This window comes from Streptococcus sp. 27098_8_69, assembly GCF_041432445.1.
Classification (GTDB): Bacteria; Bacillota; Bacilli; order Lactobacillales; family Streptococcaceae; genus Streptococcus.
In genome coordinates this window covers 1-57671 of the sequence record NZ_JAPVZO010000001.1, presented here as the reverse complement: position 1 = coordinate 57671, position 57671 = coordinate 1, and the positions used below count along the sequence as shown (strand labels likewise).

60 protein-coding genes and 1 pseudogene (1 of these 61 running past the window's edge) are annotated in these 57671 nt (G+C 37.4%); 26 read left to right on the top strand and 35 right to left on the bottom strand.

Annotated features, from left to right (window positions below; all coding sequences use genetic code 11):
* Positions 1 to 58: the 5' portion of a DEAD/DEAH box helicase family protein gene (locus O3658_RS00305; protein WP_371558875.1), read on the bottom strand. It extends 6173 nt beyond the left edge of the window; 58 of the gene's 6231 nt are visible here — the first part of the coding sequence; its start codon is at positions 56 to 58; its stop codon lies beyond the left edge, outside the window.
* A 47-nt stretch (positions 59 to 105) separates the two neighbouring features.
* Positions 106 to 516 (bottom strand): thrombospondin type 3 repeat-containing protein, encoded by a 411-nt coding sequence (locus tag O3658_RS00300; RefSeq protein ID WP_247917299.1) that lies wholly within the window; start codon positions 514 to 516, stop codon positions 106 to 108.
* An 876-nt stretch (positions 517 to 1392) separates the two neighbouring features.
* On the opposite strand from O3658_RS00300, the gene O3658_RS00295 reads away from it, so the two are divergent.
* From O3658_RS00295 to O3658_RS00210, 18 genes and pseudogenes are all read left to right on the top strand, one after another.
* Entirely contained in the window at positions 1393 to 1707 is a 315-nt protein-coding gene (locus tag O3658_RS00295; RefSeq protein WP_000420682.1) for a YdcP family protein, read from the top strand.
* 15 nt (positions 1708 to 1722) lie between these two features.
* Positions 1723 to 2109: a YdcP family protein gene (locus tag O3658_RS00290; protein ID WP_000985015.1), complete on the top strand. Its 387-nt coding sequence runs from the start codon at positions 1723 to 1725 to the stop codon at positions 2107 to 2109.
* A gap of 28 nt (positions 2110 to 2137) precedes the next feature.
* On the top strand, positions 2138 to 3523 hold the full coding sequence (locus O3658_RS00285; protein WP_000813488.1) for an FtsK/SpoIIIE domain-containing protein: 1386 nt from the start codon (positions 2138 to 2140) through the stop codon (positions 3521 to 3523).
* A 2-nt stretch (positions 3524 to 3525) separates the two neighbouring features.
* A complete protein-coding gene (locus tag O3658_RS00280; RefSeq protein ID WP_000879507.1) occupies positions 3526 to 3678 on the top strand; it encodes a hypothetical protein in 153 nt (50 codons plus the stop codon).
* A gap of 22 nt (positions 3679 to 3700) precedes the next feature.
* Positions 3701 to 4906 carry a MobT family relaxase gene (gene mobT, locus O3658_RS00275; RefSeq protein ID WP_000398284.1) on the top strand — a complete coding sequence of 402 codons (1206 nt, stop codon included), beginning with the start codon at positions 3701 to 3703 and terminating at the stop codon, positions 4904 to 4906.
* A 42-nt stretch (positions 4907 to 4948) separates the two neighbouring features.
* Positions 4949 to 5170, top strand: coding sequence for a hypothetical protein (locus tag O3658_RS00270; RefSeq protein WP_001009056.1), 222 nt, complete (start codon positions 4949 to 4951; stop codon positions 5168 to 5170).
* 116 nt (positions 5171 to 5286) lie between these two features.
* A complete protein-coding gene (locus O3658_RS00265) occupies positions 5287 to 5784 on the top strand; it encodes an antirestriction protein ArdA (RefSeq protein WP_000342539.1) in 498 nt (165 codons plus the stop codon).
* An 88-nt stretch (positions 5785 to 5872) separates the two neighbouring features.
* Entirely contained in the window at positions 5873 to 6265 is a 393-nt protein-coding gene (locus tag O3658_RS00260; protein ID WP_000723888.1) for a conjugal transfer protein, read from the top strand.
* Positions 6249 to 8696, top strand: coding sequence for an ATP-binding protein (locus O3658_RS00255; RefSeq protein WP_330823375.1), 2448 nt, complete (start codon positions 6249 to 6251; stop codon positions 8694 to 8696). Before O3658_RS00260 ends, O3658_RS00255 begins: the two co-directional genes overlap by 17 nt.
* Positions 8697 to 8698: 2 nt before the next feature.
* Positions 8699 to 10876 carry a CD3337/EF1877 family mobilome membrane protein gene (locus O3658_RS00250; protein WP_000804748.1) on the top strand — a complete coding sequence of 726 codons (2178 nt, stop codon included), beginning with the start codon at positions 8699 to 8701 and terminating at the stop codon, positions 10874 to 10876.
* Positions 10873 to 11874 (top strand): lysozyme family protein, encoded by a 1002-nt coding sequence (locus O3658_RS00245; RefSeq protein WP_033607236.1) that lies wholly within the window; start codon positions 10873 to 10875, stop codon positions 11872 to 11874. Before O3658_RS00250 ends, O3658_RS00245 begins: the two co-directional genes overlap by 4 nt.
* On the top strand, positions 11871 to 12806 hold the full coding sequence (locus tag O3658_RS00240) for a conjugal transfer protein (protein WP_001224320.1): 936 nt from the start codon (positions 11871 to 11873) through the stop codon (positions 12804 to 12806). The genes O3658_RS00245 and O3658_RS00240 overlap by 4 nt, the downstream gene beginning before the upstream one ends.
* Positions 12807 to 13119: 313 nt before the next feature.
* Positions 13120 to 13167 (top strand): annotated as a pseudogene (locus tag O3658_RS00235) (hypothetical protein); the annotation flags it as partial.
* Between the two features lie 15 nt (positions 13168 to 13182).
* Complete coding sequence (tet(M), locus tag O3658_RS00230; protein ID WP_371558874.1) at positions 13183 to 15102, top strand: tetracycline resistance ribosomal protection protein Tet(M); 1920 nt, start codon at positions 13183 to 13185, stop codon at positions 15100 to 15102.
* Positions 15103 to 15465: 363 nt separating this feature from the next.
* The gene (locus O3658_RS00225; protein WP_001813542.1) at positions 15466 to 15711 is read left to right on the top strand and encodes a hypothetical protein; all 246 of its coding nucleotides are present in this window, start codon (positions 15466 to 15468) and stop codon (positions 15709 to 15711) included.
* Complete coding sequence (locus tag O3658_RS00220; protein WP_000806926.1) at positions 15708 to 16043, top strand: hypothetical protein; 336 nt, start codon at positions 15708 to 15710, stop codon at positions 16041 to 16043. Before O3658_RS00225 ends, O3658_RS00220 begins: the two co-directional genes overlap by 4 nt.
* A gap of 12 nt (positions 16044 to 16055) precedes the next feature.
* Positions 16056 to 16424: a hypothetical protein gene (locus O3658_RS00215; RefSeq protein WP_000567222.1), complete on the top strand. Its 369-nt coding sequence runs from the start codon at positions 16056 to 16058 to the stop codon at positions 16422 to 16424.
* A complete protein-coding gene (locus O3658_RS00210; protein ID WP_001072467.1) occupies positions 16411 to 16710 on the top strand; it encodes a DUF5960 family protein in 300 nt (99 codons plus the stop codon). Before O3658_RS00215 ends, O3658_RS00210 begins: the two co-directional genes overlap by 14 nt.
* A 117-nt stretch (positions 16711 to 16827) precedes the next feature.
* On the opposite strand, the gene msr(D) is transcribed toward O3658_RS00210, so the two are convergent.
* The 3 genes from msr(D) to O3658_RS00195 form a co-directional block, all read right to left on the bottom strand.
* Positions 16828 to 18291: an ABC-F type ribosomal protection protein Msr(D) gene (gene msr(D), locus O3658_RS00205; protein WP_000420313.1), complete on the bottom strand. Its 1464-nt coding sequence runs from the start codon at positions 18289 to 18291 to the stop codon at positions 16828 to 16830.
* A gap of 119 nt (positions 18292 to 18410) precedes the next feature.
* Entirely contained in the window at positions 18411 to 19628 is a 1218-nt protein-coding gene (gene mef(A), locus O3658_RS00200; protein WP_000417519.1) for a macrolide efflux MFS transporter Mef(A), read from the bottom strand.
* 385 nt (positions 19629 to 20013) lie between these two features.
* On the bottom strand, positions 20014 to 20184 hold the full coding sequence (locus O3658_RS00195) for a hypothetical protein (protein ID WP_000873143.1): 171 nt from the start codon (positions 20182 to 20184) through the stop codon (positions 20014 to 20016).
* A gap of 521 nt (positions 20185 to 20705) precedes the next feature.
* On the opposite strand from O3658_RS00195, the gene O3658_RS00190 reads away from it, so the two are divergent.
* Positions 20706 to 20897: a cysteine-rich KTR domain-containing protein gene (locus O3658_RS00190; protein WP_001860868.1), complete on the top strand. Its 192-nt coding sequence runs from the start codon at positions 20706 to 20708 to the stop codon at positions 20895 to 20897.
* Positions 20898 to 20956: 59 nt separating this feature from the next.
* On the opposite strand, the gene O3658_RS00185 is transcribed toward O3658_RS00190, so the two are convergent.
* The gene (locus O3658_RS00185; protein ID WP_001227347.1) at positions 20957 to 21310 is read right to left on the bottom strand and encodes a helix-turn-helix transcriptional regulator; all 354 of its coding nucleotides are present in this window, start codon (positions 21308 to 21310) and stop codon (positions 20957 to 20959) included.
* A gap of 504 nt (positions 21311 to 21814) precedes the next feature.
* Between O3658_RS00185 and O3658_RS00180 the strand changes: the two genes are divergently transcribed.
* Positions 21815 to 22237 (top strand): sigma-70 family RNA polymerase sigma factor, encoded by a 423-nt coding sequence (locus O3658_RS00180; RefSeq protein WP_000804885.1) that lies wholly within the window; start codon positions 21815 to 21817, stop codon positions 22235 to 22237.
* Positions 22234 to 22464: a helix-turn-helix domain-containing protein gene (locus O3658_RS00175; RefSeq protein WP_000857133.1), complete on the top strand. Its 231-nt coding sequence runs from the start codon at positions 22234 to 22236 to the stop codon at positions 22462 to 22464. Before O3658_RS00180 ends, O3658_RS00175 begins: the two co-directional genes overlap by 4 nt.
* Before the next feature lie 225 nt (positions 22465 to 22689).
* Here O3658_RS00175 and O3658_RS00170 read toward each other — a convergent pair whose 3' ends face one another.
* Positions 22690 to 22941 (bottom strand): hypothetical protein, encoded by a 252-nt coding sequence (locus O3658_RS00170; protein WP_001845478.1) that lies wholly within the window; start codon positions 22939 to 22941, stop codon positions 22690 to 22692.
* On the opposite strand from O3658_RS00170, the gene O3658_RS00165 reads away from it, so the two are divergent.
* From O3658_RS00165 to O3658_RS00150, 4 genes are all read left to right on the top strand, one after another.
* Positions 22925 to 23128, top strand: a complete 204-nt coding sequence (locus O3658_RS00165) for an excisionase (RefSeq protein WP_000814511.1) — start codon at positions 22925 to 22927, stop codon at positions 23126 to 23128. The two genes, O3658_RS00170 and O3658_RS00165, sit on opposite strands and share 17 nt — an antisense overlap.
* Before the next feature lie 81 nt (positions 23129 to 23209).
* Entirely contained in the window at positions 23210 to 24427 is a 1218-nt protein-coding gene (locus O3658_RS00160) for a tyrosine-type recombinase/integrase (protein WP_049538971.1), read from the top strand.
* Positions 24428 to 24932: 505 nt separating this feature from the next.
* Positions 24933 to 25097 carry a hypothetical protein gene (locus O3658_RS00155; RefSeq protein WP_000201399.1) on the top strand — a complete coding sequence of 55 codons (165 nt, stop codon included), beginning with the start codon at positions 24933 to 24935 and terminating at the stop codon, positions 25095 to 25097.
* Position 25098: 1 nt separating this feature from the next.
* Positions 25099 to 25707, top strand: a complete 609-nt coding sequence (locus O3658_RS00150; protein ID WP_247917302.1) for a hypothetical protein — start codon at positions 25099 to 25101, stop codon at positions 25705 to 25707.
* Between the two features lie 34 nt (positions 25708 to 25741).
* On the opposite strand, the gene O3658_RS00145 is transcribed toward O3658_RS00150, so the two are convergent.
* The 27 genes from O3658_RS00145 to O3658_RS00015 form a co-directional block, all read right to left on the bottom strand.
* A complete protein-coding gene (locus O3658_RS00145) occupies positions 25742 to 28555 on the bottom strand; it encodes a phage tail tip lysozyme (protein WP_371558872.1) in 2814 nt (937 codons plus the stop codon).
* A gap of 11 nt (positions 28556 to 28566) precedes the next feature.
* Positions 28567 to 30924, bottom strand: a complete 2358-nt coding sequence (locus O3658_RS00140; protein ID WP_247917247.1) for a VirB4-like conjugal transfer ATPase, CD1110 family — start codon at positions 30922 to 30924, stop codon at positions 28567 to 28569.
* Complete coding sequence (locus O3658_RS00135) at positions 30875 to 31234, bottom strand: PrgI family protein (RefSeq protein ID WP_247917246.1); 360 nt, start codon at positions 31232 to 31234, stop codon at positions 30875 to 30877. Before O3658_RS00135 ends, O3658_RS00140 begins: the two co-directional genes overlap by 50 nt.
* A gap of 53 nt (positions 31235 to 31287) precedes the next feature.
* Positions 31288 to 32142, bottom strand: a complete 855-nt coding sequence (locus O3658_RS00130) for a conjugal transfer protein TrbL (RefSeq protein ID WP_371558871.1) — start codon at positions 32140 to 32142, stop codon at positions 31288 to 31290.
* Positions 32143 to 32158: 16 nt separating this feature from the next.
* On the bottom strand, positions 32159 to 32401 hold the full coding sequence (locus O3658_RS00125; RefSeq protein ID WP_000627865.1) for a hypothetical protein: 243 nt from the start codon (positions 32399 to 32401) through the stop codon (positions 32159 to 32161).
* Between the two features lie 20 nt (positions 32402 to 32421).
* Entirely contained in the window at positions 32422 to 34299 is a 1878-nt protein-coding gene (locus O3658_RS00120) for a VirD4-like conjugal transfer protein, CD1115 family (protein WP_371559013.1), read from the bottom strand.
* Complete coding sequence (locus tag O3658_RS00115) at positions 34299 to 34787, bottom strand: hypothetical protein (RefSeq protein ID WP_371558870.1); 489 nt, start codon at positions 34785 to 34787, stop codon at positions 34299 to 34301. The genes O3658_RS00120 and O3658_RS00115 overlap by 1 nt, the downstream gene beginning before the upstream one ends.
* Positions 34777 to 35076 carry a hypothetical protein gene (locus O3658_RS00110; RefSeq protein WP_000869753.1) on the bottom strand — a complete coding sequence of 100 codons (300 nt, stop codon included), beginning with the start codon at positions 35074 to 35076 and terminating at the stop codon, positions 34777 to 34779. Before O3658_RS00110 ends, O3658_RS00115 begins: the two co-directional genes overlap by 11 nt.
* A gap of 282 nt (positions 35077 to 35358) precedes the next feature.
* The gene (locus tag O3658_RS00105) at positions 35359 to 36195 is read right to left on the bottom strand and encodes a nucleotidyl transferase AbiEii/AbiGii toxin family protein (RefSeq protein ID WP_371558869.1); all 837 of its coding nucleotides are present in this window, start codon (positions 36193 to 36195) and stop codon (positions 35359 to 35361) included.
* Positions 36195 to 36785, bottom strand: a complete 591-nt coding sequence (locus tag O3658_RS00100; RefSeq protein WP_000227922.1) for a type IV toxin-antitoxin system AbiEi family antitoxin domain-containing protein — start codon at positions 36783 to 36785, stop codon at positions 36195 to 36197. Before O3658_RS00100 ends, O3658_RS00105 begins: the two co-directional genes overlap by 1 nt.
* Before the next feature lie 129 nt (positions 36786 to 36914).
* Entirely contained in the window at positions 36915 to 37502 is a 588-nt protein-coding gene (locus O3658_RS00095; protein ID WP_371558868.1) for a lysostaphin resistance A-like protein, read from the bottom strand.
* 2 nt (positions 37503 to 37504) lie between these two features.
* Complete coding sequence (locus tag O3658_RS00090; protein ID WP_000840776.1) at positions 37505 to 37738, bottom strand: hypothetical protein; 234 nt, start codon at positions 37736 to 37738, stop codon at positions 37505 to 37507.
* Between the two features lie 12 nt (positions 37739 to 37750).
* Complete coding sequence (locus O3658_RS00085) at positions 37751 to 38131, bottom strand: hypothetical protein (protein ID WP_371558867.1); 381 nt, start codon at positions 38129 to 38131, stop codon at positions 37751 to 37753.
* Entirely contained in the window at positions 38124 to 38573 is a 450-nt protein-coding gene (locus O3658_RS00080; RefSeq protein ID WP_371558866.1) for a hypothetical protein, read from the bottom strand. The genes O3658_RS00085 and O3658_RS00080 overlap by 8 nt, the downstream gene beginning before the upstream one ends.
* Positions 38557 to 39915 (bottom strand): DNA (cytosine-5-)-methyltransferase, encoded by a 1359-nt coding sequence (gene dcm / locus O3658_RS00075; RefSeq protein WP_371558865.1) that lies wholly within the window; start codon positions 39913 to 39915, stop codon positions 38557 to 38559. Before dcm ends, O3658_RS00080 begins: the two co-directional genes overlap by 17 nt.
* A gap of 98 nt (positions 39916 to 40013) precedes the next feature.
* The gene (locus O3658_RS00070; protein WP_371558864.1) at positions 40014 to 40793 is read right to left on the bottom strand and encodes a replication initiator protein A; all 780 of its coding nucleotides are present in this window, start codon (positions 40791 to 40793) and stop codon (positions 40014 to 40016) included.
* Positions 40790 to 40963 carry a hypothetical protein gene (locus O3658_RS00065; protein WP_247933220.1) on the bottom strand — a complete coding sequence of 58 codons (174 nt, stop codon included), beginning with the start codon at positions 40961 to 40963 and terminating at the stop codon, positions 40790 to 40792. The genes O3658_RS00070 and O3658_RS00065 overlap by 4 nt, the downstream gene beginning before the upstream one ends.
* A 426-nt stretch (positions 40964 to 41389) precedes the next feature.
* Positions 41390 to 41722 carry an Imm40 family immunity protein gene (gene imm40, locus O3658_RS00060; RefSeq protein ID WP_371558863.1) on the bottom strand — a complete coding sequence of 111 codons (333 nt, stop codon included), beginning with the start codon at positions 41720 to 41722 and terminating at the stop codon, positions 41390 to 41392.
* Positions 41723 to 41798: 76 nt separating this feature from the next.
* On the bottom strand, positions 41799 to 43811 hold the full coding sequence (locus O3658_RS00055) for a glucosaminidase domain-containing protein (RefSeq protein WP_371558862.1): 2013 nt from the start codon (positions 43809 to 43811) through the stop codon (positions 41799 to 41801).
* Positions 43812 to 44025: 214 nt separating this feature from the next.
* Positions 44026 to 44472, bottom strand: coding sequence for a hypothetical protein (locus O3658_RS00050; protein WP_371559012.1), 447 nt, complete (start codon positions 44470 to 44472; stop codon positions 44026 to 44028).
* Entirely contained in the window at positions 44453 to 45364 is a 912-nt protein-coding gene (locus O3658_RS00045; RefSeq protein ID WP_371558861.1) for a phosphodiester glycosidase family protein, read from the bottom strand. Before O3658_RS00045 ends, O3658_RS00050 begins: the two co-directional genes overlap by 20 nt.
* Positions 45361 to 46404: a glycosyltransferase gene (locus tag O3658_RS00040; protein ID WP_371558860.1), complete on the bottom strand. Its 1044-nt coding sequence runs from the start codon at positions 46402 to 46404 to the stop codon at positions 45361 to 45363. Before O3658_RS00040 ends, O3658_RS00045 begins: the two co-directional genes overlap by 4 nt.
* Before the next feature lie 224 nt (positions 46405 to 46628).
* A complete protein-coding gene (locus O3658_RS00035; protein ID WP_000031465.1) occupies positions 46629 to 47126 on the bottom strand; it encodes a YkgJ family cysteine cluster protein in 498 nt (165 codons plus the stop codon).
* A 151-nt stretch (positions 47127 to 47277) separates the two neighbouring features.
* The gene (locus O3658_RS00030) at positions 47278 to 48456 is read right to left on the bottom strand and encodes a hypothetical protein (protein ID WP_371558859.1); all 1179 of its coding nucleotides are present in this window, start codon (positions 48454 to 48456) and stop codon (positions 47278 to 47280) included.
* A gap of 16 nt (positions 48457 to 48472) precedes the next feature.
* Positions 48473 to 52114, bottom strand: coding sequence for a helicase-exonuclease AddAB subunit AddA (addA, locus tag O3658_RS00025; RefSeq protein ID WP_371558858.1), 3642 nt, complete (start codon positions 52112 to 52114; stop codon positions 48473 to 48475).
* Complete coding sequence (rexB, locus tag O3658_RS00020; RefSeq protein ID WP_371559011.1) at positions 52111 to 55362, bottom strand: ATP-dependent nuclease subunit B; 3252 nt, start codon at positions 55360 to 55362, stop codon at positions 52111 to 52113. The genes addA and rexB overlap by 4 nt, the downstream gene beginning before the upstream one ends.
* A gap of 131 nt (positions 55363 to 55493) precedes the next feature.
* Positions 55494 to 56165 carry a lysostaphin resistance A-like protein gene (locus tag O3658_RS00015; RefSeq protein ID WP_371558857.1) on the bottom strand — a complete coding sequence of 224 codons (672 nt, stop codon included), beginning with the start codon at positions 56163 to 56165 and terminating at the stop codon, positions 55494 to 55496.
* Positions 56166 to 56344: 179 nt separating this feature from the next.
* Here O3658_RS00015 and O3658_RS00010 point away from each other — a divergent pair, with 179 nt between their 5' ends.
* A complete protein-coding gene (locus O3658_RS00010) occupies positions 56345 to 57154 on the top strand; it encodes a Cof-type HAD-IIB family hydrolase (RefSeq protein WP_371558856.1) in 810 nt (269 codons plus the stop codon).
* A gap of 51 nt (positions 57155 to 57205) precedes the next feature.
* Here the strand turns inward: O3658_RS00010 and O3658_RS00005 are convergent, their stop codons facing one another.
* Positions 57206 to 57466, bottom strand: coding sequence for a SemiSWEET family transporter (locus O3658_RS00005; RefSeq protein ID WP_049504794.1), 261 nt, complete (start codon positions 57464 to 57466; stop codon positions 57206 to 57208).
* Positions 57467 to 57671: the final 205 nt, after the last annotated feature.

The window sequence follows — 57671 nt, the reverse complement described above, 5'->3', positions numbered from 1 at the left end:
TCTCCCTATCTTTTGGAATTGTTCCACGAAACATAGCCAATAATTGCATTACTTCCATACTCGCTCCTTTCATCTATACGAAAATAGGAGAATCACATGATTCCCCTACAACTCTATCTCCATTTCAACCTCTTGAGGACTGGTTTCTAAATCACTAGACAAAAGAGAAACGGTATCTGTTCTCATGTAGTAAGTATATAAGTCTTCTAGGTCTTGTTGATTTTCAATCCCTGTTTCAATACTAATCAGAGCCTGTATAAATTCCTTGTAGTGACTCTCCATCATATCTGAAATCTTTTGTTTCATTTCCATAAATACTGAGGATGGTTCAGTTAAACTTGTTTGGTTTATGTTTTGTAAATCCTTTTCTAAGGGATTTGTTCCTTCTTCTACTTCCACTAAATCTGAACGTCCATCACCATCAGAATCTGCGCTAAGAGGATTGGTTCCTAGCGCCAATTCTTGAGCATCAGTTAGTCCATCTAGATCCGAATCACGTTGATAAATGGCTTCCATATACTTCCTTCTTTCCTAGTTAATCTTTTTTCACTCCAATCCTACCAAATATTCCTTGAAAGAAGTATCACAACAAAAAAGAGAACGAGCCAAAACTGCGTTCTCCTGAAAATGATAAAACATTACTATTAAAATAGATTACATGTAAAACTCTAATCAGGCAGAGCCTGCTAACTCATGACAGAAAAAGATGTTTAGCCTATAGTGCTGGCATTAAAAAATCCTCACACATCACGCAAGGAAATCGCTAAATAAAACAGGCTTTGACCATGTCGGGATTAATTGCAGCACATTCCAAGGATCCAGCTTTTTCTTTTTTTTATAATCGAATTTCCCAAAGAGTAAGCAAGATGAAGGCCGTCATTGCTTATGCTCATAAGATTCTCAGAATCATTTACAAACTACTTTCTGCCAAGCATACTTATCAAAAAGAGAAGGGGCTAGGACTGAGGAAACAGTTCTAACGCCAAAACTAAAAAATTTCAATTACACGCTAGTACAGGAATTGATTTTTTACGCTTTCTTACTGTTTTTTTAGAAAAAAATAGCATAAAAATCTAGTTATCCGCATAAAAACTGGACTTATCACACTTTATCAAGGTCAAAACCACTCAATTTACTACTAATTTACTACTTATGAATGAGCTTTGATACGACGATTTATCCTTGAAAAGTGAAGATATAAAGATACTTCCAATAAAATTTGAATATTTAATAGGTAGACACTTCAAAAAATGAGGTGTCTATTTTTTTACCCGATTTTGAAAGGAAGTGAACTTATGAAAACAAAAAATCAAGAATCAAAAGGTCGTTCCCCACTCTTTAAGACCATCAAACATTCATTCAGCCAATAAAAAAGAAAGGATAGGTAAAAATATGGAACTTAAATTTGTGATTCCCAACATGGAAAAAACATTCGGCAATTTAGAATTTGCTGGCGAGGATAAAGTCGTTCAGCGAAGAATCAACGGACGGCTAACTGTCTTATCAAGAAGCTATAATCTCTATTCTGATGTTCAAAGAGCAGATGATATTGTGGTGGTGCTTCCTGCTGAAGCTGGCGAAAAACATTTCGGCTTTGAGGAACGTGTGAAGTTAGTCAATCCACGTATTACCGCAGAGGGCTACAAAATCGGCACTCGTGGTTTTACAAATTACCTTTTACATGCTGACGACATGATAAAAGAATAAAGAAAGAGAGGAAAAATGATGAGATTAGCAAATGGCATTGTATTAGATAAAGACACGACTTTTGGAGAATTGAAATTCTCTGCTCTACGTCGTGAAGTGAGAATCCAAAATGAAGACGGGTCGGTTTCAGATGAAATCAAGGAACGTACCTATGACTTAAAATCCAAAGGACAAGGACGCATGATTCAAGTAAGTATTCCTGCCAGCGTGCCTTTGAAAGAGTTTGATTATAACGCACGGGTGGAACTTATCAATCCCATTGCGGACACCGTTGCTACTGCCACCTATCAAGGAGCAGATGTTGACTGGTATATCAAGGCAGACGATATTGTGCTGACAAAGGATTCTAGTTCATTCAAAGCTCAACCACAAGCAAAGAAAGAACCGACACAAGACAAATAGTCGCTAGGTAGAAAGGAGACTTTTTCGCATGAAACAGCGTGGTAAAAGGATTCGCCCATCTGGTAAAGATTTAGTCTTTCATTTTACGATAGCGTCACTCCTGCCTGTTTTCCTGCTGGTTGTCGGACTGTTTCATGTGAAGACAATCCAGCAGATCAACTGGCAGGATTTTAACCTATCACAAGCAGATAAGATTGACATTCCCTATTTAATTATCAGTTTCAGTGTCGCAATTCTTATCTGCTTGCTGGTAGCGTTTGTATTCAAACGGGTTCGCTATGATACGGTTAAACAACTTTACCACCGTCAAAAACTGGCAAAGATGATACTTGAAAACAAGTGGTATGAATCTGAACAGGTCAAAACAGAGGGTTTCTTTAAAGATAGTGCTGGTCGTACAAAGGAAAAGATAACCTACTTCCCTAAAATGTATTATCGACTTAAAAATGGCTTGATACAGATACGGGTGGAAATCACGCTGGGAAAATATCAAGACCAACTCTTACACTTGGAAAAGAAATTAGAGAGTGGCTTGTACTGTGAGCTGACGGATAAAGAGTTAAAGGATTCCTATGTGGAATATACTTTGCTCTATGACACCATAGCCAGTCGTATTTCTATTGATGAAGTAGAAGCTAAAGATGGTAAACTTCGCTTAATGAAAAACGTATGGTGGGAATATGATAAGCTCCCTCATATGTTGATTGCTGGTGGTACAGGTGGCGGTAAAACTTACTTTATACTGACACTGATTGAAGCCTTGCTTCATACAGATTCAAAACTGTATATTCTTGACCCGAAAAATGCTGACCTTGCGGACTTAGGTTCTGTGATGGCAAATGTCTACTATAGAAAAGAAGACTTGCTTTCTTGCATTGAAACATTCTATGAAGAAATGATGAAACGTAGTGAGGAAATGAAGCAGATGAAGAACTATAAGACTGGCAAAAATTATGCTTACTTAGGTCTCCCGGCACACTTCTTAATCTTTGATGAATACGTCGCTTTCATGGAAATGCTGGGAACAAAAGAAAACACCGCAGTTATGAATAAGCTGAAACAGATTGTCATGTTAGGTCGTCAAGCTGGCTTCTTTCTAATACTGGCTTGTCAACGTCCAGACGCAAAATATTTAGGCGACGGAATCCGTGATCAGTTTAATTTCAGAGTGGCTTTAGGTCGTATGTCTGAAATGGGCTATGGCATGATGTTTGGCAGTGACGTACAAAAGGATTTCTTCTTAAAGCGAATCAAAGGTCGTGGCTATGTTGATGTAGGAACAAGTGTCATATCAGAGTTTTATACTCCCCTTGTACCAAAAGGATATGATTTCTTGGAGGAAATTAAAAAGTTATCCAACAGCAGACAGTCCACGCAGGCGACGTGCGAAGCGGAAGTCGCAGGTGTGGACTGATCTTGCTGGCTGGTGTGGCAATAGCCACGCCAGCACTTAACCCCCCGTATCTAACAGGGGGGTACAAATCGACAGGAAACAGTCAAAAAAACATTAGAAAATCCTTTGGTTACAAGGGATTTACAAAATTTCAGCGTATGTCAAATGGGCTTTAAAAGTTGACATACGCCTTTTTGATTGGAGGGATTTTTACTGAATGAACAAACTTGGTTACAGCATTTAAAAGAAAAACGCTTGGCTTATGGACTATCTCAAAACCGTTTAGCTGTTGCGACTGGTATTACAAGGCAGTATCTAAGCGATATTGAAACAGGAAAAGTCAAGCCATCAGAGGATTTACAGCAGTCCCTTTGGGAAGCTCTGGAACGCTTCAATCCCGACGCTCCCCTTGAAATGCTGTTTGATTATGTAAGGATTCGCTTTCCGACAACAGACGTACAGCAGGTGGTCGAAAACATCTTACAACTGAAACTGTCCTATTTTCTTCATGAGGACTATGGTTTCTATTCTTATTCAGAGCATTATGCTTTAGGCGACATATTCGTCCTTTGCTCCCATGAACTGGACAAAGGAGTTCTGGTGGAATTGAAAGGTCGTGGGTGCAGACAATTTGAAAGCTATCTTCTGGCACAACAAAGAAGCTGGTATGAGTTCTTTATGGACGTTTTGGTGGCTGGCGGTGTGATGAAACGCCTTGACCTTGCCATTAACGATAAGACAGGGATTTTGAATATCCCTGTACTCACTGAAAAGTGCCAACAGGAAGAATGTATCTCCGTCTTCCGCAGTTTTAAAAGCTATCGCAGTGGCGAACTGGTACGCAAAGAGGAAAAGGAATGTATGGGAAACACCCTCTATATCGGTTCATTACAAAGTGAAGTTTATTTCTGTATCTATGAAAAGGACTACGAGCAGTACAAGAAAAATGATATTCCCATTGAAGACGCAGAAGTAAAAAACCGTTTTGAGATTCGATTGAAAAATGAGCGTGCCTATTATGCAGTCCGTGATTTACTCGTCTATGACAATCCAGAGCATACCGCCTTTAAAATTATCAATCGGTATATCCGTTTTGTAGATAAAGACGATTCCAAACCTCGTTCTGATTGGAAACTGAATGAAGAATGGGCTTGGTTTATTGGGAACAATCGTGAACGATTAAAACTAACCACAAAACCAGAGCCTTACTCCTTCCAAAGGACGCTGAACTGGCTATCTCATCAAGTTGCCCCGACCTTAAAGGTTGCGATTAAACTTGATGAAATCAACCAGACGCAGGTTGTAAAAGACATTCTCGACCATGCGAAACTGACAGACCGACACAAGCAGATTTTGAAGCAACAGTCAGTAAAAGAACAGGACGTGATAACAACAAAAAAATAACTCAAATACAAATTCATTGAATATAGAGAGGAGAACATTTTTATGAATTTTGGACAAAACCTTTATAACTGGTTTCTATCAAACGCTCAATCACTGGTGCTTTTAGCAATCGTTGTGATTGGCTTGTATCTTGGCTTCAAGCGTGAGTTTAGCAAACTGATTGGCTTTTTAATTATTGCGATTATTGCGGTTGGCTTAGTCTTCAACGCTGCTGGAGTAAAAGACATTTTACTAGAGCTATTCAATCGCATTATTGGTGCTTAAATAAAACCGTTCTTTTGTGGAATATAAGTGGTTTTCTTATGTTCCGCAAAGGAATGGTACACCAAACGAAGTGCGGTAGGGATTTTTGAATCTCTACAAAGAAAGGACGTGAATATATGGACGATATGCAAGTCTATATTGCGAATTTAGGCAAATACAATGAGGGCGAATTGGTCGGTGCGTGGTTTACCTTTCCCATTGACTTTGAGGAAGTCAAAGAGAAAATCGGCTTGAATGATGAATATGAGGAATACGCCATTCATGACTACGAGTTACCCTTTACGGTTGACGAATACACTTCCATTGGCGAACTCAATCGACTATGGGAAATGGTATCGGAATTACCCGAAGAATTACAATCGGAGCTATCTGCTCTGCTCACTCATTTTTCAAGCATTGAAGAACTAAGCGAACATCAAGAGGATATTATCATTCATTCCGATTGTGATGATATGTATGACGTGGCACGCTACTACATTGAAGAAACGGGTGCTTTAGGCGAAGTACCAGCTAGTCTTCAAAACTATATTGATTATCAAGCCTATGGTCGGGATTTAGACCTTTCAGGAACGTTTATCTCAACCAATCATGGGATTTTTGAAATCGTCTATTAAATCTGTCGGTACATTACTACTGGCAGATTTTCTATTTTACGGGGTGGCTCAATCAGCTACCCCTATTTTTTATGAAAGGATTGATTACATGAAGAAAATACGAAGCTATACCAGTATCTGGTCTGTGGAAAAGGTACTGTATTCTATCAATGATTTTAGACTTCCGTTTCCCATAACCTTTACGCAAATGACATGGTTTGTCGTGTCACTCTTTGCAGTGATGATACTTGGCAACTTGCCCCCTCTTTCCATGATAGAGGGAGCATTTCTCAAATACTTTGGGATTCCTGTGGCTTTCACATGGTTTATGTCTACAAAAACTTTTGATGGTAAAAAGCCTTATGGATTTTTGAAGTCTGTCATTGCTTATGCACTGCGACCAAAGCTGACCTATGCAGGAAAAAAAGTAACGCTTGGCAGAAACCAGCCACAAGAAGCCATTACAGCAGTTAGGAGTGAATTTTATGGCATATCCAATTAAATACATTGAAAACAATCTCGTCTGGAATAAAGACGGGGAATGTTATGCTTACTATGAGCTTGTTCCTTACAATTACTCATTTCTAAGTCCAGAACAGAAAATACAAGTGCATGATTCTTTCAGACAGCTTATCGCACAAAATCGTGATGGCAAAATTCATGCTTTACAAATCAGTACAGAATCCAGCATACGTTCTGCACAAGAGCGTTCCAAAAATGAAGTCACTGGCAAGCTCAAAGCGGTTGCCTATGACAAAATCGACCAACAGACAGACGCTTTAATATCCATGATTGGCGAAAATCAAGTGAACTACCATTTCTTTATCGGCTTTAAGTTGCTTCTCAACGATCAGGAGTTTTCTATGAAAAGTCTTACCGTTGAAGCAAAAAATGCTTTGTCTGATTTTGTCTATGATGTGAACCATAAGCTGATGGGCGATTTTGTTAGTATGAGTAATGATGAAATCCTGCGTTTTCAGAAGATGGAAAAGCTCTTAGAAAATAAAATCTCTCGTCGTTTCAAAATCCGCAGGTTAGATAAGGACGACTTCGGCTATCTGATTGAACACCTTTACGGACAGACAGGCACTGCCTATGAAGAGTATGAGTACCATCTATCAAAGAAAAAGCTGGATAATGAAACGCTGATTAAATACTATGACTTGATTAAGCCTACTCGCTGTTTGGTGGAAGAAAAACAGCGATATTTGAAAATCCAGCAGGAAGATGAAACCGTCTATGTAGCTTACTTTACCATTAACAGCATTGTCGGAGAACTGGACTTCCCGTCCTCTGAAATCTTCTACTACCAGCAACAGCAATTTACATTCCCGATTGATACGTCAATGAATGTGGAAATTGTAGCGAATCGTAAAGCCCTATCTACTGTCCGCAATAAAAAGAAAGAACTGAAAGACTTGGATAACCACGCTTGGCAAAGTGATAATGAAACCAGCTCCAATGTGGCGGAAGCTCTGGAAAGTGTGAATGAGCTGGAAACCAATTTAGACCAAAGCAAGGAATCTATGTACAAGCTGTCTTATGTGGTAAGGGTATCAGCAAATGATCTTGACGAACTCAAACGTCGTTGTAATGAAGTGAAAGATTTTTATGACGATTTAAGCGTAAAACTGGTACGACCATTTGGGGATATGCTCGGCTTACATGAAGAATTTTTACCTGCCAGCAAGCGTTATATGAATGATTATATTCAATACGTGACCTCTGATTTCCTCGCTGGTTTAGGTTTTGGTGCTACTCAAATGCTGGGGGAAAATGAGGGGATTTATGTTGGCTACAGCTTAGATACTGGACGCAATGTCTATCTGAAACCTGCTCTTGCCAGTCAAGGGGTTAAGGGTTCAGTAACCAATGCGTTAGCGTCGGCTTTTGTTGGTTCGCTGGGTGGTGGTAAATCCTTTGCGAATAACCTTATCGTCTATTATGCGGTGCTTTATGGGGCACAAGCAGTGATTGTAGACCCAAAAGCAGAACGTGGCAGATGGAAAGAAACCTTGCCAGAGATTTCCCATGAAATCAATATCGTCACTCTGACTTCTGATGAGAAAAACAAAGGCTTACTTGACCCTTATGTGATTATGAAAAATCCCAAAGATTCTGAATCACTGGCTATTGATATTCTGACATTCCTTACGGGGATTTCCTCTCGTGATGGGGAACGCTTCCCAATCCTTAGAAAAGCCATTCGTGCAGTAACCAATAGTGAAGTACGAGGGTTGATGAAAGTGATTGAGGAATTACGGGTTGAGAATACGCCACTAAGTACCAGTATAGCCGACCATATCGAAAGTTTTACAGACTATGACTTTGCACATTTATTATTCAGTAATGGTTATGTGGAGCAGTCTATCAGCTTAGAAAAACAACTGAACATTATACAGGTTGCGGACTTGGTACTTCCCGACAAGGAAACTTCCTTTGAGGAATATACCACTATGGAGCTTTTATCCGTTGCTATGCTGATTGTCATTAGTACCTTTGCTTTAGACTTTATCCATACAGACCGAAGCATTTTCAAGATTGTAGATTTAGACGAAGCATGGAGCTTTTTACAGGTAGCACAAGGAAAAACACTATCTATGAAGCTGGTTCGGGCTGGTCGTGCTATGAACGCTGGGGTATATTTCGTGACCCAAAATACAGACGACCTCTTAGATGAAAAACTGAAAAATAACCTCGGCTTAAAATTTGCATTTCGTTCCACTGACCTTAACGAGATTAAAAAGACCTTAGCCTTTTTTGGTGTAGACCCAGAGGACGAAAACAATCAGAAGCGATTGCGTGATTTGGAAAACGGGCAATGCCTTATCAGTGATTTATATGGTCGTGTCGGTGTGATACAGTTCCACCCTGTATTTGAAGAACTGCTCCATGCCTTTGATACCAGACCACCTGTGCGAAAAGAGGTGTAAATGTGAAACCATCAATAGTAAACAGAATAAAATCAAACTGGACGCTGAAACGTCTAGGTAAAGTGGCAATGACAGTGGCTTTCACACTTGTGATTGCCATTTTTCTTTTAGCCATGCTGGGAACGGTGGTTCAAGCTGCGGGCTTGGTAGATGATACGGTCAATGTGGCAAATGAATACAGCCGATACCCACTTGAAAACTATCAACTGGATTTTTATGTGGATAATAGCTGGGGCTGGCTTCCGTGGAACTGGTCGGACGGGATTGGAAAACAGGTCATGTATGGACTATATGCCATTACCAATTTTATTTGGACAATCAGTTTGTATGTTTCCAATGCGACAGGTTACTTAGTACAGGAAGCCTATTCCTTAGACTTCATTTCCGCTACAGCAGATTCCATTGGTAAGAATATGCAGACCTTAGCTGGTGTGAGTGCAAACGGATTTTCAACAGAGGGTTTCTATGTTGGATTCCTCTTACTCTTGATTTTGGTTCTTGGGGTTTATGTTGCCTATACGGGACTGATAAAGAGAGAAACCACAAAGGCAATTCATGCCATTATGAATTTTGTGCTGGTGTTTATCCTATCGGCTTCCTTTATTGCCTACGCTCCCGACTACATTAAAAAAATCAATGACTTTTCATCAGACATCAGTAATGCCAGTTTATCACTTGGCACGAAGATTGTCATGCCCCATTCCGATAGTCAAGGCAAGGACAGCGTGGACTTAATCAGAGATAGCCTGTTTTCCATACAGGTTCAGCAACCGTGGCTACTGCTTCAATACAACAGTTCAGACATTGAAAGTATCGGTATTGACCGTGTGGAAAGCCTGCTCTCCACCAGCCCAGATTCCAACAATGGCGAAGACAGAGAAAAAATTGTTGCGGAAGAAATTGAAGACAGAAGCAATACCAATCTAACCATTACAAAGACCATTAACCGTTTAGGTACAGTCTTCTTCCTATTTGTCTTCAATATTGGGATTTCCATATTTGTATTCCTATTAACAGGAATCATGATTTTCTCGCAGGTACTTTTTATCATCTATGCTATGTTTCTGCCTGTGAGCTTTATTTTAAGCATGATTCCATCATTTGATGGTATGTCAAAACGAGCCATAACAAAGCTCTTTAATACCATTTTGACACGAGCTGGAATCACATTGATTATTACGACAGCATTTAGTATTTCAACCATGCTCTATACCTTATCGGCTGGTTATCCGTTCTTTTTGATTGCTTTTCTACAGATTGTGACCTTTGCAGGAATCTACTTCAAGCTGGGCGATTTAATGAGTATGTTTTCTCTACAGAGTAACGATTCTCAAAGTGTGGGAAGTCGTGTGATGAGAAAACCTCGTATGCTTATGCACGCTCACATGCACCGTCTACAGCGGAAACTTGGACGTTCCATGACTACTCTAGGGGCTGGGTCTGCCATTGTTACAGGTAAAAAAGGACAGTCGGGTTCGGGGAGTTCTGCAAGGACACAAGCAGATCACTCCCGACCAGACGGAAAGGAAAAATCAACACTTGGAAAACGTATCGGTCAAACCATCGGTACAGTAGCTGATACCAAAGACAGAATGGTAGACACTGCTAGTGGTTTGAAAGAACAGGTTAAAGATTTGCCGACCAATGCAAGATATGCAGTATATCAAGGAAAATCCAAAGTAAAAGAGAATGTCCGTGATTTAACCAGTAGTATTTCTCAAACCAAAGCGGACAGAGCCAGTGGACGCAAGGAACAGCAGGAACAAAGGCGAAAAACCATTGCGAAGCGTCGCTCTGAAATGGAACAGGTCAAACAGAAAAAACAGCCTGCTTCTTCTGTTCATGAAAGACCGACTACAAGACAAGAACAATATCATGATGAACAGACCTCAAAACAGTCTAATATTCAGACTTCATATAAGGAATCTCAACAAGCCAAACAAGAGCGTCCAGCAGTTAAGTCCGATTTTTCAAGTCCAAAAGTGGAACGCCAAGGCAATACCGTTCAAGAAAAAACCGTTCAAAAGCCAGCAACTTCAACCACTACAGCAGATAGAACTTCACAACGTCCAATCACAAAAGAACGTCCGTCTACTGTTCAAAGAGTACCACTACAAAATACAAGAAGTAGACCACCAATCAAAACCGCCACCATTAAGAAAGTCGGTAAGAAACCATGAAGCTGAAAACTTTAGTGATTGGTGGTTCGGGATTATTCTTGATGGTCTTCTCACTGCTTCTGTTTGTCGCCATTTTATTTTCAGATGAACAAGATGGCGGTTTTTCCAACATTCACTATGGAGGTGTGAATGTTTCCGCAGAAGTGCTGGCTCATAAGCCTATGGTAGAAAAATATGCCAAAGAATATGGCGTTGAAGAATATGTCAACATACTTCTTGCGATTATACAGGTGGAATCGGGCGGTACTGCGGAAGATGTTATGCAGTCCTCGGAATCCCTCGGTCTTCCACCTAATTCATTGAGTACAGAAGAATCCATTAAGCAAGGTGTGAAGTATTTCAGTGAATTATTAGCCAGTAGCGAAAGGCTCAGTGTAGATTTAGAATCGGTTATCCAGTCCTACAATTATGGTGGTGGTTTCTTAGGGTATGTGGCTAATCGTGGAAATAAATATACCTTTGAACTGGCTCAAAGTTTCTCAAAAGAGTATTCAGGTGGCGAAAAAGTGTCTTACCCCAATCCCATAGCCATACCTATCAATGGGGGCTGGCGATACAACTATGGCAATATGTTTTATGTGCAACTGGTAACGCAGTATCTTGTCACAACAGAGTTTGATGATGATACGGTACAAGCCATCATGGACGAAGCACTGAAATATGAGGGCTGGCGATACGTTTACGGTGGAGCTTCCCCGACTACTTCTTTTGATTGTAGCGGACTGACACAATGGACGTATGGAAAAGCTGGAATTAACTTACCACGAACCGCACAACAGCAATATGATGTGACCCAGCATATCCCACTATCGGAAGCACAAGCTGGCGATTTGGTTTTCTTTCATTCTACCTATAACGCTGGCTCTTATATTACTCATGTTGGGATATACCTTGGCAATAACCGTATGTTTCATGCAGGCGACCCAATCGGTTATGCCGACTTAACAAGCCCCTACTGGCAACAGCATTTAGTGGGAGCAGGACGAATCAAACAATGAGAAAGGAAGATTTAATGATGAAATTTAGAAAAAATCAGAATAAAGAAAAACAGATACCAAAGGAAAAGAAACCTCGTGTCTACTATAAGGTCAATCCTCATAAAAAGGTTGTGATTGCCTTGTGGGTACTTTTAGGGCTTAGTTTCAGCTTTGCGATATTCAAGCACTTTACAGCTATAGATACTCATACTATTCACGAAACAACTATCATAGAAAAGGAATACGTTGATACTCATCATGTAGAAAATTTTGTAGAGAACTTTGCGAAAGTCTACTATTCATGGGAGCAATCCGATAAGTCCATTGATAATCGAATGGAAAGTCTAAAAGGCTATCTGACAGATGAACTTCAAGCTCTCAATGTTGATACAGTACGCAAAGATATTCCTGTATCGTCTTCTGTAAGAGGATTTCAGATATGGACGGTAGAGCCAACTGGCGACAATGAGTTTAATGTAACCTACAGTGTAGACCAGCTCATTACAGAGGGAGAAAATACAAAGACCGTCCACTCTGCTTATATAGTGAGTGTCTATGTAGATGGTTCTGGAAATATGGTACTGGTTAAGAATCCGACCATTACCAACATACCTAAGAAATCAAGTTATAAACCAAAAGCCATTGAAAGTGAGGGGACGGTTGATTCCATTACAACCAATGAAATCAATGAGTTTTTAACGACGTTCTTCAAGCTCTATCCTACAGCGACAGCCAGTGAACTTTCCTACTATGTGAATGACGGGATATTAAAACCAATCGGAAAAGAGTACATCTTTCAAGAACTGGTAAATCCTATTCACAATCGTAAGGATAATCAAGTCACGGTATCGCTGACAGTGGAGTATATCGACCAGCAGACCAAAGCAACGCAGGTATCTCAATTTGATTTGGTACTTGAAAAGAACGGGAGTAATTGGAAGATTATAGAATAACAAATATTGGTACATTATTACAGCTATTTTGTAATCACGTACTCTCTTTGATAAAAAATTGGAGATTCCTTGACAAATATGCTCTTACGTGCTATTATTTAAGTATCTATTTAAAAGGAGTTAATAAATATGCGGCAAGGTATTCTTAAATAAACTGTCAATTTGATAGTGGGAACAAATAATTGGATGTCCTTTTTTAGGAGGGCTTAGTTTTTTGTACCCAGTTTAAGAATACCTTTATCATGTGATTCTAAAGTATCCGGAGAATATCTGTATGCTTTGTATGCCTATGGTTATGCATAAAAATCCCAGTGATAAGAGTATTTATCACTGGGATTTTTATGCCCTTTTGGGCTTTTGAATGGAGGAAAATCACATGAAAATTATTAATATTGGAGTTTTAGCTCATGTTGATGCGGGAAAAACTACCTTAACAGAAAGCTTATTATATAACAGTGGAGCGATTACAGAATTAGGAAGCGTGGACAAAGGTACAACGAGGACGGATAATACGCTTTTAGAACGTCAGAGAGGAATTACAATTCAGACAGGAATAACCTCTTTTCAGTGGGAAAATACGAAGGTGAACATCATAGACACGCCAGGACATATGGATTTCTTAGCAGAAGTATATCGTTCATTATCAGTTTTAGATGGGGCAATTCTACTGATTTCTGCAAAAGATGGCGTACAAGCACAAACTCGTATATTATTTCATGCACTTAGGAAAATGGGGATTCCCACAATCTTTTTTATCAATAAGATTGACCAAAATGGAATTGATTTATCAACGGTTTATCAGGATATTAAAGAGAAACTTTCTGCCGAAATTGTAATCAAACAGAAGGTAGAACTGTATCCTAATATGTGTGTGACGAACTTTACCGAATCTGAACAATGGGATACGGTAATAGAGGGAAACGATAACCTTTTAGAGAAATATATGTCCGGTAAATCATTAGAAGCATTGGAACTCGAACAAGAGGAAAGCATAAGATTTCATAATTGTTCCCTGTTCCCTGTTTATCACGGAAGTGCAAAAAACAATATAGGGATTGATAACCTTATAGAAGTGATTACGAATAAATTTTATTCATCAACACATCGAGGTCAGTCTGAACTTTGCGGAAAAGTTTTCAAAATTGAGTATTCGGAAAAAAGACAGCGTCTTGCATATATACGTCTTTATAGTGGCGTACTGCATTTGCGAGATTCGGTTAGAATATCGGAAAAGGAAAAAATAAAAATTACAGAAATGTATACTTCAATAAATGGTGAATTATGTAAAATCGATAAGGCTTATTCCGGGGAAATTGTTATTTTGCAGAATGAGTTTTTGAAGTTAAATAGTGTTCTTGGAGATACAAAGCTATTGCCACAGAGAGAGAGAATTGAAAATCCCCTCCCTCTGCTGCAAACGACTGTTGAACCGAGCAAACCTCAACAAAGGGAAATGTTACTTGATGCACTTTTAGAAATCTCCGACAGTGACCCGCTTCTGCGATATTATGTGGATTCTGCGACACATGAAATCATACTTTCTTTCTTAGGGAAAGTACAAATGGAAGTGACTTGTGCTCTGCTGCAAGAAAAGTATCATGTGGAGATAGAAATAAAAGAGCCTACAGTCATTTATATGGAAAGACCGTTAAAAAAAGCAGAGTATACCATTCACATCGAAGTTCCACCGAATCCTTTCTGGGCTTCCATTGGTTTATCTGTATCACCGCTTCCGTTGGGAAGTGGAATGCAGTATGAGAGCTCGGTTTCTCTTGGATACTTAAATCAATCATTTCAAAATGCAGTTATGGAAGGGATACGCTATGGCTGTGAACAAGGATTGTATGGTTGGAATGTGACGGACTGTAAAATCTGTTTTAAGTATGGCTTATACTATAGCCCTGTTAGTACCCCAGCAGATTTTCGGATGCTTGCTCCTATTGTATTGGAACAAGTCTTAAAAAAAGCTGGAACAGAATTGTTAGAGCCATATCTTAGTTTTAAAATTTATGCGCCACAGGAATATCTTTCACGAGCATACACCGATGCTCCTAAATATTGTGCGAACATCGTAGACACTCAATTGAAAAATAATGAGGTCATTCTTAGTGGAGAAATCCCTGCTCGGTGTATTCAAGAATATCGTAGTGATTTAACTTTCTTTACAAATGGACGTAGTGTTTGTTTAACAGAGTTAAAAGGGTACCATGTTACTACCGGTGAACCTGTTTGCCAGCCCCGTCGTCCAAATAGTCGGATAGATAAAGTACGATATATGTTCAATAAAATAACTTAGTGTATTTTATGTTGTTATATAAATATGGTTTCTTGTTAAATAAGATGAAATATTTTTTAATAAAGATTTGAATTAAAGTGTAAAGGAGGAGATAGTTATTATAAACTACAAGTGGATATTGTGTGCTGAGAGCTTTCTTCTATACTAATAGACGAAAGGGTGTGAAAATGATTTTTAAATGATACTGTGGAACGGAACAGTAGCCCTAGTATTGACTACTGTCGTTTCTATTCATATTGGCTATTCTAGGACTGAGATGAAAAAATCTATAAATGCTCAGAATAAAATTGAACCCGCAAATCTCCCCAAAACAATGGTGAGTCATGTACTTGTATTATTCCGAAAAAATACACCTCTGGTGCAGTGAGACAAATTGGTGTATCTTATAGTGGCTTCGTAGATGAAAGCTATACTCTACTATCACTCTTTGATGATGTAGAACAAATTGAAAAAGATAATAGACTTCAGACAGCTATTGATGTTGTCAGAGAACAGTTTGGTTTTTTAGCCATACAAAAAGGAACCGTCCTAACTGAAGGTTCCAGAAATATTGAACGCAGTAAACTTATCGGTGGTCATTCCGCGGGTGGATTGGAGGGATTAAAATGAAACAAGAAAAAAATACAGTACAATTTTCAGAAATCCGTAGCAAAGGATGTAATGATATTGAAATGCTTGAAAGATTTTTACATGGAATCGTTGAAACAGCAACTTCAAAACTTCGTCAGAGAAAACTCAAAACAACTGAAATATCGATACGACTAGTACATGCTAAATCTGAAAACCGATTACCATTGGAATTTACATTTAGCATTAAGCCAACAAGCTCATCTGTGATAATCTATACTGAGGTAATCAATCGCTTTAAAGAATGTTACACAGGTGGGGGAATTCAAGGTTTTACGATTCAATTTGATAAAAATACCCTTGCCTCTGCATAGAAAGGATTTGATATGATTGACCGTTCATATTTACCATTTCAATCAGCAAGAGAGTACCAGGATACAAAGATGCAAAAATGGATGGGCTTTTTCCTATCTGAACATGCATCAGCACTCTCTGATGATACAAACAAAGTAACGTACATGTCTGACTTATCACTAGAGAAGAAATTATTACTCCTCAGTCAAGTATACGCCGGGCAGCTACGCACACGCATTCAAGTGATTGAAAAAAACAAGCGTGTTTCCTACACTGGAACAATACCAAGTCTGACCAAAGATTTCATTTTGATAAAAACTACAACAGGTCACATCAATTTGAAATTAAAAGACATTATTAGTATTGAACTTGTCGAGGAGGTGCTCTATGAATCAGCTTGAGTTTCAGCGTAATCACCTACAAATGGACTATTATAGCGAGAGCTACCAAGATTTTGAACGTGACTTCTACCGCTACTCTAACATGAATATTCCATTGACCTTCCTAACTGATGATATCCTAAAAACAATGGCGACTTCACGTAAGAATTACTTTGTCCTCAATAAGGAAAAGTCCAGAGATAACCGCGATCACTTCTTCATATTTGAAGTAAGTACCGTAGATGAGAATCCGCTAATCTATCATTATACATATAAGAAAACTACAATATATTTAGCAGAAAAATAGGAGCAGTTCAATTGACTGTTCCTATTTTTAATATTCATAAAATCTAAAGTCTTTATACTCTTTAACAATGGAGTCGCCAACCAGAACAGACTATACTGACCAGCGACTACCTTAAATTTAATGTTTCAGATTTATTTTCTTATCTCTAATTTCATAAACTACATCTGCTACATTTTCGAGTAATCGTTTATCGTGGGTGATAAACACGATAGTTCCGGTGTACTCCTTCATTAGTATTTCCAAAGCCTCTAAACTTGGTATGTCAAGGAAGTTACTGGGTTCATCCATTATTAGGATGTTATATCTACCCATGAGCATTTTAGCAAGCAACAATTTTATAATTTCTCCACCGCTTAAAACAGATAAACTTTTTCCAATATCGTTCTGTTTGAACCCCATAGATGCTAGCACTGAACGAATTTCTGATATATTGTAGTCACAATCCTTCTGCATAAACTCCATAACATTCTGATTACTGTTGTACTTGTAACCATTCTGTGCAAAGTAACCTATTTTTGCCTTAGGCGAAATAGAAATTCCTTCTTCATGGTTTAAGATCATTTGGATTAAAGTTGTTTTTCCGATTCCATTACCACCAGTTAACGCCACTTTTGCTCCTAACGGAATTTGAAAAGATGCATTTTCAAACAGAGCCTTATCCCCAAATACTTTATTAATTTCTGCACCGACTATAGGGTATGGATTATGGAGCTCCAATGCTTTACTTTGCCTGAAACGAATTCTGCGAATGCCTTCCGGAGCTTCTACTTTTCCTAAGGCCGCAATCCTGTGCTCTAGGGTTTTAGCAGCATTATACATCTTTTTTTCCTTACTTCCTATTGATTTTTGATGAGCTAAACGCCCTCCGTCTTCAGTACTTTTTTTCTTTGAAGAACCTTTTGCCTTCTGTTCTATTTTACGAGCCTGTTTTCGCTTTTCCTCCGCAGCCCTTTCCAATCGGGCACGTTCCGCAATAAATTGTTCGTATTCTGCAGCTTGGCTCTTACGTTCTTCCTCTTTCTGACGAAGATAATCAGAATAGTTTCCCCAATACTCAGTGATTTTGCCATCTTTCAGTTCCCATATTTTATCTACTATTTCATCAAGAAAATAGCGGTCATGGCTAATAACTAACAGTGCACCTGTAAAATATTTTAGCTGTCCTATTAGAAAATCAATTCCTTCACGGTCTAAATGGCTCGTAGGTTCATCCGCTAAAATACCATGAACCTGTGCCGATAAGGCCTGTGCTATTTTAAGCCTTGTTTCTTCACCACCGCTCATAGTCTGTATATTTAATTGCTCAACACCTAGCTTGCCTACAAGTGCAAAATCTTTTTCCTCCTGCAGAGTTACTTCGTCCAACTGGGGAATATAGGCAAGTTCACCCAGACGATTCATTTTACATCCTGGGGGAGTTAATTCTCCTAAAAGTACCCTGAGTAAAGTGCTTTTTCCAGCACCATTTGCTCCTACTAAACCAATACGGTCATAATCATATACTTCTAATTCATTTATATCTAAAACATCGCGTCCTTTGAATTCCACACGAATGTCTTTTGCTTTTAATATTAATTCCATAACATTTCCTCCTGTCTATAATCGCATGCTTTCATTTGCTTGTATGCAGGGAAAACCCTGCGATTTTAGCAGGAAGAGTTACATGAAAATAAGATACATAAATATTCCTCCAATATTGTTTATTTTAAATCTAATTTTCTAACCTCAGTTATCATTTGGCAAACTATAGCAATGCCAATAATTAAAATACCTGATAGTAAAAACCAATGATTTACACCGATTTTATCAGCAAAGAATCCAGAAAGAATTAACCCAATTGGCATAGCAAGTGACATGATACTTCCGATCAAAGAAAATACACGTCCTAAATATTCAGGCTTAATTTTCTCCTGAAAAAGAGCTGTTTGCACACCGCTATAAAATGGCACCGAAAGCCCCATTATTGCACAGCAAACTACGAATATTACAAATCCATTTGGAGGAAGTATTCCCGAAACGGCTAAACTGGTCCCCATTATAAAAAATGAACTTGTTATTAGTAATACATGCTTTTCGAAGCCCCCTAATCTTCCTAATAATAAGCCTCCTGCTAGCATCCCAAATGCAAAGGAAATTTCCGTAATAGAAATATGCACAGGCGTTCCATTAAAGTGTTCCATGCTTATTAAAGGAAATAGTGCATTGATTGGCATATAAACAAAAGTATATAGTGTTCCTAAGAGTAATAAGGCAAACAATCCTTTGTTTTGTCTCAGAACCACAACTCCTTCTTTCATCTCCCTTATGAAATTTGGTTCTAAACTTTGCACTTGATTACCCAGCTTAGGTATACGTACAATTGCTACCGTAATAGATGCAATCACAGCACCCAATACGTCGATGGCAATAATAGCATTTAAATCCCAAACGGAGTATAAGAGTGCTGCAACTGCCGGACTAACAATATAGCTTATAGACTGCAAAGACTGACTATAGCCTGCGCATTTCGTTAGCTGTTCTTCTGGTACTAAAAGTGGTGTAACCGCATTGAGTGCTGGGGTATGAAAAGCTGTTCCAATGCTACGGATAAACAATACTATCATAATCATCCAGACAGGTAGCTCCATACAGAATGCAACAATAGCAAGCACTGCACCAGCTGCTGCGATAATTAAATCGGCACCAATCATTATCTTCTTCCTATCATGACGATCCACTAGCACACCAATGGCAGGTCCCAAAATCGCATAGGGTAAAAAACCTACTAATGAAGCCATAGACAAGACCATCGCAGATCCTGTTTTTTCTGTAAGGTAAAAAATAATCGCCATTTGCAGGATGGCACTAGTGATTAATGATACTGCTTGCCCTGCCCATATTGCATAAAATTTTCGTTTCCAATTGTTGTATTTTTCCATTTATATTATCTCCTGCATATTATTTTGCTTGAATTTCTATTTTGAATAGCATTCTAGGCAATAAAAAATGCAGGCCAAACCCCACAATGTGGCTTTTGGTCTGCATACATACAATTTGGAAACATTCATATTAAAGACATAGTTAAATAAAGGTATAGTTAAATAACCAATATCCTCACCGTAACTAATGAATGCTCAATATCGTATAAATAAGCACAACAAAAAAGCCTATCATCGGGTATAGATTCTGCTTTTTTTATTGCCAGCTTATCTTAAACGCATTGAGGCTGTCATAGTTTCGGTTCCTCCTACATCTTTGTTTATATCAATTTATATTATAACACAAAAAGATGATATGTTCAATATAAAAGTTATGGAATGAGACTCATACTTCCAATTCGATGCCAGATTTAAAGGATATGACGAAGTTTTCTTCATAGACTGTAACGCTCTGGATTATCTTCCTTAGTAGCAAGCGATTAGCTTTCACAAAATCTTCTGTTTGTAGTTTTAAAAATTCATCAGGATTTTCTAACTCAACCTCAAAATATTTCATTTTACATTCCCTCATTTCATTTATTGATAAATTGAGTTTGCAAAAAAGAGTGGACAATTTTTGTCTACTCTTAACCTTTAAAATAGTTTTTTTTAATCGATTTGAAGTTGCCTAAATTATTACTTATTCGGTAAAATGAAGTATTGCTTTCAACAGATTTCCTTCAACTACACTTCACTTGATTCAAACAAGGTGGGTACATTTCTATTCCCACAAACTCCTTGTCAATGGAAACAAACACGTACCCACAGGGTAAATGGAAATAGAAACTGATAATTTCTAGCTATCACTTCTACTCATTCCAAAAATTTTCTCACTCTGATACTTACCCACCATAAAGCAAAAAGCCTTGCAATCAAGGCTTTCATTATCCCTTTCGTTCAAAGGTTTCTAAGCTTTTACGAGCAGAGCGACACACTCAGCGGTTCGCTATCTCCGTTCTGTCTGCGTGCTAGCACTTGTCAATCACGGACAGCTATCGCATGGGCGGAAGTAAATGCTAATCTTCGTCGTTTTACTCCTTGACTAGCAAACTTACCGCCTCAACATGTCCTGTATGTGGAAATAAAACACGATTAAAGATAAGGGAAGATACTGAATTAAAAAAATTCCCCCTCTATTGTCCGAAATGCAGACAAGAAAATTTAATTGAAATAAAGCAGTTCAAAGTAACTGTGATTACAGAGCCAGACGCAAAGACGCAGAGCCGATAAAATGAGATTAATACAATCTCATTTTATCGGCTCTTTCCGTTATGTATGGATTCTTTTAATTAGTCTTCGATGTTTCTTGCTTCGTTGATACCGCTGGCTAAAGATTCCATTAAGGATAGTTCTTTGTCTGTAAAGCTATCCATGTATTTCTCTATCTGTAATCGTCGGGTGCTTTTTACCAAGTTATTAGCAGGTAAGAAAAATTCATCAACGGAAACATGAAGTAACGATACAAGGTCATAAAGAACTTGTATGCTGGGGTGTTGCCCTTTATTTTCAATATTAGTTAAGTACCGTGGGTCAATTTCAATCAATGCTCCCACTTGTTCACGAGTTAAACCTCGTTTCAATCGAGCTTCTTTAATGGCTAAACCAAAGGCTCTAAAATCATATTTATCTTCTTTTTTACGCATAGTAGACCACCTCTATACATTTTATTGTTCCTACTGAATTAAAAACAGGTATAGAAAAACGTGTTATATGGTTTATAGGTTTATATTTAATAAAAAGCACTACTAAACGCCAATAAAAAAAACCGTTATATGGTAGTGCTATTTACGCTGTTAAAATATTGTATATTACTTCCAAATGGCGGTTTGTTGGAGGTCAACGTCGCCATGAAGTACATCATATACAATAAATTTCCTTACATTGGGTTCTTGTCAAAAAAAGTCGTCTATCTGCAATAGATAAGTACGTCCACCAATGTGGTTTTATAAATCATATAGATAGAATAACAGAAGCATGTAAACAGAGAAATAAATCTGTTTATATGCTTTTTTGGCTATTCAGAACTTTTTTACAAAGTTTATTTATCAGTAATGCAACAAATCCCCCTTTCACATTGGGACTAAGAGTGAAAGGAGATAAACGAGCAAGGCTCACTTCCTTTCCTAGACAGAAAGGGGGTGAGAAACATGAAACCATCTTCTTTTCAGACCACAATAGAAAATCAGTTTGACTATATCTGTAAACGTGCTATGGAAGACGAGCGAAAGAATTATATGCTTTATCTTTCAAGGATTGCAAAGCGTGAGGTGTCCTTTTCGGATGTTGGCGATTATCTTGTTAGCCAGTTTGCGACAACAGATAACTATTCAACTGACTTTCAGATTTTTACACTCAATGGGTTATCAGTAGGCGTTGAAAATGATTTGTTGAGTGAAGCATTACGTGAGTTGCCAGACAAGAAACGTGAAATTCTACTGCTGTTTTACTTTATGGACATGAGCGATTCAGAAATTGCAGACCTGTTGAAATTGAACCGTTCTACTGTCTATCGGCATAGAACCAGTGGACTAGCCTTAATTAAAAAGTTTATGGAGGAATTTGAAGAATGAAAACACAATATCCTATGATTCCCTTTCCTCTCATTGTAAAGGCAACAGATGGCGATACCGAAGCGATTAACCAGATTCTACATCATTACAGAGGGTACATAACGAAGCGTTCCCTACGACTTATGAAAGATGAATATGGCAATCAAAGTATGGTCGTTGATGAAGTCTTACGTGGAAGAATGGAAACCAGACTGATTACAAAGATTTTGTCATTTGAAATTAAGTAATATCCTCTCTCCTTTCGTGGAAGCGTGCCATACTATTCCACGCTTCCCGAACAGGGAGGTTTGTTATTCCACCAAAGCATATTGAGCTTTCAATGTGTTTTGATAGGCTAACGAGCCATTGTTCTTTGAAAACTGAATAAAAGTAATCGAATACGTTTCGATAAGAAAAGAGCCAACGGAACTAACCGCCATGACCTATCTTATAAAGATAGCGAGCGATTCATGTTAGTGATCCGAGAAGCAATCTTTAGCAGGATTGCCTGCAACGACATTCTTATCGTGATAATGATACTCCCATACAGTCAATAGTCCGAGCGTGATAAAACCGTCGCAGGCAATGAGTATGGCTACATGAGAACCATGCAGGGGTGGAACTCCCGTGAGCTTTGCTAAAGCTGTTCGATTGCTGGTAAAACAACTTTTATGAAATCCAAATAAGTGATTTGGAAAGGAGGATTTTATGAAGCAGACTGACATTCCTATTTGGGAACGTTATACCCTAACCATTGAAGAAGCGTCAAAATATTTTCGTATTGGCGAAAACAAGCTACGACGCTTGGCAGAGGAAAATAAAAATGCAAATTGGCTGATTATGAATGGCAATCGTATTCAGATTAAACGAAAACAATTTGAAAAAATTATAGATACATTGGACGCAATCTAGCGTCGCCAAAGGGTCTTGTATATGATAAAATAGTATTAAGTCGTATCAAGGCTCTTTCCATAAAGGAAAGGAGCAAATGCCATGTCAGAAAAAAGACGTGACAATAAAGGTCGAATCTTAAAGACTGGAGAGAGCCAACGAAAAGACGGAAGATACTTATACAAATATATAGATTCATTTGGAGAACCGCAATTTGTTTACTCGTGGAAACTTGTGGCTACAGACCGAGTACCAGCAGGAAAGCGTGATTGTATCTCACTTAGAGAGAAAATCGCAGAGTTACAGAAAGACATTCATGATGGTATTGATGTTGTAGGAAAGAAAATGACACTCTGCCAGCTTTACGCAAAACAGAACGCTCAAAGACCAAAGGTTAGAAAAAACACTGAAACTGGACGCAAATATCTTATGGATATTTTGAAGAAAGACAAGTTAGGTGTAAGAAGTATTGACAGTATTAAGCCATCAGACGCTAAAGAATGGGCTATTAGAATGAGTGAAAATGGTTATGCTTATCAAACCATCAATAACTACAAACGTTCTTTAAAGGCTTCATTCTATATTGCTATACAAGATGATTGTGTTCGGAAGAATCCATTTGACTTTCAACTGAAAGCAGTTCTTGATGATGATACTGTCCCTAAGACCGTACTAACAGGAGAACAGGAAGAAAAACTGTTAGCCTTTGCGAAAGCTGATAAAACCTACAGCAAAAATTATGATGAAATTCTGATACTCTTAAAAACAGGTCTTCGTATTTCAGAGTTTGGTGGTTTGACACTTCCAGATTTAGATTTTGAGAATCGTCTTGTCAATATAGACCATCAGCTATTGAGAGATACTGAAATTGGGTACTACATTGAAACACCAAAGACCAAAAGTGGCGAACGTCAAGTTCCTATGGTTGAAGAAGCCTATCAAGCATTTAAGCGAGTGTTAGCGAATCGAAAGAATGATAAGCGTGTTGAGATTGATGGATATAGTGATTTCCTCTTTCTTAATAGAAAGAACTATCCAAAAGTGGCAAGTGATTACAACGGCATGATGAAAGGTCTTGTTAAGAAATACAATAAGTATAACGAGGATAAATTGCCACACATCACTCCACATAGTTTGCGACATACATTCTGTACCAACTATGCAAATGCAGGAATGAATCCAAAGGCATTACAGTACATTATGGGACATGCTAATATAGCCATGACGCTGAACTATTACGCACATGCAACATTCGATTCTGCAATGGCAGAAATGAAACGCTTGAATAAAGAGAAGCAACAGGAGCGTCTTGTTGCTTAGTAGTACAAATGAATTTACTACTTATTTACCACTTCTGACAGCTAAGACATGAGGAAATATGCAAAGAAACGTGAAGTATCTTCCTACAGTAAAAATACTCGAAAGCACATAGAATAAGGCTTTACGAGCATTTAAGAAAATATAAAAAGATAATTAGAAATTTATACTTTGTTTCAAATAAAAAAGATGACTTACTGAACCTGTAAGCCACCTAATCAGTCGGTTTATTCTGGTGTCTGCCACCGCTTGGCCCGTACGTCCAAGATTGCTATCGGATTTTGTTCTGGTGTCCGCCACCGCTTGGCCCTTATGTCCAAGATTACTATCAGATTGACCATGAGCCGACCACTCATCTACACCATTATTCTAACGAATATGAGCTACAAACGCAAGAGAAAAACTTATTTTGGATTTATACACTATAAAAAACATACACTATCTTCAGATTGAACTTTTGTTCAAAATAAGCTATAATGAATTTAAGTAGAAACAGGAGGTAGAACAAATGGCTACAATCAGTTTAACACGTGATATAAAACTAACAAACGAAGATGCTCTAAAAATTCTTAATCATAAACCATCTAAAAAGCTACAAGCAGTCTTGAAATCTATTGAATCACAGGACGCTACCGCTCCAACGAAAAATAAACTCATTTCAAAGTATCTGTAAGATGACAATTCAAGTAACACCACTTAAGCAATATCTTGAAAATATTCAAGTGCTAGCTCCTGATAAAACTGAGAAACAAGTTCAGGAGCTATTTAAAACTATCATTTTAGAAAATGTTGATTTCAACGGTAATGAAGAGATGTTGACTTATCTATCTGATAAAGCCCCCAATTTTGAAAAACAACATCGTTCTCGTAATTTTATCGTTGAAGAAACTGCAACAAATAACATCATAGGATTCTTTAGTTTATCTCTCAAAGTTGTTGATATTTCTGATTTAGAGAAATCCTTAAAAAAGAAACTCGTCCTAAAAGGGAAAAGTCCCAAAAATATTGATTATCTCCCTGTGTTACTTATCGGTCAATTCGGCAAAAACACAAAGCTAAATAAACTATCAGGACAAGAGTTATTTGAAATTGTAATTCAAAAAATTGAAGAATTTCGAGCAATTGTAGGAACTCAGATGGTATTTTTAGATAGTATCAATCATCCTAAAGTCATTCAATTTTATGAACAGTTCGGATTTGTTGCTTACAGTCAATTGATTAAAGACGATCATCAAGTAAGTTATCAGCCTATGGCATTAAATATGTCACTCTATAAAAAATAAGAATCATGTCACCTAAACTGATGACATGATTCTTTTATTTCACCGTATAAGCAAAACTGATGGCACTATCTGCTTGCGAGATTTTTCTAAAGGTATAGTTAGGGTTGCCACCATAGTTGGTTTCAGACACAAGGAAAGAACCATCATCATAGACTTTCTCTACAAAAGCCACATGACCATAGTCTGCTGGTGTGCCATGTGTACCTCCTACAAAAGAAACAATAGCACCTGATCTTGGTATAGAGCCCGTTTCCCCTCCAAGACTTGAAGCTGTCGCAACCCAGTCCTGACCATTTCCCATGGTATTAATGATCGAAATCTTTTCTCCATTTCTACCTTTTAATTTTAAGCCTAACTGATTCATACGAGCCGCAACACCCCATGTACATTGTCCATAGGCATAGGCCATACCATCTCCACCACCAGGAACAGAATGCTCATACAAGTCTCCACGAACCCCTTCAAGGGATTGCGGGTCACTCTTTGCCTGTCCTCCATTTGTTTGGCTAAAGCCTTTTTCAATTTGGTAATACCATTCCGTGGCTCTAGTTTGTCTTTCCAGTAGTTTGTCACCAGAATTTCCCTCCCAATAGGTAAGGAAGAGTTGGGCCAGATTGGCTGCACTGCCCGTATTTTTAAAGAAGTCCTTTAACCAACTTTGATAGTAAGGACTATCCCCGTGAAGCATAAAATCAAGTTGGAGGTCTAAATCATACCATTTCTTATTTTGGATGCTTGCATAATTCAATAAAGCTGTATGACGTGTTGAACCATCTGCAGTATCCGTCCATTGCCCTAAACCCAAACCTCTATGAAGAATATTAGGATAAGCACCACTATAAATGGCTGGACCTCCAATCGCTAACCAGCTTTCATCATCCCATGAGGAATCGGTAGCGCCAACTGGAGGAGATAAATAATCCCCTTCAGCTCGTTTAGGATTGATAGAAGACTCTACCGACCAATTTCCTAAAATAGCCGCAATGGCTTGGGGACTTGCCCCTTGAGATTTCAAAAACTCATAAATATGTTTTGCTCGTTCAAACTCATCCCCACCAAACTGACCAATGGCAGGTAAGATAGTTGTCTGAAGTTGAATGACTTTGGGAAAATAAAATTGCGGATTGACATACACCAATTTTTCTTTCTTGTTCTTATACTTTTGATAGGAAACTTTCAAACCTGTATCGTCTGATGTTTCACCAATAATATCACCCGTTAGGACTCTTGTACCCTCAATTGCACGGCCATTATGAATAGAATACAAGGTCAATCGACTCTCATTCTCTCCTTTTCCATTAGTGAGAATTATATTGTCACCATCTAGTGATACGACCCCATCCATTGGTGCGACAATCCTTTGGTGAGCCTTCGCTTCTAGTAGAATGTACTCCTGAAGGGTAGGTTTTCCGTCTAAATCATAGTATCCATAACGATAAGTCATGGTCAGACTATCTTCGTTGCTTTTCCCCTCAAATGGATTGTCCAATTCCTGCATGGAAGCATACACACCTTCTTCTTTTAGTTCCTTCATTTCCTCTTGATCGTCTTTCGATAGTTTATACTTAGGAGTTTCATAAAGGTCTTGCATGGATTTCAAATCATCCCCATCGTTTAAATCATGCCACAAAGTAGACAGATAATCCTTGTAAGTTTCGGAACTAAATAAGTGAACTGGTTTGTTTAACTCATAGTCATGGAATTTAAAGTTCATATACCCCATCACATCATCAACTTTTGTGTAATAGGTAATGCCTTTGTCATTTGTGCGAGTATGTTCTGCATCTTCCCAAGTTAGGTGGGTATAAGCTTTTGTTAATTCAAATTCATCTTGTTGAATCAAACTAGCAGATGAAAATCCTAAAAAGAAGCTCATCATAAGTAAGAGAAGAAAGACTAATCCTCCAACTATCCAGGTTGCAGGATTTCCAGCCGCAAATGTAAAGAAGGAAAAGGCTGCTTTTAGTTTTTGATAGATATTTCGGACACTTGTAAGACCTTGTTTCTTTAATTTTCGAAACCGATTTTTAAAGGAACTTGGATTATCTTTCGCTAGTTTCCATCCTTTTCCATCCTTAAAATGATGGTATCGCTCTTTTGTGTTGGTCAGTCTTTTCTTGGTAAAACGACCTGTTGCTTGTCCTGTTTTGACACTAGCTTTCCCAAGATTATAAGAAAGCCGACTGTAGCGTTTCCCTTTTCTAATGGTCTCTTGAAGTGTGCGATAGCCTTCTAAATCTTCATTTTCTGAAGCTAACTCTCCACCTTCACGTCCAAGGACATAAAGAAAAGTTTTGGCTTTCCTACTGACTTTTTTGGACTTATAGGCTTGTTTAGTAGATTTTAGATTCTCTTTTGCGGCCTTGACTTCTTTCTTAGCTTTTAATTCTTCTAAACTCTTCCCTTGAAAGAAAAAATTAGATTTTTGTTTCGATTCCTGACCGTAGAGAAATTTTTGATTGGTTTTTCTTTCTTTACGACTCTCTTTTCTTTCTTCTTTTGCTTCTACCTTGGCTTCTCTAAATTGCTTCTTGGCTATTTTCAATCGTTTCCTAGCATGAGGTAATCGTCTGTCTCTTAATTCTTTGCGATTCAAAAAAGATGGAGGACTATTTTGAAGAATATGATTGTAGTCTTCATTTGCTTGTTTTACTCTCTCCTTTGAAGCTTCTCTCATCTCCTCTAGCTTTTGCTTTATCTCTTTTTTCCATGCTTTTTCATCCAGTACAGCGGAATCTTTTTTCTGTTTCTTCACCTCCTTCTTTCCTTGTTTCAAGAATTTCTTCTCATCTTTTAGACTTCTTCTAAATGCCTTTCGTGCACGTATGATTTCTCTTTTATCCTTCATTTACCTTCCCCTTAATTAGAAGCCATTTTATCAGGATCCGTACTCATGATATCAAACAATTGTGTACCTTGAGGAATCTTATTTTTAAAGGGAACGACAACTGAACCAGCTTTTATTAGTCCTGCCCCTTTTTCTGGATTGACTAAGTATTTTTCGAGTTCTTTTGACAAGCCTAAGAGTTGAACCAGTTCTTCTCTGTCATTTTTTGCTTGCTTGAGGAGAATCATAAATTCACTATTTGCAATAATCCGTCTACCGTTTGGATCTAACAATAAGGTTTCGACATTTTGGGTTATCCCAGTCGGACTAGCTCCATATTTTCTGACACGACTCCATAATTTAAAGAAGAAATCACTGGCATATTTATCTAATAAGAGAAGCTGCATTTCATCAAAATAAATCCAGGTCTTCTTCCCTAATTTTTGGTTCCGAACGACACGATTCCATATCTGATCAAAAACAACCATAAGAGCGATTTGTTTCAGCTCATCTCCTAACTTTTTAACGTTATAGATTAAGAAGTTAGATCCTGTCTGAATATTGGTCTTATGAGAAAAAATATCAAGAGAACCTTCGACATACAGTTCCATATCAAGTGCCAAATTCTGCGCTTCTTCTTCTGGCTGTTGACTCAAGACAAAAACCCATTCTTCCAAAGAAGGCTCTTTAAATGACTGATAGGTGAGTCTGGTAACTCGGTCGATAATCGATTTTTCTCTCCCATCCATTTTCCTATCCAATAACTTGCCGATAAAGGATAAAAGAAATTCTGATTTTACCTTTACAGGATCTTCATCCATATTTTCCTCAGACAAGTCAAGGACATTGAGATAGGTTTGGGAATCTGGCGCAATATCAATCATTTCTCCACCAAAAGCCCGTCCAATGACACTGTACTCTGCTTCTGGATCCACAATGATAATTTCAGTATTTTCACCAGATTCTTTGATTTTGGTCGTGATAATTTCATGCTTGGTTGCCATCCCTTTCCCAGCTCCAGATGTCCCTAAAATCAGACCAGACGGTGTATTTAATAGGCTGCGATCAATGGTAATAATATTGCTTGAGATTTGATTGATACCGTAATATTTCCCACTGCGGTCTTGTAAGTCTACTGAAGTCCATGGAGAATTCACTGCTACATTGGACGTTAATAAACTCCGTGATACACCCTCTAAAAAATCACAACCAAATGGCAGCAAACTATTAAAGGCTGCTTCTTGCATATATGGAAGTTTATCAATCATTAGGTCATTTGAGCCGGCCACTTGTTGAATCGTGTCTAGAGCTTGTTTAAGTTCTTCTTCATCCTGACCAAAAACACCAATCAAGAAGACTGTTTGAAATAGTTTATCTCCTGTCTCGGTCATGGTTTTTAAGAGTTCCTCAGCTTCATCAATATTGCTTTCTAAAACATGGCCTACTTTTTCCAAATAGATACCTGTACGAGCAAGTTTTTGTTGTTCCCCAATCTTTTGGGATTCCATTAAGGTCTTCTTTGTTCGTAGTTTCTTCATGGCATCCGCCTTGGTCGAACTTTGAGCATGAAGGCTCACTATCAATTCCAAATCTCCTTGCATGAGGTCTCGGATAAACTGATCACCTAATTCCATGCCGTAGTCTCTCACATAGACAATCTGCAATAAGCGGTCATTGATTTGTAGGTAATTCTTGTTTTTAAAATCTAAAAGGTTAGGGGCTATGAAGTGACGAGTTGTCTGACCAGATCTCGTTAAATCACGGTAAGAAAAAGGAAGATGGTGTTCTCCTCTAAGCATATCGGCCAACAAGTTCACCCGTTCTTCTCCAGCCAAGGATTCAAATCGTGCATCAATTTCTGAGAAACCACTCTTGAAATATTCGCCTATTTGAGACAAGGAACGATAGGCTTGTTTGGGATTAGAATCCTTTCTACCAAAGCTAATCAGTTTCACAGCTGAAAAATTATTTTCACCACTGTCTAAATTCTGATTCATCATTCGATTCAATTCTTGACGATAGCTATCATATCCATCTTCTTTTTCCTCATACAAAACACTTTGTCTAAACTTTTCTAAATTTAATCTTTTATTAAAGATAGTCAATTGGAAGTTGGTTTGGTCGTCTAAAGAGTTAATCAAATCAGAATACTTCTCAATGATTGCGCCTTTATCTTCTAAACCAACAGTTTGGTAATTGACATCACCAAGTAAATAGCTTTGTGAGAAATAATCTTCTTTTACCTGCATCAGACCATTTTGATACAGGGCTTGATAGGAAAGAGTATTAGCCGTAGAGGGTAACACTTCCTCTTTTTTTCCTTTAACTTCTTCCTTTTTATTAGTCATTGAAGCTTTTTGTTTCTTTAATGTATTTGATTTTCTTTTCATGTTCAGATCCTTTCTTTCCTGTAATTGTGCGTAGGGGAACCGTTAGTTCAAAATGAAGACGGTATTTCAAATAATGTTCAAAATATAAATCATTGGGTTTATAGACTCCAAAGAGCATGAGGGGGATGGTAAAGGCAAACACAAAACCGTAAACAAACCAATCTCCAAATTGCCAGAAAAAGAGATTCAAGCCCAAAACAATAATTGTGACAATAAAGGCTGGTAAAACAAATATGATTTGTCTTGTGGTGAAACCTAACCAAGCCCTGTGTTGGTATTTTGAGATGTCTTTAAAGACACGTGTATTCATGACTTTCCTTTCTAAAAAGGCTAAGAAGCAATCACTTCCTAGCCTTTATCTAATTACATACCTAAGATTGAGCGAGCCGTACGTTGAGAACCAACGAGGGCAATAATCAGTAAGATAGCTTGTACCAAACTACCGAACATAATCGCAAGTGATTGCAAGACTCCTGCACCATTTGAAACAGCTATTTTCCCAGCAGATTCAAATAAAGGAACAAGAGAAACAATCAGAAAAATGAGAACCCCTTGTACCGCATAGACCATAATATTTTTTAAATAGCCAATACCAATAGACTTCCACTCATCACTTAAAAATGTTGGAATCGTAAGAGGGGCAAATGGAATCATAAGGTAGAGTTGAATAAATCGAATGGATACCAAAAGATTGACCATGGCTGCACTTACTATCCGAACTAGCCAGATAAGGAGGGCGAAAAAGCCCACAATCATGCGGCCAATAAATCCTGACCCTTTTAATCCAGAGATGGTATCATACTTTGCCCCACCGTGAGCCACAATCGAAGCCACTTGTTCAATGGCATGACTCGCAATCCCGATGATAGCTTCTACAATAACGGTAGTATTGGTAATTACAACTGCGACCATAATATAACTAATCAACATCGGCGCTAATGCTTCAAAGGTCATCGCTCCACCAGAGTTAGCAATTTTCTTTGCCATCTTCGAAAATTCTAAGATGAGAACAACTGATAAAATCGCAACTCCAAGAGGCTGCATGACACTTTTAGTAATACTAGAAATATAAGTCCAAACGGTTGGATTGTAGCTAGATAGAGATTTAATCAGATCTACCGTAGATTGTAAATCTACATTAAATCCTTCAAATAAATTTTCAGCTGATATTTTTTCAGATGCAAGGTAAACAAAGGGTGAGACTAAACTAAGATTCATGTCATTGTTTATCCTCCTAAATTGAAATTTGAGTTACAAAGGCTCCAGCAGCCCCTACCATAACACCACCGACAATTTCCAGAATGGCATTCCGAACACCTGGTCCACCATCTTTAATGTTGGTTGCAAGGTTGACAATCCCCACAACAACGAGAAAGGCACCAACCGCAATCAATCCCTTCTGTAACAAAGACATAGCTTGTGCAAACATAGCACTTGCGTCTACTCCATAAACAAAACCTTTAAAATGCGTAATCATCTATTTCCTCTTTTCTATTTTTATTTTAAACTAGATTCAAAAGTTAGATCACGAATTCTAAGGCCTTCAAGATGATTTTCTTGTCTTTGATTCAAAGGATTGATTTGATAGTTCCACCACCGTTCATCGCTTTCTTGATTGGCTAGGTACTTCCAGTTTGGATGCTTAGTGGAATTGTATTTTTTGCTTTTAAAGACAGGCATATTGGCAATTCGAACCAAGCATTCATGCCGTTTCATATTTCCAACCTCATCGGGTGTCATTAAATCACGAGCAATCTTTTGATGAGAAAGGGAACCTGAACCTGTCTGGCCAAAGGAACGACTAGTATTTCGAACATCAATGGTTTGTTTACCGAGTAAGCCACTCATAAATTTAAAGGTATCTTCATCATTCCCACCTAAGTAGACTAAGCTATCACAGTTCCCCAAAATGGTTTTCCATGCTTCTTTTTCTTTATAGAGCCCTTGAAGTTGGGCAATATTTTGTAGAATAGGAACGAGACTCATGTTCCGAGAGCGAACTGTTGAGGTTTGTTCAGCAAAATCTGGAATTTCTCCGATATTTGCGAATTCATCTAAGTAGACTCTCACATGAAGAGGCAATTGACCCTTAAAATCAATATCTGCTTGTCTTGTTAGGGTTTGAAATACGGTTGAAAAAAAGAGGGCTGAAAGAAAGCGAAAGGTACTATCGTTATCTGGGATAACTAAGTACACCATTGATTTTTCCTGGCCCCATGTCTTCATATCAAGGGTATCTCTTTTGGTCAAATCCATGACACTTTGAATATTGAAGAGGGCAAATTTAGCAGTGGTTACAGCTATAACAGAATCCAGAGTCTTATCCTTATAATTTTGAAAATCTGCCCAATTTCGCATGGTAAAATTTTCAGTTCCATACTTTTTAGCATAATTTTCAAATAGAATTTCTAAGACACTTTTTTCTTGGTTTTCACCCTTTGATAAGTGTTTAATGAGTTTTGAAATTTCAGCAAAACTTGGATAACGCCCTCGTTTTCTTCGCTCTTCCACTTCTTTTTTTTGACGTTTCAACAAGTTTTGGTATTCTTTTAGACTTAAACGACTTTCTTCTATGAGCTGTTCTCTTGTTTTAGGTGGATTATAGAAATCGACCAAGTAAGAGGCTAAAGCTCGTACCAAAGTCATAGAAGCTTCATCCCAAAATGGATCACTACGGGAGCCAGAACCTTTGGTGTTATTAAAATAAACCGTCAGCATGCGATTCAAATCATTTTCTGTCTCTATATAGCGAAAAGGATTGAAGCCATCTGAGTTCATCATATTGACTAAATCTAGCACCTTTACTTGATAGCCATGTTCCAAAAAGAGTCTTCCTGTTTTCTCAGCCAAGTGATCTTTAGGATCCACTACAATATTAGAACTATTCATCTGAATCAGATTGGGTTTTACAAAGCGAAATGTCTTCCCACTTCCTGAACCTCCAATCACCGCAATATTCTTATTTCTATCATATTGGGGTGGTTTTTTATCTAATAATGTCAAACGAACATCTTGTGCTAAGATCGTATCATGAGAAAATTCTTTACCGTAAAAGAGCTTCTTTTCTTTTAGAGTTCCAAAACGGGCGCTCCCGTATTCTACCCCTTCTCGGTATTGTTTTTTACCAGTCTCTAGATAGAGATAAACCAGCAACATTATCACAAAACCTAGTAGAAAAAAAGCACTTGATTTTCCAGTAAAAGAAACATTCCATGGCGACTGAAGAACTTCATCTTGACCTTCCATCAGAAGATGAGTCCATTTATCTAAGCTATTTCCAGTATAGGAATCATATAAAATCGTCAAACGATGAAAAAGATAGCCTAGTAAGATACCTAACAGTGAGAATAGTAGGAATTTCTTTCCACTGTACATCATCTCACCATCTCTTTCTGTTTGACGGCCCCTTCTTGTCTAAAGGTAATTTGGGATTTAGCCTCATCAATTGCATCGTCTAATGACTTATCTATGGTAAATTCAGCTAATTTCTCCGGATCATTAACCATTTTTTCTAACAGATGGTCTAAATGATTGTCTAGAATCGAACGGTCTTTCGTGTAGAAATGCAGAGAATCCCCTTGCCAAGCGATGGCTAAAGGAATCTCTTCTTTTTCTAAAAAAGCTTTAAATTTCTCTATATCAATTGGTTTGTCTAAAAAATCTTTTTTCAGATTAATCGTATCAATCGAATAAGGAGATTGTAGCAATTCTTCTAATTTCTGCACCCCTATCTTATAGGCAGAATCCTGTGCTAAAGCCTGACGTCTAGACCATTCTAGAATCTTTAAAAGACTTTTTACAGTAAATAAAAGACTACGCTCTGCATATTGAACTGCCATTCGTTCCTGTTGTTCAGAGGACATCCGAGGCCTCCTTCTTCACAAATAGCAGCTTTCCTTCTTTATAACGATAAGCTATCAATTTCTGACGTTGCTTAATCGATTTGACAACCTGCAGTAAATCTCTCGAATAAGGTTCTCGAAGAGTAACTTCTACTGCTTTCCCATCAAAGATACCAACACGTTTAAATTCAATGTAGTCTTTTTTGAGATGTCCTAAGCCCATACCAAAGGGAAAGTGATGAATCAATTGGATGGTACAACCACCTTTATTTCCCATTTGTTTCAAATCATACAAGTTTACTACTTTCATGATTAACTCCTTTATCTAGTTTGTCGCATCGTTTAAGTCTGGTAACGATAAACTCCGTGTCTGTTAGAAATTTCTCACACACGTCTTGTGCCTGTTGCCCTTCACAGGGAAATACTCTCAGTCCCTACTTACACAGGCACGCTAATCAAGACGGAGTGGATTCAATTTTCAAAGAACAGGTAGCTTTATTATAGATAAGAGTAGTTGAAATTTTTATCACATTTTTGGAGTTATTGGAATAAAAAAAGCAACTCACTGCTTTACTAATGAGTTACTTTTGTACTAAAATATTTGTTGCATAATTTCCCTAATAACCTGAACAGAGTTATCAAATGAGATATCTTTAGCATACTTAAATTGGCGTTGATAACGAATCCATAGCTCTTTCTGATAATCAGAAATTTCAATTCCTCTCACTTGTTCTTCCCAATTATCAATAGTATCTTTACTTTTACGTTTTTCTGCCGTATTTTCAAGTGCATTTTTTAATACTTCAAGATTAATCTCTTCTTTTCTAAGTTTATACAAAGTGAAAAGATCATATCGATCACGTGGGCGTGTCGAAGCTAAGCCTCTACTAATGATCGTTTCTAACTTTTCAGCAAGTACAGTCTCTAGATTATATGTCCATATCTTGATGCTTTCATTAGTAAAGATAGAAGTCATTGAATAAGTAATTTCTCTTGGTGTGATCTTATCACCAGTAGTAATATCAATAAAAACAACCTCCTTTAATGTATCAAAAGTGGCATTTAATTTTAATGAAAATCCTCCATATTCATCATCTTGGCGAATAGGTTTTAGCTTATCTACTGAAAATGAAAAACCATCAGTTTTAGAACAAAGAATCTCTTCAAAGATATCAATCAAATTTTCTCTGCTCATTTCGGTTCCCTTCAGAGTGACATCTAAATCCATTGTAGTTCGCTTATCTAGTCCAATCATTTGACCTATTAGATACCCTCCTTTTACAATGAAGGAATCTCTATAAGAACTAGTAGAAATCAGCTTTAACACTTGCTCAATTAAATAATGTTGTTGTACTTGTTGAGCTGGAATTCCCTTATCTTTTGAAATATTTTTGATTTTTGCTTTAAAGCTATTCGCATTTGAAAACATTAAGATAGCACCTCCGTATAAGATTGTAACTTATCAGTTACTTTAAATAACTGGGCATAATAAAATAATTTGTGTAAATGAATTTGATTCTGTTGAAAATATTTCTTAAATGCTGGTGCAATAATTTGAAGATCCACCTGATGAACTGGTCTTAGACACTCGACCAAAACTCGTTCAACTTCATAAACTTTAATAAATTGACCAGGAAGACGCTCTATTTCAATAATTCCCTCACTATAGTGAGAACGTAAAATAATAGGACATATATCTGCTTCCTTAATGTTTTTGGTATTCGTACCATAAGGAAAACTCATCGTCATGTTAAAAGGGATAGTCAAAGATAAACCATGTAACCAAAGTGCTGTCTCCAAAGAAAAGATTCCCTTTGGAAATCGATACTGAAGGACAAACCACTCATCTAAATAAATATCAGGTAAGCGATATAAGCCTTTTTCTTCAGCATCGATTTTTCCTTCTGTAACCATTTTTAATAAGGTTTTGTAGTGTAAATTTTCATCTATTACTTGTTTAAAAGTTAAAAAACCATACTGATTGAAAGAGTTCATCAGTTTCTCTCTTTTATCAACCATATCATTCTCCTTTCTTAGAAACAAAATGCTAACATCCTCTATATATGTTAGCATTTTATTTCTTTAAAATCAATTCATTTAGTTTTTTTATTTCAAAATTAATCCATACGTAAGACAGACCAGCTATTATTAAAGAAAAAATAAGACATAGACTGATAGGTTCCACACCAAATGTAGACCCATACTGCCCCATAAGTCCGATTTATAGCGTACCATCCCTAAAAACATTCCCAATGAAACATACAAACACCAAGCTAGAATGGTTCCTGGATGATGAGCTAAAGCGAACAAAACACTTGTCAAAGCAACTCTGATATCTAATTTTCTGACCAAATTCCATAAAATTTCTCGATACAGAAATTCTTCAACCATACTCGCATTGATTAAAAACAATAAAAATGAAAACCAAGGAACTTGATGTTGAAGGCCAATTAAGTTTGCTTGATTCGTGGTTCCTTGAGCATGAATCAGACTAAAACATAGACTTATAATCAGTAGGCTAACGAATCCAATACCAAGCCATTTTATCCTAGTTTTCATATTGACCTTATGAGCTTGTTTACGTTGGCCATACATCCATAAAAAAGAAATGAGTGACGCACCATAGAGAATCTCTAGTATAGTTAACTCACCGCTACAAAGAAATTTCAGTAAGTATAGAGATACCAATAGGACATTTACTTGTTGGAATATATAAACTGGAATTATTCTTTTCATAGTTACCTCCGAAATAAATCTTCATAATCTAAATCTAATACCTGCACAATCCTTTCTACCCATGGACTTTGAGGCATTCGTTGTTCCATCTTGTAGTGGCGTATCTTTTGATACAAACGGTTCAATTCACTTGGATAGTGAAACTCTCCCGCAAACATTTTTCTGGTTAACTCAATCCAGCTGATATTTCTTTCAGCCAAAATAATGGACAAGTTCTCCCAAAATCGTTCAGCCATATTGCTTCTCCTTTAGTTAGATAAATAATGTGTTTGTGCCATGTAAATCAATTGTTTCGTATCTCTTGGCAATAAAGCTCTAGCTTCTTCCAAATTCAGATTTGGATAAACCCGCTTATTTGAAACCGCAAGAGGAAGTCTGATGGTTAGTTCAGGATTTTTTAAAATCATCTCAACAAAATCCGTTAATCTTAGATTGTCACAGTTCTTAAATCGTAATAAATTGGGAGATAGAAATTCAAAACAATCTGAAGAATAGCTCATCATCTCAATTAATTTATCCTTTGTCATTTCAGAAACTGAATGACAAGATACCTCTATGCCATAGTTTTGGAAGAAGTCTAAAAGAAGTTGATTTCTTTGGCTATTTTTACTTAGATAGAGATCAATCATGGGAGACCTCCCAAAGATTCGGTTCCATTTGATATTCTGAAACGATTAAGGAATCTAATAAATTTGAGAAGTTAACTGATTTCTTGTCTTCATCATAAGCTTTTACAGTTACTTGGGTTGTAAGTATTCCCTCTTTTCCCTCGGCTCGATAGCCTTGCCCATATAAAACAAAAACAAGATTATGATTATCATCTACAAAGGCATCAGCTCCGTTCTTTATATCCTGACTTTCAAGGAATTCCATAATGTTTTGAAGATAGGATTCATAAAATAGTGGGTAATTGTGTTTTTTATGGTAATAATCTAAAAATTTCACTTCAAACTCACATGGATAATTGGGCATCAAAAATATTTGTTCATCCAACTGCATCATTTCTGCATCATGTAATTCTGTTTCTAATTCATCACAATCTAGTATTGACTCTTTATTTAACGCTTTCATCTTTTTCCTCTATTTCTTTTAATTTCTTTGCGATTGCAGCAATCACAGGAACGGTTACACTATTACCAGCTTGTTTATAAAGCTGACTATTACTAGAGACTTTTCTAGCAGCTTCAAAAGCCCAATCAGGAAAGCCCTGCAATCGAAAACACTCTTTAGGAGTGATTCGTCGTATTCTCAAACGGTAAAATTGTCCATCTATTAAGACACCAGCTACTTGGTAAACTTGTTTATCTTCTCCTTCATAGCTAGCCACTACTACTCCCATTTGCCCACTAGTTGTTAACGTATTCGCTATACCTTTTCCAACTCTACCACGACGATACTGAGAACTTGGTCTTTCTAAATTGATTGAATCCCCAATCTCTGCATGAGCATATCCTTTTTTCGTTGCCTCTCGGACTTTTAGAAATTGGATTGGTTCTGGAATCAGTATTTTGGGGATTTTATCTCCACCTTGCATCGTAGTCAGTGTTGGAGATAGCCCCTCACTTCCATAGACGCGACCAGTTTCCTTAAAGCTAGTTGGTAAATCTCCAACAACGACAATACCATGGCGATCCTGAGTATTTAAAGTAAATATTGGCTCTTGATTATCCTTGAAACGTCTACCATTTTGTCTTTTTTCTAATCTGTCTGGTGTCATACAAGGAATCGCAACTTTAAATCCTTCTCCTTTTCCACGAACTAAGGTTGGCGCAAGACCTTCTGAATAATAGACTTTACCACTCATTCCACTTCTTGATGGATTTAAATTCCCTAGTGCTTTCAAAGTCTCAGGGTTAGTTGCTTGACCTTCTCGTCTGAAAGGAAATAGGAGTCTGGTACCTTTCTTTCTAGAATGTCCGATAATAAACACCCTCTCTCTGTTTTGGGGAACGCCAAAATCCTTACTGTTAAGCACCTGCCACTCAACATCAAACCCCAACTCATCAAGCGTGGTAAGGATTGTGGTGAACGTCCGTCCCTTATCGTGATTGAGTAGGCCTTTAACATTTTCAAGAAAAAGAAAACGTGGTTGGATTTGTTTGGCCGCTCGAGCAATTTCAAAGAATAAAGTGCCTCTAGTATCTTCAAATCCCAATCGTCTTCCTGCGATTGAAAATGCTTGACAAGGGAATCCCCCACAGATGACATCGACTTTCCCTCTAAGTTTTTTAAATTCGTCATCTGAAACATCTCGTATGTCATGAAATTCAATTTCTCCTTCCGTTTGAAAAATGGACTTATAAGATTCTCTAGCAAATTTATCAATCTCACAAAATCCAATACACTCGTGTCCGACACTTTCCATTCCAAGTCGAAAGCCACCGATACCTGAAAATAAATCAATAAATCTCATTTCTTTATCACCCCTTCCTGATCGACTATCAATGTCCAAAGTGTCACTCCACTTGAAATGACAATGAGCATAACTAATATCCACTCGATTAGCGACATTTAACCACCTCCTTTTCTAACACGGTTATTCCAAACGGAATACAAGCCATTAAACACAAATTCAGCAAGTACTTCCGCTCGTCTAACAAAGTGAACATTATCTAGAGCATACTGATAGATTCTTTCAAAATCAGTCATAGCTATATCACTGGCTGTTTCAGAAAAACCTTCTCGTCTAAATTGATCTTGTACCAATCCCCAAATATAATCTCGATCATATTTTGTGACCTTTTCTACTTTTCTTCTCAAGATAGGTTGAGTATTCCTTTCTTCCTCATCCTCAATAAATAAAGAATCAGTCTCACTATATTTAGTCTCACTAACTTCAGTCTCACTAGGGGCTGAATGTGAGACGGGGGCCGTTTCATTTTCAACCTGCCCTAGTCTTTTTTTAACACTAGGCCTGTTTGAATTACCTACTGGGGTAGAAGACAACTCCCCTAAATAAATCTTATTAGCTAGTCTTCCTTTCTCACTTGAAGACTGTTGAACTTCATCAATTAAGTCATATTCTTTAAGAGTTTTTTTGATTGATAGTAGTTTTGACTTCGAACAACCTAACAGCCTCATCAGTTTAGAATTAGAAAATACTAAATAAACCGCCCCTTCTTCATCTATCCAACCACGACTAAGAGATAATTCTAAACGATCTTTTAAAATAGAATAAGCCACCTTTACTTCTAATTTCATATCCATATATTTCTCATCCTCAAAAAGAATTTTAGATAATTTATAATACCGTTCTGAAGTTTGGTATTGATTTGCGGTAATTCGTTTCATAGCGCTCCTCCAAGTTCTTTGAGTATTAAATCTCCACTTGATTCCAATTGAACCAAGCCACTTTTTTCTAATTCAGCCATAAGAGAGATGGCTTCAACAATGTCAATTCCCATTTCACGTACTAAAAATGAAATGACAATATAGCGTGATGATTGTAATTCTTTTGTCATTTTCCCTCCATAAAATAAAAAAAACGGAAAGATTGTGAAATTCCTTTCCGTAACATAATAGATATTTGAACACCAAACTCAACACCAAAAAAATGTTTTTATTGATGATTATTGCTCAATCAAGCACTTATAACAATGTAAAAAATAAAAATCTGTACTCACAAAAACCCTTGAAATTCAAGGGTTTTAAGCATTTATTCTACTTCACAATGTTTTATTATTTTAATTCTTCTAGACCAACCATTGAATAGTTGCCATTCTGTAAAATTCCTTTCTTTTATTGGATTTGTATCTATTCTTTCATATTTAAAAATTAAATAGATATCCTTTTTCTAAAAATAAATCACTATCTTTTATTATAACATGATTTCTCATATTTGACGCTTGATTCAATGCCGATTGTAAAATGTTTTCTAAGTCAATCAGTCACAAATTAAATTCCTCATTGTCTAAAACAATTGAAAAATAATAGTATTCACCATGATCTTTAACATAGTTGCTGATATATTTTTCTGTTTGAAAAATGGATTTCCTGCTATCAATAGTTGGATCTTGTTTCTCGTAATACCAATTATCATAAGTATGTGTCAGTTGGCCATTCTTGTAGCAAAACACATCTCCACCTAATATTGTCAGATTGTTTGCTTGGAAAATAGCAAGTAAGTCTGGGATTGCTGAATAATCATAAGCGTATGCATCAATCCCTAAGTCACGTAGATCAATTCCTCTTTTATTTATATTCTCAATATTCTGTTTCATAAAGTTAATTCCTCAAGTTTCTCTTGATAAGCAAAATCGATAACCACCATACAGTCGTTATCGATTTTAATGATTTTTAATCTTTTTCGCCTAGCTGACTATTGATTCTCATCATGATGCTTGCAATTTTTTCTCCCCAATATGGGTCTGATGCATAAAGAACATTCATCCCTGACGCTTTATTTCCAAGGTATGTTCTGCCATTATCGATGTAATTTTCGCGGATCCACTTGGCTGCACCCAAGATCCCCTTATCAACATCGTCAAAGCTTTTAGCTGAATCATATGGTGTTGTATCATAAGCAGCGATACCAAAGAAGTTGTTTTTATCCTTAGCAATTTGGCTACGTCCCCATGAACTTTCTATAGCACTATGGGCGATTAGATAGAGAGCGTTAATCTGATAGCGTTCCTCAGCTTCTTTAAAGATTGCTCCCTTACCTGCCAGACGACTTCCTTTGATATTCATAAGAGAATAGACTTTATCTAATTCCTGAGCCGTGTAATTGCTTGGTTTTCTTAAATCTCTAAATAAGAAAGGATTTTCAACTGTAAAGTTTTCAAAGTTAATACCATCAGCTGAATAGTATTTTTTGCCAATCGCCATTGATGAACTATGAGGTGCTACACGGATACTTGCGTATGGTGACAACTCGTGGTAGAGATAGTTACCATCAGTGGCATAGTGAGGAATAAAGTCACTATCAGAGCTGACCGCTACTAGATCACTCTTGTTCATATATCCTGAAAGGCCTGAAATTTTTACTGGAAGTCGACCATCTTTGGCTTCTGCACCATCAATCGCTACAATACTTCCTTGCGAAATATAGCTGAGTTTGTCACCAGAAGCGCTATATACATTTGCTGTAATTGGTTTTACTTTATAGTAAGCTGCTGTATCAGAAATCCATTTTCCATTGCTTTGGAAAGTATAGTCTTTCCCGTTAATGGCAAAGTTACCAGTTACATAGGTTCCGTCTTCTTTTAGATAATACCAAGCATTGTAGTCCTTATCGAAAATCCATTCATTTTTGGCCATATAACCAAAAGGTTTGAGATAGTAAGAACCTACCCATTGATTTTCGGCATAGGTGCCGTCTGATTTGAGATAGAACCAGCTCTTGAATTTTTCATCGAAAATCCATTCACTTTTGGCCATGGCTCCACTATCTTTTAGATAGTATTTCTCTTTCCATTGGTTACTTAACATGACACCGTCTTTATTAAAATAGTACCATGAACCGCTGATTTTCTCCCACTTGTCGCGAATAATTTTTCCTGATGTGGTAGCATAATACCACTTATCTTCGAGTTTTACCCAGGAATTTTCCGCCATAGCACCACTAGTCTTGAGAAGATAATCATTATAAATAGTATTGCTTAACATTGTGCCAGATTCATCAAATCGGTACCAAACACCAGCTATCTTTTTCCAAGTATTACGAGTAACTTTCCCGTCCTCAGTGGCATAATACCATTTATCAGCAATTTTTACCCAAGAATTTTCTTCCATAGCACCACTATTCTTGAGAAGATAATCATTATAAATAGTATTACTTAACATTGTGCCGGATTCATCAAATCGGTACCAAACACCAGCTATCTTTTTCCAACTATTACGAGTAACTTTCCCATCTTCATTGGCATAGTACCATTTATCAGCAATTTTTACCCAAGCATTTTCTGCCATAGCACCGCTATTATTCAATAGATAATCATTAAAGATAGTGCTACTAAGCATGATACCATCTTGATTGAAATAGTACCAGGCTCCTGCTATTTTTTTCCAATTTGAAACAGGCTGATTATTTTCATAATAACGCCATTGGTTATTTTCTTTTTGCCAACCTTCTTTGTTAACTACCTCTACTATTGCTTCTTTTGAAGATTGTTCCTGGGTATCAGGAGTTTTAGAGGTTGCTTTTTCAGTCTCGTTTTGATGTTTCTTCTCATTGCTTACTGTATTCGAAGAAGGTCTTTCTGATGATTGAATATTATTGGTAGCTTGAGAATCCTCGGCATAGACAGTCGTTTTTGCAAAACCCGCCATAGAGAGGGCAACTGTACTTGCCAGCAATATTTTTTTCATTCTTTTCTCCTTACAAATACCCAAATAGTGTATTTGACGATTCTATATATTGTGTAAAAAACAGTACTTATCCACTATATTATACAATATTCTGTTAAATATAAAAGTAGTATCTTTCAGAAGAAAAGAACTTGTAATATTTTTAAAATATTTTAGAAATAAAAGTCAATAAAAAGTAGTCGAACATCAGCTGAACGACTACTTTTTTATAACATTATGCCTGACCATAGACTTCTTTGCGATTTGTTTTGGTTGCTTTAGTAGAATTCTTCCAAAGGTTTGGATTGATGAAAATAGTGACGGTCGCTAGTATTGCAAAACCAATCCCAACATACCAGTAGGGTGCATCCAGAGTTGTAGAACGCCCTGAGAGATTGACAATTCCTCGGAAAAGTGTACCCGCTGTAATAATCGCTACTGCCGAATTCCAGAGATTTAGACTAATACGAGAGAAATGTGGAAGAACTTTGAGAAAGATTGCAAGTAGAATTCCCCCGACAAGAGGTACTGCAAACAAATAGTGCATATGAACAGACGTCTCGCCAAAACTAAAAGCTTCGTAAATTCTAGAAAATACAAAGAAGAAAATAGTGATTAGTGTATAAGAAATGACCGTTTTTTTAAATCGTTTTTTGCCAAAATTAGTAACCAATGTAGACAATGTCACTCACCGCCCTTTCTGAAATTTTGTTTCCACCAGTCGTTGGTTTATTGATAACCTGACCGTTGAAGTAAAGTGTAGATGATCCACCACCATCAAGGTTATAGGCTGTTTTTGCTCCATAAGATTTCATGACCTCAGCAAGCTGATAAAGAGAGAGACCTTCACTTTCAGAGGTACGTCCATCTGAAACCACGATGATATAGTGGTTTTCATCGATAATACCAATAGCTGTACGAGGATTTGAAGCCATTGCCTGTCCTACTTCTGAATTGGTATCAACTGCAATTTCACCATTTTCGACCAAGGCTGGTCCAAAAGCCAAGAGATTGACGACACCGTCATTTACTAGTTGCTCAGCTGAGATCTGATCTTCGTAAATAACCTTGAAAGAGCCATCTTTATAAATAGCTAAGTCACCATTACTAGAATCTTCCCGAACAGTATCACGATAAACAACTCCATTACGGATAACATAGCCTGTAGAGTTTGCTCCATAGTAGTCCCCGTTTACCGCTAAAATGGCATTGTTGTCAGCTGCGGTTACAGAGGTTTTCGCAGTTACGTTAGTTCCGTAGGCATTTTGAGCAAAGGCAGTTTTCAGATAATCTGATGAGCTCAGAGTAATATCAGCAACGTAGACTTGTGTATTATTGACCGTCGTTTCAGACAAATTGACGGAAATATTGTCATCTTTATAACTAGAGTCAGTGACAGTAGCTGTCTTAGCAGCTTGACTTGCTGCTGCAGCATTGGAACTTGTGCTAGTTGTGGCAACTGTAGAGATAGTCTCAGCAAGGACGAAGGTTTTTAGCATTGAGTAACTAAAGGATCCTGTCAAGAGTAGGCCAAGAACTGAGGCGTAAGCATAGCGTTTCTTTAAAAATTTCATAATACAGTTGATGTCCTTTCTTTAAAGATGAATTTCTTCTGAACTGTCCAAGAAACAGCGAAGAGAAAGATGCCGACGATAACTTTAGCAATCAGAAGGTTGATACCAAAGACTGTAAAGAAGAGACGAATCAGTAGCGTGTCTAAGACAAAGAGTCCGACTGCTAGACCAAAGTATCCCATCCCTGTTTTCACAAGACTATCGTCATTTTTAAAGACTAGTTTTTTATTTGTAGAATAGTTGAAAATAGAGCTAGTTACACGAGCTACTCCGTTTGCTAGAAAGATTCGTAGACTCGTCGGAACTGTAGGCAAAATCAAGATTGCTAGAGCGTAAACGATATAGTCTACAACAAAGCTACTGAGAGATGATAGGGCAAATTTAAAGATATTTTTATAAATCATGAGCCCGTCTTGGATTGGACGGAAGTGTGAAGCCTCATTATCGTTAATATAGACAGTTTCAATAGGCACTTCTAGAATCTCGTATTCTTTAGTTGCTTCGAGCAACATATTCATTTCATATTCATAACGTTGGCCTTCTATTTTTAACATAAAAGGAATCAAGTTTGTCGTAAAAGCACGAAGACCTGTCTGCGTATCTGTTACTCCTACTCCTGTTTGAAGTTTAAAGAGAGCTTTGGTTAAGCTGTTACCAAAACGGCTACGAAGGGGAACTTTTCCAGAAAAGGCACGTACACCCAAGATTAGCTTGTTTGGATTTTCGGAAGCTTTATTAGCCGTGCGGAAAATATCCCATACCTTGTGCTGTCCATCTGCATCTGCTGTGACAACCGTACCATAAATGTTTTGTTCTTGGATATAAGTAAAGGCTGTTTTTAGAGCCTGCCCTTTACCTTGGTTCACTTGGTGACGAATGACAGTAGCAAATTGTTTTGCTTTATCAAAGATTTTTTGGCACTCTGATGAACTGCCATCGTCGATGACTAGGATATGAAAATCACTCTTTTCGTGAATTTTTTCGATGAGTTTGATAAGTTTATTATCTGGTTGATAAGCTGGAATGACTATGTAGTTCATATCGATACCTCTTTCTTTGATGATGGTATAACTATACAGAACATCGCTTAAAAATACCTTACATCAGTTTTCTTTAAGAAAAAGTTTAAAAAACTTTAAGCTTTAAAAAAGGACTTATCACTTAATAAGAAATTTGGTTTGAATTTTCAGATAAAAATAAATATACAAAAACCCTCAAATAGCAACTGTATTTGAGGATGAATCTTATCATACAATGAGAGTACTTAGTCTATTTTCTCTCTTAATCTTTCTACAAAGAGATAGGCTGCGGGGCAGGTTAGGGTATTTTTAATAGTAAGATTATTGATTTGGTAAATCTTCTTACGGTCAGTATGTGGAAATTCACGACAGGCTTTGGGACGGACATCGTAGATGGAACAGAGATTATCGCCTCCTAAAAATGGACAGGGCATAGATTTGAAAACCTTATCTCCATCTTCATCTACTTGCAAAAACTCAGCTTCAAAGGCTGGCAATTTCATTTTAAAATACTTGGCAATACGTGTGATATCTGCTTCTTTAAAGTCTGGACCAAGACTCTTGCAGCAGTTAGCACAGGCTGTACAATCAATTTCATTAAAAACTTCTTGATGGATTTCAAGCGCAATTTTATCTAAATTTTTAGGCGCTTTCTTCTTTAAATTTCCTAAAAACTTACGATGCTCTTTTTGTTTTTGCAAGGCTAGTTGGTGATAATATTCGATATCGATTTCTTTTGACATAGTTTCTTTCTAATTTTTAATGTTGATACAAAAATTTTAAGTTGATACATAAATAAAATTACGTAAAATAATTTAGAGACATAATTTTAACAATAATGAGTCTATCCATTCAGCACGAAAACTACCGCCATTCTAACGGTAGATTTCCTCTTTATACTATCATTCTTTCTAAAAAAGGTTTGATGCAGTTGGTTAAAATGCCTTCTATCCAAGATTTTTGAGCGGACGATAGATTTTCTGCATCTAAACATTCCTTTAGAAAATCACGTACCTGATCAGGTGCTATTTCAAATTCAAAAGCCTTCATTTTGTAGAAAAAGTCAAACAAAGTGTTAGAGAGATAGTCAGTTGAAAATGGAATTTCTCCAGTTTTTCGATACATGATTAGAAGTCGGGAAAAGCGAGCTTTTTCTTCGGGTATATCCTTAAAATACGAGTTAAGCAACCAGACTTGCTTTTGTTTTCTTTCAAGAGGATCTTGACTAGCAATGCGTTGATCCTTTTCAAGTTCTCTTTGGTACTGTTTTGATTTTAAAGAACGTTCTGCACGATTTTTTCCAAAGAGAATTTTTTCCCACTGGCGCTCTTCTAGTGTCAGTGTTTCGCTCAGTCCAAAGTAATCCTGATAGGCACGTTCAGCTGGTCCCATTGCTAGAACCAGGTTATCCGCGTATTGTTTAGCAATCTTGTCTCGCTTCTTTCGTTCCTTTTCAGCCTTGATTCGAAGTTCCTGCTCATAGTCAATTTTTTCTTTTCCTAGTTTAACAAGATAGAGCTGATCGTCAGATTTTCCAAGTAGAAAGGGTTTGATAAATTTTTCAAGGACTTCCTCCATACGAGATTTCTTCAAAGGCTCTGCCTTACTCCAACTTCCACCTTGAAAAACTTCCAAAAAGAGTTGATAATCCTTTTCTGGTGAAAATTGATTGCCTCGATTTGACTTAAAAGCTCCCTTTTCCCATAGCCAGTTGATCAGTCGCTCATCAAAATCTGTTTTATTAACTCGAATGGCTTCTTTTTTCTGGGCCTTTCTGGTTAGATTTTCAAGCTTTCTGAGAAGTTTTTCTTCCTCTTCTAGCTGTTGATCTAGGCTTATTCTTTGGAAATGGCGAACACAGTCACTCCCAATGGGAAAAAGTCGTTTGCCAGTAACTCCGTTAAAAAGTTCATAAGCATACTTAATAGCATTACCACAGACACAATTGCTCCGACCGATTCCATTAAAAATCAAGGAAACTTCACTCCACTCTTTGGTAGCTTGTTCCCAAGTATCGGCTTTAGAGGCTTCTAAAACTGCATCATATAAGTTTTTTCTAACAGGAATGGACATGATGTCTCCTTTCTTTTTAAAGTTTAACGACTTCTACCATATCTTTACCAAGTAAAATCAAATATTTCTCAACTGTTTCTATCTGATATGAACGAGATAGAGCCTCTGCATAGAGTTCTAATTGACCACGATAACGTTCAATAAGCTGACTAGCATGCTCATAACGGTCTGTCTTGTAGTCAAAGAGAGCAATCTTATCATCGTAGAGGAGATACCCATCTAAGATTCCACGGACAACAAAGTTTTCTTGGCTCTTCTCGTCTCTTTTTAACATGGAGAAAGGTTGTTCTCGATAAAGTTTATCTTGATTTGCAAGAATCTCTTGACCTAGAGCTGTATCAAAGAAGGACAAAATTTTTCCTAGATTGATTTTGGATTTGACATCCGAGCTTACTTGAACTTGCTCCAAGGCCTCTTCTAAAGTCTCTAAAGTGGGTTTCTTAGCTAGATTAATTCTCTGCATGAGTTCATGGGTAGCACTACCAATCTCAGCACCAGTAACTTTCTTAGTTTTAGAGAAATCAGGAAGGTTGAATTGAACCGTACTTTCTTTTAGTTGACTTTGACCAGCAACTACGACTCCTTCCATATCCATGACTGGTTCATAAAACTTCTTAATCTGGCTTGGGGTCTGAACACTTGGAAGATTAATCGCTGCTCTGTGGATATCATTATACACTTCCACTTCTTTCAGCATTTGTAGAGCCTCCTTGATAGTATCAGATTGGCGATTGTCTGCTTGGGATTGATCTTGGAGCTGGCTTTTAGTTTCCAATTTCCCGATAGCTTCTTCGCTCAGATGTTCTTCACCTTCGAAGCGTACACTAAAATGTAAATCCTCCTTAGAAAACACTTGATAGATGGCCCAAATCCAATCCTGGAAATTTTGAGCATCTAGTCTAGTGTCTCGAGTCAAAAGACCTTTCCCATTTGTCGGATATTCTTTGGCTTCTAATTTTTCACGAGATCCTTTTCCGACTAAATATAATTTTTTCTCAGCTCGCGTCATAGCCACATAAAGTAAACGCATGAGTTCAGAATAACTTGCTAACTGAAGTTCTTCTTCGTTTTGCGTATAGGTCAAGCTTGGAATAGATAACTTAATAGTAGATGGAACGTATTCCTCTTTGGCATCTGTAGCAACTCTAGCAACATACTTGAGACCAAGGCCATTTCTTCGACTTAGGATGACCTCAGACATAGAATCTTGCTTGTTGAATTGCTGATCAATGTTAAGGATAAAGACATAAGGAAACTCAAGGCCTTTACTTTTATGAATACTCATAAGTTCTACAGCATCCTTAGGTGGTGCTACAGCCACATTGGCAAGATCATGCTGGGCTTCCAAGACCTGATCTATCATTCGAATAAAGCGAGATAATCCCTTGAAATTACTCTTTTCAAACTGATCTGCTCTTAGAGCAAGGGCGTAGAGATTTGCCTGTCTGGCTTGACCATTTGGCAACGCACCGACATAGTCATAGTAAAAGCGGTCGCTGTAGATTTTCCAAATGAGATCATAAAGTGAGTGCGTTTTGGAATACAAGCGCCATGCCTGGATTGTTTCCATGAAAAACTTTAGTTTCTTTTGTAATTCAGCTTTGATTAAATCTTTTTGAAGACCAATTTTCTTCTGAGCATTGACTAGTTTCTCATAAAAGTTTTCTTGAACTTTATCCTCAGATTTTTGAAGTGCGAGACGAGCTAATTCATCCTCGTCAAAGCTAAACATTGGAGACTTCATTAAAGCTACTAAAGCGAAATCTTGAAGAGGGTTGTGGATGACACGAAGAGTATCCAACATAACCTGGACTTCCAAAGATTGTAGATAATTGCTTTGTGCGCCATCTGTCTTGACTGGAATACCATACTCAGATAAGGCAAGTAGGACTTGGTCATTGCGACTTCTGCTAGCGGTTAAGAGAGCCATATCCTTGAAAGGGACACCTTTATCATTGTGGAGATGAAATATTTCCTTAAGGACTATGCGCATCTCACCAGTTAATTTGTTGGTTGCAAGTTCCTCATCATCAGAATCGCTATCATCCTTATCATATAAGAGAACTTCTGCCTTGTTTTCAGGATTTGCTTGAATATCAGTATTTCCAAAAACAAGTTGATGCATACCATCATAAGTAATCTCTCCAACCTTCTCATCCATGAGATGTTTAAAGACGTCATTCGTAGCATCTAGAACCTCTGAACTACTACGGAAATTTTCCTTAAGCAGAATTAACTGACCTTCTTTGCCATCTTGAGCAAATCTATGAAATTTTTCGTTAAAGATTTGGGGATCTGCCTGTCTAAAACGATAAATAGACTGCTTAATATCTCCTACCATAAAACGATTATGACCGTTTGAGAGGAGTTCCAGCATTCTCTCCTGGATGTGGTTGGTATCCTGATATTCATCGACCATAACTTCGTGGAAGCGTTCCTGATACTCTTGACGCACCTGTGGGAAGGTTTCTAAAATTTCAATGGTATAGTGGCTAATATCCGCAAATTCGAAGGCATTTTCTTCGCGCTTCCGTTGTCGATAGGCATCAACAAAATCCCTCATGAAGACTTGGAATGTCTTTGCCAAGTCCCAGGAATCTTGATGATAATCTTCTTGGAATTTTAGTAAAGTGATTTGATCATTGAGTGCAATCAGCTTTTCAATTTTTGCTTTTCTCTCTTGGTTGTAGGTTTCTTTCAAGTCTTGCAGTTCGGCCTTACGACTGGCATTTGTAAGAGCACGACCTCCCTTATCCTTAGAGATACTAACAACTATCTCTAAAACTTCTAGATATTGCTCAAAAGTAGATTCATGGCTTAAAGAACCGATCTCATCAAGAACTTGTTGGACAGATTCTAAATAAGCTGCTTTGCCAAATTCCTTGGCATCATTTTCCAAATGGTAACGGAAAAAGCTTTCTAAATCCCAAAGTCTTTCTTTTATATCCTCTGCAAGGTTTTCTTTAGCAACGGTAAAATCAGCCTCTTCAAAGCCTTTTAGAAAGGAATCTTCTAGCCAAGCCTGAGGATTGCTGGTAGATTGCAAAAAGTCATAAATCATATAGACCTGTTTACGCAAACCACGCGCGTCTTTGCTTCTACCTGCAAAGTTCTTAACTAGCTGACTAAACTTGCCTTGTTCTTTACCTTGATAATGACTTTCAAAAACTTGTCCAAAAACCTCATTTTTTAAGAGAAGTTGTTCACTTTCGTTCTGGAGGATACGAAAGTTTGGAGCAAGATCTAGTAGATATCCATGCTTGGCCAGGAATTTTTGGGTAAATGAGTCCATGGTTCCAATAGCAGCGTTGGGTAAATCAGCTAATTGTCTGCCGAGGTGTTTTTTTAGTTCAAGATCTTGCGTTTCTTGAATTTGTTGGCTAATTTTCTTTTCCAAGCGTTCTTTTAACTCGGTTGCTGCCTTAACGGTAAAGGTAGAGATAAAGAGTTGGCGGATTTCTACGCCACGCGCTAGTTGGTCAAGAATTCGTTCAGCCATGACAAAGGTTTTCCCTGAACCAGCTGAAGCTGAGACCAAAGTATTTTGACCAGAACTATAGATCGCTTGAATTTGTTCAGCTGTTTTCTTAGGCTTCTTATTAGACTGAGCTTCTGCTATTTGTAACTCTTTAATCTTTTCTTGAGATAAAAATTTCATCGCTCCAACTCCTCTCTGATTTTATTAAACCAAGCTTCCTTGACATTGGTCTTGGCAACTTTCTCTAAAAATCTCGCCTGACCTAAATGATAATTGGCTTCAAAACCTGTAATAGCTTGATATTGTTGAACATAGGGTGCAATGCTTCTACCGTTTTCTGTATAAGGGTTGATCGCAAATTCACCAGATAAAATCTTCTCTGCCGCTTTTTTGTAGAGAAGGGCATTATAGTCCAACAATAACTGGAATTCCTCATCAGACAACTGATAAGTCTTATTTTTATTGTAAAACTCTCCAAGGTTTTTTATCTCTTTTTCAAGAAAGAGGCCTTGGTATTTCATAGTCTTATTGGTTTCTGCTACTGCTTTAGAAAGAGTTTTTGCAGTTTGCAATGACTGAATTGGTTCAGCCATTTCTAGGTACATAGCTCCAAAGAAATCCGTATTCCCTTCTTGCTTGAGGGCAGCTAGATAGGTTGGTAATTGCGAATTAAGACCATTATAAAACATAGGAAACTTGAACTGAGTCAAAGAAGACTTATAATCTACAACACCGATAGCTCCATCTGATTTTAGACGGTCAATTCGGTCAACCTTACCACGAACATAGAGATTTCGACCATTATCTAGCTGAATAAAGGCTTGTTCCTTGCCACCAAAGACCGCCTCTTCCTGAATCGTTTCAACATCCGCATTATGTCGAAGAATATGGCCAGTAGCGCGTGCGACATCCAAGAGGACTTCCTTAGTAAATTGAGCCTCCAAACTCTCCTGATAAATAGCTTGAAACTCACGTTCTTGACTGGTTTCAGAGATAGCTTGTTCTAAACGTCGATCAAAGGATTCATCGCTCGGCATTTTCAATGCCCGCTCAAAGATACGATGCAAGAAATTCCCATGGCTTCGAGCATCAGGTTTCAGACGCAATTCTTCTTGCAAGCCTAATACATAACGAAGGTAATAACTGTATTCATTACGGTAAAATTCTGTTAATCCAGAAGTTGATAGATAGAAATCTTGTTCCTGCGGATACAAGGCTTTCAAAGTTTCAGAATCTAAAATCTTGCTCTTTGGACTTGTTGGTAAAACTGGATTTTCTAAACCTTGGTCTTCCAACTTTCTCCCCATCACACGAGCCAGAACTTTTACAAAAGTTAAGTCTTGGTCACTTGTCTCCATCTCACCTTGCTGATGATAGGCAACAAGACTCGACAAAAGGCTGTGATAAGAACCAATGTCATCTTTCGATAGATTTTTTCGATCAATTCTCTTTTCAATCTTGCTAAAACCAAAGTCTTGTAATTCTTTCAGATATACCGACTCTTTACTCTCATTTTCATTGAGTAAACTTGGCGCCGATAAGACCAATTGCTTCTTAGCAGAGTTGACCAAAGAAAGCATGGTATAGCGATTCTTCTTGAGGTTTTCTTGACTTGCAATCAGTAATTGAGAACCTTCTTGAGTCGCTTGGTTTAGCACTTCTCTTTCTTCATCGCTCAACAAACTGCTGTTTTGAGCAATTTTAGGCAAGTGGTCTTGAGTTAAGCCAAGTGCATAAATGTAATCAGCTGTCAAGGGTGCAATCAAATCATAACTCTGCACCAGGACAGTATCTACCGTTGCTGGGATCGTACGATAATTGGACAAGCTCATGCCTGAATGAAGAAGAGCTAAGAAATCATCCAAATTGACCTGAGAACCTTCAAATACAGTTGCAAATTGCTCCATTACGTGGCAAAAGGCCTTCCAGACCTCCTCTTGTCTTTCTTGCTCCGCTACTTCCATCGTTGCAGATAAGGTTTGTAATTGCTTGGTCAAATAAGCATCTTTCAAAAAGTTGCTCCATTTTGAAAGAAGATTCTCAGCTTTTTGCTTACGACTGGTTAATAATGTTTCTAATGGATTTAGAACACGAAAACGAAGCTTGTTTAACTTCTCTAAATCAAATTTCCCATGATGATTTTTTGTGAATTCTTGTTTAAAACTAGAAAGACCATCAATACCTAGATAACGAAGATATTGTTCAAAGCTATCAATTTCCTCTTGACTAAGGTCAGTATACAAGCCAGTTCGTAAGAGATTAATTAAATCTTCTTGACGAAAATTGTATCGTTTCAAACGTCCGATGGATTCTACAAATTGCGTTAAAGGATGATGAGCCATGGACTCACTCTTACCCAGATAAAATGGAATCTGATACTGATTAAATATTGTCTGCAAAGACAGTTTATAAGACTCTACATCTCCTAGCAGGATACGAAAATTCTTATAACTAAGTTCTGAATCTTGGTGCAATTTCTGGCGAATACTACGAGCAACTAACTCCAGCTCTTCTTTTTGTGTCAGACAAGACCAGATTTGCAAGTCTTCTCTATCCTTAGCATCCACTTCCAAACTGATTTCAGAATAATCATAAGCACTTTCCAGTAATTTTGAGGCCTTGGCAAAAGCATCAAGCTTTTCCTGTTCTTGACATGTATCTCCTGCCTTGGTCTGATATTTAAAAGCTAACTGACGTAAAAACTCAACACTGGCTTGATAGAGGTTCCCTTCAGTAAAAGGACTTGTATAAGCTTTTTTAGTCGCATAAACCCCAATAACAATTTCAACACCCTTACGATGGAGCAAATCCACTAGGTGTTCCTCTTCTGCAGAAAAACGAGTAAAACCATCAATAACTAGGGCAATCTGACTAAAATCACTACTTACTTTATTTTCTTCGATAGCATCAATCAGATACGATAATGGGCTTCCTTGTGAAACTTGACCTTGATTGAGATAAGCTGTTACCTTTTCAAAAATCAAGAGTAAATCAGAACGTTTATCAGCGTCAGCTAGACTTTCTAAATCCAAAAAGCTCATCTTAGCAGTTGTCATTTCGTGATAAATCTCAATTAGTTGCTGGATGAATTGCAGATCTTGCTTAATAGCCCCGTAAACACGCAAATCCTTAGCGTCTATCTCAGACAAACATTTATAAAAAGCCATACCCAGACCAATATCATCGAGACTTGACTTCGCGGGTATATCGTTTAAAACCAAATAACGAGCCATTTGTGCGAAGCGCGTGACTGTAATCGCAAAAGAAGCCTGCTGACTCAAGCACTCCAGCACGGCACGTTCCTTTTCAAAAGAAAGAGAGTTAGGGGCGATATAAAAGACTCGTTTGCCTTGGTCAACTAGTCCTTGAGCCTCCTTGGTTAGGATTTCTGTCAAAGAAGTCCGAATATCTGTATAAAGTAGTTTCATCTCTGCCTCATTTGTTTTTGTCATTACCTTTTATTATATCATTTTTTAAGTCAAAACAGATTGGTATAAAGCCCTATTTTTAACCTGTCCCATATCAAAAAAAGTCGGAATAATATCCGACTTTTTATTATTTACCTACCAGAAAACAAGAGTACCCATAATTCCCAAAATGCAGCAATGTTAATCATGATATGGAGTAAAATGGGATAATAGAGAGAGTGAGTTTTTCGGTAGAGGAATGCATAAATTGCTCCACCACTTGCATAGGTGAAAAAGGCGAGTGGTGTTAAACCTGAACTGACATGCACATAGCCAAAGACACAGGCTGATAGTAAAACATCTCCATACCAAGGTGAATCTTTCAAAAATGTATTCATCAGAACTCCTCGATATACCAATTCTTCTGTAATTGGTCCTAGCAGACAAACAATAAGTAAAAGATAAGGTAACTCTTGTTGCCCTGTCATCTCAGTCAATTCATTTAAAGCAATTTGATTGGACGTTGCTGGGGTTAAAAAGGACAATGCAATATCTAAAAGATAATTGACACCATAAGCAAGAATCAAATAAACTGGATATCTCCATTTCCACTTCAACTCAAGAATTTTCCTACCTTCGAATACTAGTAAATAAAGAATAGCTAGAAAAGTAACGCTAAACTCTAAAAAAGCAAGAATTTGAAAAAATTCTCTACTAGCAGGTACAAGCCTACCTGCAAAATGATTAAAAATCCACCAAAACCATGTCTTCCTATAAATAATTACTAACAAGGCTAGTAAAATCTGTACTGTTCTTCTTTTCATGATAAGTCCTCTGCTTTTTTATCCATTATCAGTATATTGCAAGTTTAGTATAGCATATATTTGCCAAAAAGCTTCTTCAAATCATGAATTGTAATTGAAACATCCTAAATTGACATAGTAATCCTTATTTCATCCAAAATATGCTATAATATAGACAAAATACGTGAAAAGGAAATACTATGATTAAATTACTTGCTCTTGATATGGATGGAACTCTACTCAACGAAGCCAAGGAAATCCCTCAGGCTCATATTGATGCCATTCATAAGGCTATCGACAAAGGTGTTAAACTGGTTCTTTGTACTGGTCGCCCTCTCTTTGGAGTTCTTCCCTACTATAAGAAACTTGGTCTTGATTTGCAGAATGAATACGTCATCGTCAACAATGGTTGTTCTACCCACCAAACTAGTGATTGGGGACTGGTTGACTGGAGAGAACTTAGCAAATCAGACATTGAATACCTGAATGATCTTGCTGAAAAGAGTGAGGTCCAATTGACTCTCTTTGACGAGGAACACTACTTCGTTCTCGGAGGCGAACCAAATCCTATCGTAAAATACGATGCGACACTTGTCTTTTCTGACCTGACTGAAATTTCACTAGAGGAAGCTACCAGTGGTAAATATCGCATGTTCCAGGGTATGTTCTTAGGTACAAAAGAACAAACAGATGATTTTGAACAACAATTTGCTGATGAACTTTGTCAGAGATTTAGCGGAGTTCGTTCACAACCAGTTATCTATGAAGCAATGCCGCTTGGTACAACAAAAGCTTCAGCTCTTTCTCGCTTGACTGAGATTTTAGATATTCAACCTTCTGAAATCATGGCCATGGGTGATGCCAATAACGATATTGAGATGTTAGAATTTGCAGGGCTTGGGATTGCCATGGGAAATGCCAGCGACCACGTCAAATCTCTTGCCGATGCCGTAACTGCCAACAACGAAGAAGATGGTGTTGCACGCGCTATTGAGAAATATATTTTGTAAAATATTAAAAAGCAACTAACAGTTCATTCTGCTAATTGCTTTTTTTCTGTATTAAATTAAAGCCGTTAAAGCGGTAATAATCCCAAAAACGATACCTGGTGCATTGGCTGCTGCCAAAGGAATATCACGTTCTTTTTTAAAGAGACCGTAGTAAACCCAAAGACTGCAGTTAATTGCAGCTACTGCTGGCTGGATAAAGTTTCCTTTTTGACCTGCAAGGTTGTTCATAATTTGAGGAATATATGAGATATACATCATAACAGACATAAAGGTTGCAATCCAACCCAATGTTTTCATTTGTTTTTCAGTCATTTTCTTCTCCTTTCAAAAACAGTTTCAATTATACACTATTTGTTTTAATCGTGTAAGCAAAAAACTTTTTTGTTAAGAGAATGTAAATTATCACAAGATTGTGACCAGAGGTAACTTTTTGTTCTTATCTTTAGAAAAGGTATGGTGGCTAACAGTTTTATCATACTATTATTATTTAAAAAATCTCGGATGACCATTTACATCC

Coding starts and splice junctions, on each gene's coding strand:
- O3658_RS00180 (WP_000804885.1), top strand. CDS start 21,815: ATGAAACCATCTTCTTTTCAGACCACAATAGAAAATCAGTTTGACTAT.
- O3658_RS00270 (WP_001009056.1), top strand. CDS start 4,949: ATGAATTTTGGACAAAACCTTTATAACTGGTTTCTATCAAACGCTCAA.
- O3658_RS00255 (WP_330823375.1), top strand. CDS start 6,249: ATGGCATATCCAATTAAATACATTGAAAACAATCTCGTCTGGAATAAA.
- O3658_RS00220 (WP_000806926.1), top strand. CDS start 15,708: ATGAAACAAGAAAAAAATACAGTACAATTTTCAGAAATCCGTAGCAAA.
- O3658_RS00260 (WP_000723888.1), top strand. CDS start 5,873: ATGAAGAAAATACGAAGCTATACCAGTATCTGGTCTGTGGAAAAGGTA.
- O3658_RS00285 (WP_000813488.1), top strand. CDS start 2,138: ATGAAACAGCGTGGTAAAAGGATTCGCCCATCTGGTAAAGATTTAGTC.
- O3658_RS00130 (WP_371558871.1), bottom strand. CDS start 32,142: ATGAATCTTAGTTTAGTCTCACCCTTTGTTTACCTTGCATCTGAAAAA.
- O3658_RS00150 (WP_247917302.1), top strand. CDS start 25,099: ATGACAATTCAAGTAACACCACTTAAGCAATATCTTGAAAATATTCAA.
- O3658_RS00215 (WP_000567222.1), top strand. CDS start 16,056: ATGATTGACCGTTCATATTTACCATTTCAATCAGCAAGAGAGTACCAG.
- O3658_RS00300 (WP_247917299.1), bottom strand. CDS start 516: ATGGAAGCCATTTATCAACGTGATTCGGATCTAGATGGACTAACTGAT.
- O3658_RS00185 (WP_001227347.1), bottom strand. CDS start 21,310: ATGCGTAAAAAAGAAGATAAATATGATTTTAGAGCCTTTGGTTTAGCC.
- O3658_RS00170 (WP_001845478.1), bottom strand. CDS start 22,941: ATGTCAGTCTGCTTCATAAAATCCTCCTTTCCAAATCACTTATTTGGA.
- O3658_RS00265 (WP_000342539.1), top strand. CDS start 5,287: ATGGACGATATGCAAGTCTATATTGCGAATTTAGGCAAATACAATGAG.
- O3658_RS00040 (WP_371558860.1), bottom strand. CDS start 46,404: ATGAACTACATAGTCATTCCAGCTTATCAACCAGATAATAAACTTATC.
- O3658_RS00055 (WP_371558862.1), bottom strand. CDS start 43,811: ATGAAAAAAATATTGCTGGCAAGTACAGTTGCCCTCTCTATGGCGGGT.
- O3658_RS00070 (WP_371558864.1), bottom strand. CDS start 40,793: ATGAAACGAATTACCGCAAATCAATACCAAACTTCAGAACGGTATTAT.
- O3658_RS00105 (WP_371558869.1), bottom strand. CDS start 36,195: ATGTTTTCAAATGCGAATAGCTTTAAAGCAAAAATCAAAAATATTTCA.
- O3658_RS00115 (WP_371558870.1), bottom strand. CDS start 34,787: ATGTCCTCTGAACAACAGGAACGAATGGCAGTTCAATATGCAGAGCGT.
- O3658_RS00005 (WP_049504794.1), bottom strand. CDS start 57,466: ATGACTGAAAAACAAATGAAAACATTGGGTTGGATTGCAACCTTTATG.
- O3658_RS00295 (WP_000420682.1), top strand. CDS start 1,393: ATGGAACTTAAATTTGTGATTCCCAACATGGAAAAAACATTCGGCAAT.
- rexB (WP_371559011.1), bottom strand. CDS start 55,362: ATGAAACTACTTTATACAGATATTCGGACTTCTTTGACAGAAATCCTA.
- O3658_RS00015 (WP_371558857.1), bottom strand. CDS start 56,165: ATGAAAAGAAGAACAGTACAGATTTTACTAGCCTTGTTAGTAATTATT.
- O3658_RS00165 (WP_000814511.1), top strand. CDS start 22,925: ATGAAGCAGACTGACATTCCTATTTGGGAACGTTATACCCTAACCATT.
- dcm (WP_371558865.1), bottom strand. CDS start 39,915: ATGAGATTTATTGATTTATTTTCAGGTATCGGTGGCTTTCGACTTGGA.
- O3658_RS00195 (WP_000873143.1), bottom strand. CDS start 20,184: ATGAAATATTTTGAGGTTGAGTTAGAAAATCCTGATGAATTTTTAAAA.
- O3658_RS00290 (WP_000985015.1), top strand. CDS start 1,723: ATGATGAGATTAGCAAATGGCATTGTATTAGATAAAGACACGACTTTT.
- O3658_RS00125 (WP_000627865.1), bottom strand. CDS start 32,401: ATGATTACGCATTTTAAAGGTTTTGTTTATGGAGTAGACGCAAGTGCT.
- imm40 (WP_371558863.1), bottom strand. CDS start 41,722: ATGAAACAGAATATTGAGAATATAAATAAAAGAGGAATTGATCTACGT.
- O3658_RS00210 (WP_001072467.1), top strand. CDS start 16,411: ATGAATCAGCTTGAGTTTCAGCGTAATCACCTACAAATGGACTATTAT.
- O3658_RS00135 (WP_247917246.1), bottom strand. CDS start 31,234: ATGAATACACGTGTCTTTAAAGACATCTCAAAATACCAACACAGGGCT.
- O3658_RS00140 (WP_247917247.1), bottom strand. CDS start 30,924: ATGAAAAGAAAATCAAATACATTAAAGAAACAAAAAGCTTCAATGACT.
- O3658_RS00065 (WP_247933220.1), bottom strand. CDS start 40,963: ATGACAAAAGAATTACAATCATCACGCTATATTGTCATTTCATTTTTA.
- O3658_RS00240 (WP_001224320.1), top strand. CDS start 11,871: ATGAGAAAGGAAGATTTAATGATGAAATTTAGAAAAAATCAGAATAAA.
- O3658_RS00090 (WP_000840776.1), bottom strand. CDS start 37,738: ATGGCTGAACGATTTTGGGAGAACTTGTCCATTATTTTGGCTGAAAGA.
- O3658_RS00145 (WP_371558872.1), bottom strand. CDS start 28,555: ATGAAGGATAAAAGAGAAATCATACGTGCACGAAAGGCATTTAGAAGA.
- O3658_RS00045 (WP_371558861.1), bottom strand. CDS start 45,364: ATGAAATTTTTAAAGAAACGCTATGCTTACGCCTCAGTTCTTGGCCTA.
- O3658_RS00245 (WP_033607236.1), top strand. CDS start 10,873: ATGAAGCTGAAAACTTTAGTGATTGGTGGTTCGGGATTATTCTTGATG.
- O3658_RS00120 (WP_371559013.1), bottom strand. CDS start 34,299: ATGTACAGTGGAAAGAAATTCCTACTATTCTCACTGTTAGGTATCTTA.
- addA (WP_371558858.1), bottom strand. CDS start 52,114: ATGAAATTTTTATCTCAAGAAAAGATTAAAGAGTTACAAATAGCAGAA.
- O3658_RS00010 (WP_371558856.1), top strand. CDS start 56,345: ATGATTAAATTACTTGCTCTTGATATGGATGGAACTCTACTCAACGAA.
- O3658_RS00175 (WP_000857133.1), top strand. CDS start 22,234: ATGAAAACACAATATCCTATGATTCCCTTTCCTCTCATTGTAAAGGCA.
- O3658_RS00155 (WP_000201399.1), top strand. CDS start 24,933: ATGGCTACAATCAGTTTAACACGTGATATAAAACTAACAAACGAAGAT.
- O3658_RS00080 (WP_371558866.1), bottom strand. CDS start 38,573: ATGAAAGCGTTAAATAAAGAGTCAATACTAGATTGTGATGAATTAGAA.
- O3658_RS00100 (WP_000227922.1), bottom strand. CDS start 36,785: ATGGTTGATAAAAGAGAGAAACTGATGAACTCTTTCAATCAGTATGGT.
- O3658_RS00110 (WP_000869753.1), bottom strand. CDS start 35,076: ATGAAAGTAGTAAACTTGTATGATTTGAAACAAATGGGAAATAAAGGT.
- O3658_RS00035 (WP_000031465.1), bottom strand. CDS start 47,126: ATGTCAAAAGAAATCGATATCGAATATTATCACCAACTAGCCTTGCAA.
- O3658_RS00160 (WP_049538971.1), top strand. CDS start 23,210: ATGTCAGAAAAAAGACGTGACAATAAAGGTCGAATCTTAAAGACTGGA.
- O3658_RS00095 (WP_371558868.1), bottom strand. CDS start 37,502: ATGAAAAGAATAATTCCAGTTTATATATTCCAACAAGTAAATGTCCTA.
- O3658_RS00030 (WP_371558859.1), bottom strand. CDS start 48,456: ATGTCCATTCCTGTTAGAAAAAACTTATATGATGCAGTTTTAGAAGCC.
- O3658_RS00085 (WP_371558867.1), bottom strand. CDS start 38,131: ATGATTGATCTCTATCTAAGTAAAAATAGCCAAAGAAATCAACTTCTT.